Origin of the sequence: Nonomuraea sp. NPDC050643 (genome assembly GCF_040654715.1) — a bacterium.
Classification (GTDB): domain Bacteria; phylum Actinomycetota; class Actinomycetes; order Streptosporangiales; family Streptosporangiaceae; genus Nonomuraea.
The window spans coordinates 1-54,704 of record NZ_JBFAIM010000082.1 but is presented as its reverse complement, the minus strand read 5'-3'; the positions used below and the strand labels follow the sequence as shown (position 1 = coordinate 54,704).

The 54,704-nt window shown below is 68.5% G+C and carries 66 protein-coding genes (1 of these 66 running past the window's edge); 11 read left to right on the top strand and 55 right to left on the bottom strand.

What is annotated here, in order from left to right:
* Both AB0I15_RS57605 and AB0I15_RS57600 read left to right on the top strand, forming a co-directional pair.
* Positions 1-512 carry the 3' portion of a methyltransferase domain-containing protein gene (locus tag AB0I15_RS57605; RefSeq protein WP_358117108.1) on the top strand. The gene continues 721 nt to the left of window position 1, outside the view, so only the last 512 of its 1,233 coding nucleotides appear in the window; its start codon lies off the left edge, out of view; it ends in the stop codon at positions 510-512.
* A gap of 141 nt (positions 513-653) precedes the next feature.
* On the top strand, positions 654-2,495 hold the full coding sequence (locus AB0I15_RS57600) for a hypothetical protein (protein WP_358117105.1): 1,842 nt from the start codon (positions 654-656) through the stop codon (positions 2,493-2,495).
* Between the two features lie 98 nt (positions 2,496-2,593).
* Here the strand turns inward: AB0I15_RS57600 and tsaD are convergent, their stop codons facing one another.
* The 12 genes from tsaD to AB0I15_RS57540 all read right to left on the bottom strand — a co-directional run bounded on the left by tsaD (position 2,594) and on the right by AB0I15_RS57540 (position 13,196).
* Positions 2,594-3,625 carry a tRNA (adenosine(37)-N6)-threonylcarbamoyltransferase complex transferase subunit TsaD gene (gene tsaD, locus AB0I15_RS57595; RefSeq protein ID WP_358117102.1) on the bottom strand — a complete coding sequence of 344 codons (1,032 nt, stop codon included), beginning with the start codon at positions 3,623-3,625 and terminating at the stop codon, positions 2,594-2,596.
* On the bottom strand, positions 3,618-4,049 hold the full coding sequence (gene rimI / locus AB0I15_RS57590) for a ribosomal protein S18-alanine N-acetyltransferase (RefSeq protein WP_358117133.1): 432 nt from the start codon (positions 4,047-4,049) through the stop codon (positions 3,618-3,620). Before rimI ends, tsaD begins: the two co-directional genes overlap by 8 nt.
* 11 nt (positions 4,050-4,060) lie before the next feature.
* Positions 4,061-4,708, bottom strand: a complete 648-nt coding sequence (gene tsaB / locus AB0I15_RS57585) for a tRNA (adenosine(37)-N6)-threonylcarbamoyltransferase complex dimerization subunit type 1 TsaB (RefSeq protein WP_358117099.1) — start codon at positions 4,706-4,708, stop codon at positions 4,061-4,063.
* A 27-nt stretch (positions 4,709-4,735) separates the two neighbouring features.
* A complete protein-coding gene (locus AB0I15_RS57580; RefSeq protein ID WP_358117096.1) occupies positions 4,736-5,665 on the bottom strand; it encodes an aminoglycoside phosphotransferase family protein in 930 nt (309 codons plus the stop codon).
* 32 nt (positions 5,666-5,697) lie between these two features.
* Positions 5,698-6,234 (bottom strand): class F sortase, encoded by a 537-nt coding sequence (locus AB0I15_RS57575; RefSeq protein ID WP_358117094.1) that lies wholly within the window; start codon positions 6,232-6,234, stop codon positions 5,698-5,700.
* Between the two features lie 3 nt (positions 6,235-6,237).
* Positions 6,238-6,882, bottom strand: a complete 645-nt coding sequence (locus tag AB0I15_RS57570) for a hypothetical protein (RefSeq protein ID WP_358117091.1) — start codon at positions 6,880-6,882, stop codon at positions 6,238-6,240.
* Positions 6,883-7,092: 210 nt separating this feature from the next.
* Positions 7,093-7,527, bottom strand: coding sequence for a tRNA (adenosine(37)-N6)-threonylcarbamoyltransferase complex ATPase subunit type 1 TsaE (gene tsaE, locus AB0I15_RS57565; RefSeq protein ID WP_358117130.1), 435 nt, complete (start codon positions 7,525-7,527; stop codon positions 7,093-7,095).
* A 24-nt stretch (positions 7,528-7,551) separates the two neighbouring features.
* Positions 7,552-8,676 (bottom strand): alpha/beta hydrolase, encoded by a 1,125-nt coding sequence (locus tag AB0I15_RS57560; protein WP_358117089.1) that lies wholly within the window; start codon positions 8,674-8,676, stop codon positions 7,552-7,554.
* 45 nt (positions 8,677-8,721) lie between these two features.
* Positions 8,722-9,855: an alanine racemase gene (gene alr, locus AB0I15_RS57555; RefSeq protein ID WP_358117127.1), complete on the bottom strand. Its 1,134-nt coding sequence runs from the start codon at positions 9,853-9,855 to the stop codon at positions 8,722-8,724.
* 92 nt (positions 9,856-9,947) lie between these two features.
* Positions 9,948-11,399: an NAD(P)H-hydrate dehydratase gene (locus AB0I15_RS57550; RefSeq protein ID WP_358117086.1), complete on the bottom strand. Its 1,452-nt coding sequence runs from the start codon at positions 11,397-11,399 to the stop codon at positions 9,948-9,950.
* Between the two features lie 9 nt (positions 11,400-11,408).
* On the bottom strand, positions 11,409-11,759 hold the full coding sequence (locus AB0I15_RS57545) for a holo-ACP synthase (protein WP_358117083.1): 351 nt from the start codon (positions 11,757-11,759) through the stop codon (positions 11,409-11,411).
* A 24-nt stretch (positions 11,760-11,783) separates the two neighbouring features.
* Positions 11,784-13,196 (bottom strand): alkaline phosphatase PhoX, encoded by a 1,413-nt coding sequence (locus AB0I15_RS57540; RefSeq protein ID WP_358117079.1) that lies wholly within the window; start codon positions 13,194-13,196, stop codon positions 11,784-11,786.
* 194 nt (positions 13,197-13,390) lie between these two features.
* Here AB0I15_RS57540 and coaA point away from each other — a divergent pair, with 194 nt between their 5' ends.
* From coaA to AB0I15_RS57510, 6 genes are all read left to right on the top strand, one after another.
* Positions 13,391-14,293 (top strand): type I pantothenate kinase, encoded by a 903-nt coding sequence (coaA, locus tag AB0I15_RS57535; protein WP_358117125.1) that lies wholly within the window; start codon positions 13,391-13,393, stop codon positions 14,291-14,293.
* A gap of 169 nt (positions 14,294-14,462) precedes the next feature.
* A complete protein-coding gene (locus tag AB0I15_RS57530; RefSeq protein ID WP_358117076.1) occupies positions 14,463-15,389 on the top strand; it encodes a DUF389 domain-containing protein in 927 nt (308 codons plus the stop codon).
* 40 nt (positions 15,390-15,429) lie between these two features.
* A complete protein-coding gene (locus tag AB0I15_RS57525) occupies positions 15,430-16,338 on the top strand; it encodes an ABC transporter ATP-binding protein (RefSeq protein ID WP_358117074.1) in 909 nt (302 codons plus the stop codon).
* Entirely contained in the window at positions 16,331-17,191 is an 861-nt protein-coding gene (locus AB0I15_RS57520) for an ABC transporter permease subunit (RefSeq protein WP_358117072.1), read from the top strand. Before AB0I15_RS57525 ends, AB0I15_RS57520 begins: the two co-directional genes overlap by 8 nt.
* Complete coding sequence (locus AB0I15_RS57515) at positions 17,188-18,102, top strand: ABC transporter ATP-binding protein (RefSeq protein ID WP_358117070.1); 915 nt, start codon at positions 17,188-17,190, stop codon at positions 18,100-18,102. The genes AB0I15_RS57520 and AB0I15_RS57515 overlap by 4 nt, the downstream gene beginning before the upstream one ends.
* On the top strand, positions 18,102-18,818 hold the full coding sequence (locus AB0I15_RS57510) for an ABC transporter permease subunit (protein WP_358117067.1): 717 nt from the start codon (positions 18,102-18,104) through the stop codon (positions 18,816-18,818). The genes AB0I15_RS57515 and AB0I15_RS57510 overlap by 1 nt, the downstream gene beginning before the upstream one ends.
* Before the next feature lie 171 nt (positions 18,819-18,989).
* Here AB0I15_RS57510 and glmM read toward each other — a convergent pair whose 3' ends face one another.
* Genes glmM through rplM form a run of 3 tightly spaced genes read right to left on the bottom strand, consistent with a single transcriptional unit; the run spans position 18,990 to position 21,332 of the window.
* Complete coding sequence (gene glmM, locus AB0I15_RS57505) at positions 18,990-20,336, bottom strand: phosphoglucosamine mutase (protein ID WP_358117064.1); 1,347 nt, start codon at positions 20,334-20,336, stop codon at positions 18,990-18,992.
* Position 20,337: 1 nt separating this feature from the next.
* A complete protein-coding gene (gene rpsI, locus AB0I15_RS57500; protein WP_358117062.1) occupies positions 20,338-20,862 on the bottom strand; it encodes a 30S ribosomal protein S9 in 525 nt (174 codons plus the stop codon).
* A 26-nt stretch (positions 20,863-20,888) separates the two neighbouring features.
* Positions 20,889-21,332 carry a 50S ribosomal protein L13 gene (gene rplM, locus AB0I15_RS57495; RefSeq protein WP_358117060.1) on the bottom strand — a complete coding sequence of 148 codons (444 nt, stop codon included), beginning with the start codon at positions 21,330-21,332 and terminating at the stop codon, positions 20,889-20,891.
* Between the two features lie 370 nt (positions 21,333-21,702).
* Between rplM and AB0I15_RS57490 the strand changes: the two genes are divergently transcribed.
* From AB0I15_RS57490 to AB0I15_RS57480, 3 genes are all read left to right on the top strand, one after another.
* Complete coding sequence (locus AB0I15_RS57490) at positions 21,703-22,410, top strand: CAP domain-containing protein (RefSeq protein ID WP_358117058.1); 708 nt, start codon at positions 21,703-21,705, stop codon at positions 22,408-22,410.
* Positions 22,411-23,109: 699 nt separating this feature from the next.
* Positions 23,110-23,778 (top strand): hypothetical protein, encoded by a 669-nt coding sequence (locus AB0I15_RS57485; protein WP_358117055.1) that lies wholly within the window; start codon positions 23,110-23,112, stop codon positions 23,776-23,778.
* Positions 23,779-23,878: 100 nt separating this feature from the next.
* On the top strand, positions 23,879-26,476 hold the full coding sequence (locus tag AB0I15_RS57480; protein WP_358117052.1) for a hypothetical protein: 2,598 nt from the start codon (positions 23,879-23,881) through the stop codon (positions 26,474-26,476).
* Here the strand turns inward: AB0I15_RS57480 and truA are convergent.
* The 40 genes from truA to AB0I15_RS57280 form a co-directional block, all read right to left on the bottom strand.
* On the bottom strand, positions 26,441-27,328 hold the full coding sequence (gene truA / locus AB0I15_RS57475) for a tRNA pseudouridine(38-40) synthase TruA (protein WP_358117050.1): 888 nt from the start codon (positions 27,326-27,328) through the stop codon (positions 26,441-26,443). The two genes, AB0I15_RS57480 and truA, sit on opposite strands and share 36 nt — an antisense overlap.
* 87 nt (positions 27,329-27,415) lie before the next feature.
* Complete coding sequence (rplQ, locus tag AB0I15_RS57470) at positions 27,416-27,994, bottom strand: 50S ribosomal protein L17 (RefSeq protein WP_358117046.1); 579 nt, start codon at positions 27,992-27,994, stop codon at positions 27,416-27,418.
* A 93-nt stretch (positions 27,995-28,087) separates the two neighbouring features.
* Positions 28,088-29,104 carry a DNA-directed RNA polymerase subunit alpha gene (locus AB0I15_RS57465; RefSeq protein WP_103960866.1) on the bottom strand — a complete coding sequence of 339 codons (1,017 nt, stop codon included), beginning with the start codon at positions 29,102-29,104 and terminating at the stop codon, positions 28,088-28,090.
* A 106-nt stretch (positions 29,105-29,210) separates the two neighbouring features.
* Positions 29,211-29,837: a 30S ribosomal protein S4 gene (gene rpsD, locus AB0I15_RS57460; protein WP_358117043.1), complete on the bottom strand. Its 627-nt coding sequence runs from the start codon at positions 29,835-29,837 to the stop codon at positions 29,211-29,213.
* A 23-nt stretch (positions 29,838-29,860) separates the two neighbouring features.
* Complete coding sequence (rpsK, locus tag AB0I15_RS57455) at positions 29,861-30,265, bottom strand: 30S ribosomal protein S11 (protein ID WP_020542285.1); 405 nt, start codon at positions 30,263-30,265, stop codon at positions 29,861-29,863.
* A 45-nt stretch (positions 30,266-30,310) separates the two neighbouring features.
* Entirely contained in the window at positions 30,311-30,691 is a 381-nt protein-coding gene (gene rpsM, locus AB0I15_RS57450) for a 30S ribosomal protein S13 (RefSeq protein WP_132617274.1), read from the bottom strand.
* A 222-nt stretch (positions 30,692-30,913) separates the two neighbouring features.
* On the bottom strand, positions 30,914-31,027 hold the full coding sequence (gene rpmJ, locus AB0I15_RS57445; RefSeq protein ID WP_003956441.1) for a 50S ribosomal protein L36: 114 nt from the start codon (positions 31,025-31,027) through the stop codon (positions 30,914-30,916).
* Positions 31,028-31,051: 24 nt separating this feature from the next.
* Positions 31,052-31,273 (bottom strand): translation initiation factor IF-1, encoded by a 222-nt coding sequence (gene infA / locus AB0I15_RS57440; RefSeq protein ID WP_012887858.1) that lies wholly within the window; start codon positions 31,271-31,273, stop codon positions 31,052-31,054.
* Positions 31,274-31,555: 282 nt separating this feature from the next.
* Entirely contained in the window at positions 31,556-31,981 is a 426-nt protein-coding gene (locus tag AB0I15_RS57435; protein ID WP_358117039.1) for a hypothetical protein, read from the bottom strand.
* Positions 31,982-32,083: 102 nt separating this feature from the next.
* Positions 32,084-32,512 carry a DUF1707 domain-containing protein gene (locus AB0I15_RS57430; RefSeq protein ID WP_358117037.1) on the bottom strand — a complete coding sequence of 143 codons (429 nt, stop codon included), beginning with the start codon at positions 32,510-32,512 and terminating at the stop codon, positions 32,084-32,086.
* Positions 32,513-32,528: 16 nt separating this feature from the next.
* Positions 32,529-33,338 (bottom strand): type I methionyl aminopeptidase, encoded by an 810-nt coding sequence (gene map / locus AB0I15_RS57425; protein ID WP_358117034.1) that lies wholly within the window; start codon positions 33,336-33,338, stop codon positions 32,529-32,531.
* A 112-nt stretch (positions 33,339-33,450) separates the two neighbouring features.
* The gene (locus AB0I15_RS57420; RefSeq protein WP_358117030.1) at positions 33,451-34,101 is read right to left on the bottom strand and encodes an adenylate kinase; all 651 of its coding nucleotides are present in this window, start codon (positions 34,099-34,101) and stop codon (positions 33,451-33,453) included.
* Positions 34,101-35,405 carry a preprotein translocase subunit SecY gene (gene secY, locus AB0I15_RS57415; RefSeq protein WP_358117028.1) on the bottom strand — a complete coding sequence of 435 codons (1,305 nt, stop codon included), beginning with the start codon at positions 35,403-35,405 and terminating at the stop codon, positions 34,101-34,103. The genes AB0I15_RS57420 and secY overlap by 1 nt, the downstream gene beginning before the upstream one ends.
* 171 nt (positions 35,406-35,576) lie before the next feature.
* The gene (rplO, locus tag AB0I15_RS57410) at positions 35,577-36,032 is read right to left on the bottom strand and encodes a 50S ribosomal protein L15 (protein ID WP_358117026.1); all 456 of its coding nucleotides are present in this window, start codon (positions 36,030-36,032) and stop codon (positions 35,577-35,579) included.
* A gap of 2 nt (positions 36,033-36,034) precedes the next feature.
* Complete coding sequence (gene rpmD / locus AB0I15_RS57405; protein WP_080043226.1) at positions 36,035-36,217, bottom strand: 50S ribosomal protein L30; 183 nt, start codon at positions 36,215-36,217, stop codon at positions 36,035-36,037.
* Between the two features lie 2 nt (positions 36,218-36,219).
* Positions 36,220-36,849 (bottom strand): 30S ribosomal protein S5, encoded by a 630-nt coding sequence (gene rpsE / locus AB0I15_RS57400; RefSeq protein ID WP_103960875.1) that lies wholly within the window; start codon positions 36,847-36,849, stop codon positions 36,220-36,222.
* A 27-nt stretch (positions 36,850-36,876) separates the two neighbouring features.
* Positions 36,877-37,260 (bottom strand): 50S ribosomal protein L18, encoded by a 384-nt coding sequence (rplR, locus tag AB0I15_RS57395; protein WP_103960876.1) that lies wholly within the window; start codon positions 37,258-37,260, stop codon positions 36,877-36,879.
* 2 nt (positions 37,261-37,262) lie between these two features.
* A complete protein-coding gene (gene rplF, locus AB0I15_RS57390; RefSeq protein ID WP_358117022.1) occupies positions 37,263-37,805 on the bottom strand; it encodes a 50S ribosomal protein L6 in 543 nt (180 codons plus the stop codon).
* A 16-nt stretch (positions 37,806-37,821) separates the two neighbouring features.
* On the bottom strand, positions 37,822-38,220 hold the full coding sequence (rpsH, locus tag AB0I15_RS57385; RefSeq protein WP_138670600.1) for a 30S ribosomal protein S8: 399 nt from the start codon (positions 38,218-38,220) through the stop codon (positions 37,822-37,824).
* A 246-nt stretch (positions 38,221-38,466) separates the two neighbouring features.
* The gene (locus AB0I15_RS57380; RefSeq protein ID WP_090769707.1) at positions 38,467-38,652 is read right to left on the bottom strand and encodes a type Z 30S ribosomal protein S14; all 186 of its coding nucleotides are present in this window, start codon (positions 38,650-38,652) and stop codon (positions 38,467-38,469) included.
* A 4-nt stretch (positions 38,653-38,656) separates the two neighbouring features.
* On the bottom strand, positions 38,657-39,232 hold the full coding sequence (gene rplE / locus AB0I15_RS57375) for a 50S ribosomal protein L5 (protein ID WP_358117019.1): 576 nt from the start codon (positions 39,230-39,232) through the stop codon (positions 38,657-38,659).
* Positions 39,232-39,528: a 50S ribosomal protein L24 gene (gene rplX, locus AB0I15_RS57370; RefSeq protein WP_358117122.1), complete on the bottom strand. Its 297-nt coding sequence runs from the start codon at positions 39,526-39,528 to the stop codon at positions 39,232-39,234. The genes rplE and rplX overlap by 1 nt, the downstream gene beginning before the upstream one ends.
* 11 nt (positions 39,529-39,539) lie before the next feature.
* Positions 39,540-39,911 (bottom strand): 50S ribosomal protein L14, encoded by a 372-nt coding sequence (gene rplN / locus AB0I15_RS57365; protein ID WP_106253399.1) that lies wholly within the window; start codon positions 39,909-39,911, stop codon positions 39,540-39,542.
* A gap of 195 nt (positions 39,912-40,106) precedes the next feature.
* Entirely contained in the window at positions 40,107-40,400 is a 294-nt protein-coding gene (gene rpsQ, locus AB0I15_RS57360; protein WP_358117016.1) for a 30S ribosomal protein S17, read from the bottom strand.
* Positions 40,393-40,629 carry a 50S ribosomal protein L29 gene (rpmC, locus tag AB0I15_RS57355; protein ID WP_080047279.1) on the bottom strand — a complete coding sequence of 79 codons (237 nt, stop codon included), beginning with the start codon at positions 40,627-40,629 and terminating at the stop codon, positions 40,393-40,395. Before rpmC ends, rpsQ begins: the two co-directional genes overlap by 8 nt.
* A complete protein-coding gene (rplP, locus tag AB0I15_RS57350) occupies positions 40,629-41,048 on the bottom strand; it encodes a 50S ribosomal protein L16 (RefSeq protein ID WP_358117013.1) in 420 nt (139 codons plus the stop codon). Before rplP ends, rpmC begins: the two co-directional genes overlap by 1 nt.
* Positions 41,049-41,050: 2 nt before the next feature.
* Positions 41,051-41,902: a 30S ribosomal protein S3 gene (gene rpsC, locus AB0I15_RS57345; protein WP_358117010.1), complete on the bottom strand. Its 852-nt coding sequence runs from the start codon at positions 41,900-41,902 to the stop codon at positions 41,051-41,053.
* Positions 41,902-42,255 carry a 50S ribosomal protein L22 gene (gene rplV, locus AB0I15_RS57340; protein WP_103960883.1) on the bottom strand — a complete coding sequence of 118 codons (354 nt, stop codon included), beginning with the start codon at positions 42,253-42,255 and terminating at the stop codon, positions 41,902-41,904. The genes rpsC and rplV overlap by 1 nt, the downstream gene beginning before the upstream one ends.
* 31 nt (positions 42,256-42,286) lie before the next feature.
* Positions 42,287-42,565 (bottom strand): 30S ribosomal protein S19, encoded by a 279-nt coding sequence (rpsS, locus tag AB0I15_RS57335; protein ID WP_138670606.1) that lies wholly within the window; start codon positions 42,563-42,565, stop codon positions 42,287-42,289.
* An 11-nt stretch (positions 42,566-42,576) separates the two neighbouring features.
* On the bottom strand, positions 42,577-43,413 hold the full coding sequence (gene rplB, locus AB0I15_RS57330; protein WP_358117007.1) for a 50S ribosomal protein L2: 837 nt from the start codon (positions 43,411-43,413) through the stop codon (positions 42,577-42,579).
* Positions 43,414-43,515: 102 nt separating this feature from the next.
* Complete coding sequence (gene rplW / locus AB0I15_RS57325) at positions 43,516-43,818, bottom strand: 50S ribosomal protein L23 (protein WP_125644678.1); 303 nt, start codon at positions 43,816-43,818, stop codon at positions 43,516-43,518.
* On the bottom strand, positions 43,818-44,468 hold the full coding sequence (gene rplD, locus AB0I15_RS57320; RefSeq protein WP_358117004.1) for a 50S ribosomal protein L4: 651 nt from the start codon (positions 44,466-44,468) through the stop codon (positions 43,818-43,820). The genes rplW and rplD overlap by 1 nt, the downstream gene beginning before the upstream one ends.
* A complete protein-coding gene (gene rplC / locus AB0I15_RS57315; RefSeq protein WP_358117001.1) occupies positions 44,465-45,118 on the bottom strand; it encodes a 50S ribosomal protein L3 in 654 nt (217 codons plus the stop codon). The genes rplD and rplC overlap by 4 nt, the downstream gene beginning before the upstream one ends.
* Before the next feature lie 14 nt (positions 45,119-45,132).
* Positions 45,133-45,441 carry a 30S ribosomal protein S10 gene (gene rpsJ / locus AB0I15_RS57310; RefSeq protein ID WP_012887830.1) on the bottom strand — a complete coding sequence of 103 codons (309 nt, stop codon included), beginning with the start codon at positions 45,439-45,441 and terminating at the stop codon, positions 45,133-45,135.
* Positions 45,442-45,694: 253 nt separating this feature from the next.
* A complete protein-coding gene (gene tuf, locus AB0I15_RS57305) occupies positions 45,695-46,888 on the bottom strand; it encodes an elongation factor Tu (RefSeq protein ID WP_358116998.1) in 1,194 nt (397 codons plus the stop codon).
* Between the two features lie 147 nt (positions 46,889-47,035).
* Positions 47,036-49,135, bottom strand: a complete 2,100-nt coding sequence (gene fusA, locus AB0I15_RS57300) for an elongation factor G (protein WP_358116995.1) — start codon at positions 49,133-49,135, stop codon at positions 47,036-47,038.
* A 36-nt stretch (positions 49,136-49,171) separates the two neighbouring features.
* Positions 49,172-49,642 carry a 30S ribosomal protein S7 gene (gene rpsG / locus AB0I15_RS57295; RefSeq protein WP_138670613.1) on the bottom strand — a complete coding sequence of 157 codons (471 nt, stop codon included), beginning with the start codon at positions 49,640-49,642 and terminating at the stop codon, positions 49,172-49,174.
* A 2-nt stretch (positions 49,643-49,644) separates the two neighbouring features.
* Positions 49,645-50,019, bottom strand: coding sequence for a 30S ribosomal protein S12 (gene rpsL / locus AB0I15_RS57290; RefSeq protein ID WP_020542315.1), 375 nt, complete (start codon positions 50,017-50,019; stop codon positions 49,645-49,647).
* A 567-nt stretch (positions 50,020-50,586) separates the two neighbouring features.
* A complete protein-coding gene (locus tag AB0I15_RS57285; protein ID WP_358116992.1) occupies positions 50,587-54,462 on the bottom strand; it encodes a DNA-directed RNA polymerase subunit beta' in 3,876 nt (1,291 codons plus the stop codon).
* Between the two features lie 17 nt (positions 54,463-54,479).
* Positions 54,480-54,704 (bottom strand): hypothetical protein (locus tag AB0I15_RS57280; RefSeq protein WP_358116989.1); only part of this gene is annotated, 225 nt, incomplete at its 5' end.

The following is a 54,704-nucleotide window of genomic DNA, read 5'->3' as shown; positions in this document are numbered from 1 at the left end:
GCGGGCGGGCCGTCCGGCGCGCGACCCTGCTGCCCGGCGGCCACACCATGACCGCCACCGGGGTCCAGGCCCCGACCGGCCCCGTCGGCCGCCACCTCTACGAGCCCGACGGGGCCGCCATCCGCGCCCACCTCGTCGGCGAGGTCGCCGAGATCGTCGGCGGCCGTCTGCCCGACCCGATGATCGCCTACATCACGGGCGACGACCCGGTGGACACCCCATGGGCCGCCAGATACGACGTAGAAGACGTTCTCCCCTTTTCCCTGAAAAAACTTCGCGCCGCCCTCCGCGAGCGACAAATCGGTAATGTCACCATCAAAAAGCGCGGCTCCGCCCTCGACATCGAACGCCTGCGCTCCGATTTGCGACTCAACGGCGCGAATTCTGCGGTAATCATCCTTACCAGGATCGCCGACCGTCCTTCTGTCCTCATCTGCCGGACACCCCCACCTGCACGAACCACCGAAACCGGTCATTCGCCCGTTAACCGCGATCTTTCAATTCAGCCCTGACGGACCTTGATCGAAAGGCTAAGGTGGGCGGGCGGGAGTTCTCCCCCCTAATGCGGTTAACCGCGTTCTCTCTCTTTCATCTGCAGACCGGACCTACCCCACCGCTGCGCGGCAGACCGTCGGCGAGCGAAGGAGCTTTCGGTGGACCATTCCAACCACACCACTCTTCTTCAGGCGGGCGCCCACGCCGCCGTCTCCGAGAGGATGCGAGACCTTCTCGCGCGCGCCGCCCAGGACCATGTGTACGAGCAGCGCACCCAAGGAGCGGTGCTCGACGAGATCCGCCAGCGGCTCGAAGGCATGGAGTGGCTGCTGCGCGAGGTCCGTGAGCGCGAGCTCGGCGGCCTCAGCGGCACACTGGAGTCGGTCAGCGGGCGGCTCGACGAGATCACCGCCAAGCCGCCGATGTGGGCGGAGGGCCTGGCCCAGCACGTTGAGGCCGTACGCGACCACGTGGACGCCGTGGGCGAGCGGGTGGGCCACGTGGACGCCCGGGTGACCCCTGTCGCCGAGTTGCCGAGCCTGTGGGCCGACCTGGGCACCGTGGGCGAGGGCGTGGACGAGGCGCTCAACCGCCTGCAGATTGTGCTCGACAGCACCGACGGCCTGACCAGGGGCATGTCCGATTTCGCCACCACGCTGGCCGGGCTCAACTCCAGCATGGAGGCCGCCGCCAGCCGTTTCAGCAGGCTCGACAAGTCGATGGCGGAGCTGGCCACCCGCACCGACCGGGTCGAGAGCGTCGTCAGCGACCTGTCGGAGGGCCTCACCGAGCGGCTGGCGGGCACGGCCGAGCAGGTGAGCGGCCTGGTCGAGGCCGCCGAGCAGCGCTTCACCGTCCGGCTCGGCGAGACCGACCAGCGCCTGAGCGCCAAGCTCGACGAGACCGACCAGCGCCTCAGCAGCCGGCTGGACGAGACCGACCAGCGGGTCGCCAACCGCCTCGACGAGACCGACCAGCGCCTGGCCAGGGCCCTGCTCGAGTCGGACGAGCGCCTGGCCATCCGGCTCAGGGAGGCCGACGAGCAGCTCACCGAGCGCCTGTCCAGCGTCGAGCAGCGCCTGACCACCCGCCTCGACGAGGCCGACCAGCACCTGGCCGTCCAGCTCGGCGAGAGCGAGCAGCGGCTGACGGCCCGGCTCAGCGGCGTGGACTCCCGGCTCGAACGCGCCGAGGGCCGGCTCATGGGCCTCGACTCCCGGCTCACCGGCTTCGACAGCCGCCTGGAGTCCGCCGACGAGTGCCTGGCCGACATCGACACCAGGCTCGACGGCCTCGACGGCCGCATGAGCGGCGTGGACAAGCGGCTCACCTCCGTCGACACCCACCTCGGCGGGGTCGACAAGCGGCTGGGCACCCTTGACGGCCACCTGGGCCGCCACGACGACAGGTTCGACGCGCTCGACGTACGCATCGACGCCCGTTTCGCCTCGCTCGACGAGCACCTGGCCACCACCGACCAGCACCTCAGCGACAGCGCCACCCGCAACGAGGGCCGCTTCAACAAGCTCGACAACCAGATCGACGCCATCGACGAGCGGCTGGTCGAGGCCGAAGAGCACATGAGCACCCGCTTCGACACCATCGACGGCCAGTTCGGCGGAATCGACACCCGCTTCAACGGCCTCGACACCCACCTCAACGGCCTGGCCACCCGCGCCGAGCAGGCCGGCGCGCACCTGGAGGCGGTCGACGACCGCATCGAGACCGTCAACCAGCGCGTGGGCCAGCTCCCCACCACCCTGGCCATCCCCGAGCTCATCCGGTCGCACTCGGGCGAGCAGGCCGAGCGCCTGGTGGCCGCCGCCGACGCGCTCACCGAGCTGGTCAGCTCCCGTCCCGACCGCGACGAGCTGGCCGACACGGTGGCGGGCATCGTCCAGCCCGCCAGCAACGACCTCAACAAGCGCCTCGGCGCGCTGGAGGAGACCATGCTGGCCCTCGCCGAGGCCCTCCTGCGCCCGACCAGGGTCAAGGACTGAAGGCCGGCCAGGGACACCTCACAGCCGCCGGCGTGCTCGCGGGCGCGGCGCCTGCGAGCACTGCGGTGCGACCGCCGTGCGACCGGCGGGCTGGGCGCTCAGACGTGGATCGTGGTGATCGGCATCGAGGAGTCGGCCGGGATCTCCAGCGTCGAAGGAGTGACGCCGGCCGCGACCAGGTCTGAGCCCAGCGCGGCCACCATGGCGCCGTTGTCGGTGCACAGGCCGGGGCGGGGCACGCGCAACCGTACGCCGGCCGCGTCGCACCGCTCCTGGGCCAGCGCCCGCAGCCGCGAGTTGGCCGCCACGCCACCGCCGATCAGCAGGTCGTGCACGTCGTATTTCCGGCACGCCTGCAGCGCCTTGCGGGTCAGCACGTCGACCACGGCCTCCTGGAAGGAGGCGGCCACGTCGGGCACGTGGATGGACTGCCCGGACGCCTCGCGGGCCTCCACCCAGCGCGCGACGGCCGTCTTGAGCCCCGAGAAGGAGAAGTCGAGCGTGCCGTCGTCGATCTTCCCGCGCGGGAACGCGATCGCCGAGCCCGAGCCCTCACGGGCGGCCCTGTCGATGTACGGTCCGCCGGGGAACGGCAGCCCCAGCACCCGCGCCACCTTGTCGAACGCCTCCCCGGCCGCGTCGTCCACGGTCGAGCCGAGCGAGATGACGTCCTGCGCCACGTCGGGCACCAGCAGCAGCGACGAGTGCCCGCCCGAGACCAGCATGGCGATGCACGGCTTGGGCAGCGGCCCGTGTTCGAGCTGGTCGACGGCGACGTGGGCGGCCAGGTGGTTGACGCCGTAGAGGGGGACGCCGAGGCCGAGCGCGTAGGACTTGGCCGCGGCCACGCCGACCAGCAGCGCGCCCGCCAGCCCCGGGCCGGCCGTCACGGCGATGGCGTCGATGTCGGAGAACTTCAGCCCGGCCTCGGACAGCGCCGCCTCCACGGTCGGCGTCATGGCCTCCAGGTGGGCGCGCGAGGCGACCTCGGGCACGACGCCGCCGAATCTGGCGTGCTCTTCCATGCTGGAGGCGATCGTGTTGGCCAGCAGCGTGTGACCCCTGACGATGCCGATGCCGGTCTCGTCGCAGGACGTCTCGATGCCCAGGACCAGGGGTGCGTCAGCCATCCAGCTTCCTTCTCATCATGATCGCGTCGGTGCCGTCGTCGTAGTAGCGGCGGCGGGTGCCGATCTCCTCGAACTCGAAATGCCGGTAGACGGCCTGGGCGCGGGGGTTGTCGGCGCGTACTTCCAGGAACATCTCCCGCACCCCCCTGCGGCGGGCCTCGGCCAGCAGTTCGGTCAACATCGCGCCGCCGATGCCCGTGCCCTGGTGCCGCTCCAGCACCGCGATGGTCTGCACGTCGGCCTGGTCGGCCGCGGCGGCGAGCCCGGCGTAGGCCACGATCTCGTCGTCGATCAGGACCACCACGTAGTGGCGCGAGCGCGGCATGTCGGCCAGCTCGCCGCGCATCATGCCCTCGCTCCACGCGTCGAGTGGGAACATGGCGCGCTCGATCGCCATGACCGCCGGCAGGTCGGCCAGGGTCATGGGCCTGAGTTTCACGCCGTCACCCTCTTGGGCGCTCCCGGCACCACGGCGTCGGGCCTGCGCAGGTAGATGGGGCGGGGCGGGTCGAGCGGGGTGCCCTCGGCCAGCCGCTCGGCCGCCAGCGCGGCCAGCGCGCCCGCGTAGGGGTAGGGCGGCGCGTCGCCGCCGTCGCCCAGGACGTCGGCGTAGAGCCGGGCGCCCGCGCCGACGACGGGCAGCCCCTCGACGGGCACGTCGGCGGGCCGGTCGACGGACGGACCGGCGAGCCGGGTGCGCAGATCGGAGTAGCGCCCCCAGAACACCTCTTTGCGGCGCGCGTCGGTGGCCACCAGGAACGGCTCGGCGAGCCCACTGCCGTAGGCGACCGCGTCGAGCGTGCAGATGCCGTACGCGGGGACGCCGAGCGTGGTGGCGAGCCCCTGGGCGGTCATCAGCCCGACGCGCAACCCCGTGTAGGGGCCGGGGCCGCTGCCCGCCACGATGGCGGTGACGTCGCGCAGCGACGCGCCCGCCTCGCCCAGCACGGTTTCGATGGTGGGGACGAGCAGCTCACCGTGTCGCCGGGCGTCGATCGTCGTGGACTCGGCGAGCACGCGCTCCCCGTCGTGGAGCGCGGCGGTGACGGCGGGCGTCGCGGTATCAAAGGCCAGGACCAGCACGACTGTTTAGCCTACCCGCCGAAGGGGTCACGCCCAGCCCGTACGCCGCTTCAGCCAGTCGAGCGCCACCACGCCCTGCGCCCGCTGGAACGCCCTGACCGTGGGCAGCCCGGGCGGGTCGGGCAGGCGGCCGTGCCGGACGAAGTAGCCGGTGACCGCGGCGACGACCGAGGTCACCTCGGCGCCGGGGTCGGTGCACAGCTCGTGCGGCGGCGGCCCGCCCTGCATGCCGATCGAGGGCAGCATCATCACCTGGTCGACCCAGGGCGCCCCGAGGCAGGCCCACGGCCAGTCCACCACGTAGACGCGCTCGCCGTTGAGCAGGATGTTGTCGGCCCGCAGGTCGGCGTGGACCAGCGTGTCGCCCGCCGCGGCCTCGGCCCAGCCGGACTCCAGCTCGGCCAGCTCGCCGAGGTGCCGCAGCGCCCACGGGTCGAGCCCGTCGGTCTCCTCGTCGAGGAGCATGCGCCAGCCGTTGAACGAAGAGCCGAACACCTTCCCGATGGGCGACGCGTCGATGGGAGCGGGCGTGAGCGCGGCCGACATCCCCTTCACGGCCGTCAGCACCCGGTCGAGCTGGTCGCGCCGCCACGGCAGCTCCGGGTGCTCACCCTCGACGTCCTCGAAGACCAGCGTCACCCAGCCCTCCAGCTCGAAGCCGGTCAGCAGTCTGGGTGCGGGCACCGACTCGGGCAGCGCCGCGGCGATCTTCAGCTCGGCCTGATAGAGGCGGACGGCGTCGGCGTTGGGCTCGGGGCCGACGGCCTTGACGAAGGCACGCCCGCCGTTGTCGGTACGCAGCCGGACCGCGGCCGCCGGGGAGAACCCGCCCGGCTGGGTCTCCGCCTCGACCACGCGCCCGCCGAGGAACTCCTCCACCGCCGCGCGGACCGGCGGGTGCACCCGCTGCCAGGGCACGCGCGCGCCGGACGCGGGAGGGTTGGTCTCTTGACTCATTCCTCCATGGTCCCGGCGGGCGCAAGCCTTTTTCAGACCTTGGAGGCGTACACGATGATGTTGTCGAGGTATTCGCCCTTGGCGTAGTCGAACTTGCCGCCGCACGTCACCAGCTTGAGGCCGTCCTCGACGTAGACGCGCTTGGTGGGGAAGCTGTCCTTGTGGACCTGCTCGATCGCGTCCACCTTGAACTCGACGACCTTGCCGTCGCTGCGCTCGACCTTGACGGTCTGGCCCTTGCGTAAGTGCCTGAGCTTGTAGAACACGGCGGGCGCGGTCTTGGTGTCGACGTGGCCGATGATCACCGAGGCGCCCTTCTCGCCGGGCACCGCGCTGCCGGTGTACCAGCCGGCCACCTTCGGCTTCTCGTAGGGCGGGAGCTGGACCTCGCCGTTCTTCTCCAGGCCGAGCTTCATCAGGTCGGCCTCGACGTCGATCGAGGGGATGTCGATGCTCTCGGGCACGACGGCCGCGGCAGGGGTGGTGCCGGTCTGCATGCCCTTGCCGAACGCGACCAGCACCAGACCCGTGATGGCGCCCGCGAGCACCACCCGTCCTGGTCGGGCCACGGCCTACGCCCGGTTGCGGCGCTTGACCGCGAAACCAACGCCCGCGGCCAGGGCCAGGGCGATCAGCGCGCCGGCCGGACCGAGCGGGATCGAGGACTCGTCGCCGGCCTCCTGCGCGAAGGTGCCGCCGCCGCCCGCCCGCGGTGCCTTGGTGGGCACACCGGTCGGCACGTCCTCGGCCGGGACGACCCTGAGCGTGGCGCGGCCGGTGTGGTTGGTGCCGTCGCACTTGACGTCGACGCGGTAGGTGCCGCGCCGGATCGCTCCAGAGACGCGCGCCTCGCCCCGCACCCAGGGCGAGCCGGAGCCGTTGGTGGGCCTGGGGGTGACCGACGCCTCGGGGACCGGGTTGAGCGGCACGCCGTTGACGAAGGCCCTGGACGTCGCCGTGCCGGTGTGCGCGGGGCCGCCGGTCGGTTCGGGGCAGTTGGCCATGACCCACACGGTGGACGTCTCGCCGGCGGTGACGCGGTCGGGATTGACCTCGACCAGGATGGTCTGCCGGGTGGCCGTGGGCCTTGGGCTGGCGGTCGTGGTGGTCGTGTTGGTGGCGGTGACCGTTGGACTGCCCGAGCCGGAGACGGGTGGGCTGGGTGAGCCGCTCGGACCGCTCTCGGCCGAGGCCGTGCAACCGGTCAGACCGACCATGACGATGGCTCCCGCGTAAGCGACACGCCTGACCCTGAGCACCGGCCGCACCCCACTTTGCCGTCTTGCAACCCAGCATCCACCAAAAATGTGGACGTCGCCCCTCCTGATACCCAGAAAATCTGGGCGAATCCCTGACCAACGATCATGATTTAAATCGCCGGCCCGGTATGTCAAGGGTGCCAGCAATACCGGGATTTGATCGAGGTTTTAACCTTCTACCGGATCAGACGGCGTGTCGGCCCATCTGGTTCCCACGCCGCGCAGCGTCACGAGGCGGGCCTCGTCGCCGGTCTCGCGGTCGATGTGGATCTCCAGGCGGTCGTCGGCCAGCCCTTCGACCAGCCCCTCGCCCCACTCGACGACGGTGACCGACTCCTCCAGCGAGGCGTCGAGGTCGAGGTCGTCGACCTCCAGGTCGCCGCCCAGCCGGTAGGCGTCCACGTGCACGAGCGGCGGGCCCTGGCGCAGTGACGGGTGCACCCTGGCGATCACGAACGTGGGCGAGGTGATCGGGCCGCGTACTTTGAGCCCCTCCGCGATGCCCTGCACGAGCGTGGTCTTGCCCGCGCCGAGCGGGCCGGACAGGACCAGCAGGTCTCCTGGGCGCAGCACGGCGGCCAGGCGGGCGCCGTATGAGCGCATGTCCTCGGCGGTGGCCAGCCTCACTTACAGCTCCACCCTCTTGACCAGGTCGCGCAGCGCGTCGTTGACGATGCCGGGCCGCTCGAGCTGGATCAGGTGGGAGGTGTCGGGCACCTCCGTGAGCTGGGCCTTGGGCAGGGCGGCGGAGATGGCCTTGCTGTGGTCGGGCGGGGTCAGCCAGTCGCTGTCGCCCACCAGGATCGCGGTGGGCACCTCGGCGAGCACGTGGAGCGCCGAGAGCTTGTCGTGGTTCATCAGCGCCGGGTAGAAGTCGGCGAACACCTCGGTCGGCGTCGCCCTGATCATCGACTCGGCGAAGTCGACCAGGGTCGGGCTGACGTTCTTGGAGTCGCCGAAGCCCATGTGGCGGGTGATCAGGAAGGCGATGTCGCTGCCGACGTGGCGGGTCCTGTCGACCAGCGCGCCCCGCTTGCCCAGCATCGAGATCGTGGAGGGGGCCACCTTGTGCACGACCTTGGAGAGCATCGCGGGCAGGCCCAGCGTGAGCTCGGCCAGCTTGCCCGCCGAGGTCGCGATGAGCGCCACCGCGCGGATCTTGTCGCCGAACAGCTCGGGGTAGCGGTCGGCCAGCGCCATGATCGTCATGCCGCCCATGGAGTGGCCGACGAGCACGCACGGCCCGGGCACGAACTTCTCGATCACCTCGGCGAGGTCCTCGCCCAGCCGGTCGATCGTGCTGTCCTCGGGGCGGCAGCGCTGGGAGCGGCCGTGCGCGCGCTGGTCCCACAGCACGATCCGGTAGTTCTCGCGCAGGTCCTTGCGCTGGTAGTGCCAGGACTCCAGGTTGAGGCAGTAGCCGTGACAGAACACGATCGTCAGCGCCGCGTCGTTCTTGTGGTCGCGACCGCTTCGGGGCTCGTTGGCATCGTTGCTCTCGCTCTCTCCCTCCGGGCTCCTTCGCTCCTCGGGACCATCGATCTCGACGTGCAACGCCATCCCGTCGGAGGTGATGAGCGTGCGCTCCCTGCCCCGCAGCTCGCCGAAGGGCTCGCTCGCCTCGGCGTCGGGGCGCAGCCTGATGCGGCCGACCGCGTAACGCTTGGCCAGCGCCGCCGCCGCGACACCGGCGGAAGCCGCACCGACGAGCGCGCCGGCGATCCCTACCCTGCGCCGTGTTGTCGTCGTCATCTCCCCGATCCTTCTCCGCTCATGGCCGCCGCGAAGTGCCGTACGTCACTCCGAGCTCTTCTGCTCGTAAACCCGCGGCACGCGCGAGCCGATCCTGGTCACGATCTCATGCGTGATCGTGCCGAGAGTATCCGCCCACTCCTGAGCGGTCGGCTCGCCCCTGTCACCCGGCCCGAACAGCACCACCTCGTCGCCCGCCGCCAGGGCGTCGTCGCCCATGTCGACCATGAACTGGTCCATGCACACCCGACCGGCGATCTTCCGCCTGCGTCCGCCCGCCAGAACCTCGGCCCGCCCTGTCGCGTGCCGGAGTATCCCGTCCGCGTACCCGAGCGGAACGAGGCCAAGCGTGGTCTCGCGCTCGGTGGTGTAGAGGTGCCCGTAGGACACTCCCGACCCCTCGGCGACGCGTTTGACCAGGCCGGCCCGGGCCACGAGCGTCATCGCCGGCCGGAGGCCGAAGTCGCCCAGCTCGGGGACGGGGCTCAGGCCGTATATCGCGATGCCGGGCCTGACCAGGTCGTAGCGGGCCCCGGGCAGCGTCACGATGGCGGCCGAGTTGGCGATGTGCCTGATCACGTGGGAGCCGGCCGCGCCGGCCTGCTCGGCCAGCTTCAGCGCGGCCTCGAACGCCTCGAGCTGCCGCTCGATCGAGGGATGGCCGGGAATGTCGGCGCAGGCGAAGTGGGACCAGAGCCCGACGATCTCGATGACGCCCTCGGCGCGCAGCTCCAGCGCCCTGGCCAGCAGCTCCGGCCAGGCCGCGAGCGGCGAGCCGCCCCTGCTCATGCCGGTGTCGGCTTCGAGGTGCGTCTTCGCGGCGCGCCCGGTGCGGCGGGCGGCGGCGGCGATCTCGTCGAGCAGCCGCACGTCGGACGCCGACAGCTCGATGTCCTGGACGAGCGCCTCGTCGAGCGGCTCGCCCGGGGTGATCAGCCAGGACAGGATCGGCGCGGTCACGCCGCCCTCGCGCAGGGCGAGCGCCTCCCTGATGAACGCGGTCCCCAGCCGGCCGGCCCCTGCCCGCAGCACCGCCTCGGAGGTGCGCACGAGGCCGTGGCCGTAGGCGTCGGCCTTCACAGCGCCCATGAGCTCCGCGCCGCCGGCCAGCTCTTTCAGCAGGGCCACATTGTGCCTGATGGCGGCCAGATCCACCCGCGCCTCCGCGGGCGTGGCCATCGGGGAGTACATCCTTCTAGTGTGGCAGCTCATGCCCGTGGTCGAGCGTGATTTTCACCGCAGGCGGCCTCGGTGACGAATGATTTCGCCGATCAGCCATCGACCCTGGTCACGGCCCGAATGGCCGCCGGAACGGCCGTGGCCACCTCCGCCGCCGTCAGCGGTGCCCCGTCGGCGGCCAGCCGGCCGGCCAGGCCGTGCACGTAGGCGCCGCACGAGGCCGCGTCGTAGCAGCTCAGGCCCTGGGCCAGCAGCGCGCCCGCCACGCCGGACAGCACGTCGCCCGTGCCGCCGGTGGCCAGGTAGGGGGTGCCGGTGCGGTTCACGCGTACGGGCCTGGAGTCTTCGGCCACCACCGTGGTCGAGCCCTTGAGCAGCACGGTCACGCCCAGTTCGGCCGCCGCCCGGCGGACGTGCTCCAGCCTGGCGGCCTCGATGTCGTCGCGGTCGGCGCGGAGGAGGCGCGCCAGCTCCCCGGCGTGCGGCGTGATCAGGACCGGCGCGGCACGCCGCAGCAGGCCCCGGTCGTTGGCCACCAGGGTCAGCGCGTCGGCGTCGATCAGCACGGGAACGTTGGAGCCGAGCACCTTGGCCGCCAGCTCGTGGGCCCAGTCGCCGGTGCCGAGCCCGGGCCCGAGCACCCAGGCCTGCACCCGCCCCACGTCGTCGATGGAGGGCCGCTCCAGCGTCGTGACCACGGCCTCCGGCCAGTGCGCCCGCACCTGCGCGATGGGCTCGTGCGGCCCCGCGTAGCGCACCATGCCGGCCCCGGCCCGCAGCGCGCCGCCCACGGCCAGCACGGCGGCCCCGGTGAAGCGGTCGCTGCCGGCCGCGACGCCCAGCACGCCCCTGCGGTATTTGTCGGACTCCTTGCCCGGCCGGGGCAGCAGGTCCTCGACGTCGCCGCGGGTGAGCGCCGCCACGTCGGGATCGGGCAGGTAGGCCCCCAGCCCGATGTCGACCAGCTCGACGACCCCGGTGTGCGAGGCCCCCGGATCGACCAGCAGCCCCGTCTTGTACGCCCCCATCGTCACGGTCACCTTGGCCCGCACCGCCGCCCCGTGCACCTGCCCCGTGCTCGCGTCGACCCCGCTGGGCACGTCGACGGCCACGATCGCGCCCCTGGCGGCGTTCGCCCGCTCGGCCAGCTCCGCGTAGGGCTCCCGCAGCGCCCCGGAGGCCCCGATCCCCACGAGCCCGTCCATGATCAGGTCGGCCCCGTCGATCGCCGGCCGGTCGACCACCCGCCCACCGGCGTCCCGCAGCGCCCTCAACCCCGCCTCGTGCGTCTTGGACCCGGCCAGGACCGCGCCCACCCACGCCCCGCGCCTGGCCAGCCGCTCACCGGCGTAGAGCGCGTCACCGCCGTTGTCGCCGCTGCCGACGAGCAGGACGACGCGTTTGCCGTAGACGCGGCCCAGCAGGCCGGCGCAGTGGGCGGCGAGCCCGGCGGCGGCCCGCTGCATGAGGGTCCCCTCGGGGAGCCGCGCCATCAGCGCGTGCTCGGCGCCCCGGATCTGGTCGGCGGTGTAGGCAGTGCGCATGATCCGAAGCTATCCCTCCGCGATCACATAGGCCACGGCCACGCCCGCGTCGTGGCTGAGTGACAGGTGCCAGCGCTTGACCCCCAGCGCGTACGCGGCCTCGGCGACGTTGCCGTAGAGGTGCAACTCGGGCTTGCCCAGCTCGTCGCAGCGGACCTCGGCCTCCAGGTGCCCCAGCCCCTTGGGCCCGCCGAGCGCCTTGGCCACGGCCTCCTTGGCGGCGAACCTGGCGGCCAGCGAGTGCACCGGCAGCGGCCGCTCGACCTCGGTGAACAACCGCTCCCTGAGCCGCGGCGTGCGCTCCAGCGACGCCTCGAAGCGGGCGATGTCCACGACGTCCACGCCGATACCCAGGATCATCAGTGCAGCCTACTCATCGCGGGCTCAGAAGGGCCCGCGCTCCCACGGCCCCCAGATGGCGATGGACATGCCCTGCTTGGCCTGGACGTTGACGTAGAGGGTGTGGCCGCCCGGTCCGAACGTCGAGCCCGCGAACTCGGCCCCCGTGTCACCCGGGATGGCCTCCAGGCGGCTGAAGTCGAAGATCTCGCCCGCCTTGGTGACGCCGCGCAGGTAGTTGTCGCCCTCGCCGTCCTCGCACAGCACGAGGGTGCCGCGCCTGCTGGCCGTCACGTTGTCGGGCAGGTCGAGCACGGCCGCTCGGGGCGACTCGTAGACGAGCTTGAGCCGCCCGCTCCACGTCTCGTACGCCCACACCTGCCCCCGCCCCTTGCCGAACCCGTCCGGCGCCGTGTCGCCCGGCGCGGTGGCCCCGCCCTGGGTGGAGACGAAGTAGATCGTGCCCTGGTGGTGCACGGCCCCTTCAAGGCGGGAGAACAGGGCCGCGCCCGCCTCCCTGCCCTGCCGGCCCACCATCTGGACGGCCTCGTCGTTGGACGGCCGGCCCTTGAGGTCGGGGTCGGGGTCGTCGATGTCGACCCATGTGGTCGCGTACGCGGCGCCGCGCGCCTGCCCGACGGAGAGGTCCTTGCGCTTGGCCCCCTTGACGGCGAGCATCTGCAGCCGGCCGCCGTCGAGCAGCCGCCCGGCCAGCACCGGGTGCTTCGGCGGCAGGTAGCGGTAGAAGCCGGACGGGAAGGCGAAGTTGTCCTCGGTCAGGTAGATCGCGCCCGACGAGGGGTCGAAGGCCGCCGACTCGTGCGGGAAGCGGCCGGCCGACCTGATCGGCCTGGCGGTGGCGGCGCGGCCGACCGGCACCTCGAAGATGTAGCCGTGCTTCTCGGTGAGCTTGGCGTTGTCGCCGCCGGAGAAGTCGTCGGCCACGTCGGGGCCGTTGACCGTCTCCTCGCAGCTCAGCCAGGCCCGCCAGACCATGGGGCCGCCGGAGCAGTTCATCATTGTGCCGTTGAGGGAGGGCGCGCTCTTGATCACCTCTCCGTAGCGGGTGACCTGCAGCGTCGAGGTGCCGCCTCCGGCCATCGGGTCGTAGGCCCGGCTCTTGTCGCCGAACGCGCCCACGGGTCCGTTGACCTCGTGGTTGCGGATCAGTACGGCGCTGCCCTTGGGGCCGGAGAAGGCGGCCATGCCGTCGTGCCGGCCGGGCACGGTGGACCCGTCGCTGAACTTGTCGCCGGCCACGCTGAACGAGCGATATTTGAACCCCTCGGGCAGGTGCAGCCGCACCTTCCCGTCACGCAGATCGCGTACGGGCCGCAGCGGCCCGTAGCCCCGCACGGGCTTGACGCCGCCCTGCGCTCCCGCGCACGCGACCCCCGCGAAGGGGCCCGCGATGCCCGCGGCGGCGACCACGTTGGAGATGAAGCGACGACGGTCCACGGAACCTCCCGGTCCGAAACAGTAGCCGCCGGAAAACGCCCACATGCTTGATTCGCCAAGACCCATCTCCCTTCCCCGAACTGAGTCTCGGTAATCCCACGTCTTTATCCACAGGCTGTGGATCCACAGGACGCGCCCCGGCCATGATCCGGTTTGTCGCACATCGCTACGCTGCCTAGGTGAATAACGGCTACGTGGAACTGAGCAGGGAGCAGTGGAGCGAGCTCCGCAAGAACACGCCCTTGACTCTCACCGCAGACGAGCTGGAAGAGCTGCGCGGCGTCGACGACCCCATCGACCTGACCGAAGTCACCGACATCTACCTCCCTCTGACCCGGCTGCTCAACCTGCACTTCACCGGATCCAAGCAGCGCAGCAGCGTGCTCAGCGCGTTCCTCGGCCACGCCGAGCGGCGCGTCCCCTACATCCTGGGCATCGCGGGCAGCGTCGCCGTCGGCAAGTCGACGACGGCGCGGCTCCTGCACACCCTCCTCGCCCGCTGGCCCGAGCATCCCCACGTGGAGCTGATCACCACCGACAGCTTCCTCTACCCCAACGCGGTGCTCGAGGCCAAGAAGATCATGCATCGCAAGGGCTTCCCGGAGAGCTATGACCGGCGCGGGCTGGTCAGGTTCGTGGCGGAGGTGAAGGCGGGCGCGGCGGAGGCACGCGCGCCGATCTACAGCCACCTCGAGTACGACATCGTCCCCGGCGCCCACCAGATCGTCAAAAATCCAGATATCTTGATCATCGAGGGCCTCAACGTCCTCCAGCCTGCCCCGCCCACGTCCCTCGCGGTCAACGACTACTTCGACTTCTCCATCTACGTGGACGCCAAGGTCGAGGACATCCGCTCCTGGTACGTCGACCGCTTCCACAAGCTCCGCCGCACCGCCTTCGAAGACCCGAAGTCGTATTTCCGGCACATCGCGGCGATGTCCTACGACGAGGCCACAGACTTCGCCGTCAACGTCTGGCGCGACATCAACGAGCGCAACCTGGTCGAGAACATCGCCCCCACCAGGGGCCGGGCCGACCTCGTCCTCAAGAAGGGCGTCGACCACTCGGTACGAAAGGTACGGCTCCGCCAGACCTGAACGCCTCCTCGAACAGATAGAGCGCGAACCTGCCCCCGCACTCCTGGTCGTCGATCCCGGCGAACCAGCACTCCTCACCATCCTCATGACACCTGAACCGGATCATGCGAGGAAGCTTCGCGTATCGGGGTCAATACCTCGTCAACGTCCGATCGACAACAATGGCAGCGTGCTACATCTGCGACTGATCTGCCCGGCCGCGCGCACCGCCGAGGCGCTGACGGTGTTGGAAGACTGTCCCGGCGTCACCAACATCGTCGTCCTGCCCGGCGCCGCGCGCGTGCCCGAAGGCGACCTGATCTTCTGCGATGCGGCGCGCGAGTCGGCCAACGAGGTGCTCGGCAAGCTCAAGTGGCTGGAGGAGACGGGCTCCATCGCCGTCGAGCACGTCGACCTCTCGCTGTCCAGGGTCGCGGACGACGCCGTGGAGGAGGCGCCGGGCGACCCCGACGACGCGGTGGTGTGGGAGGCGCTGGAGCAGCGGGTCGAGGCCGACACCCGCCTGACGTGGGCCTACCTGTCGTTCCTGGCCGTCGCCACCCAGCTCTCGGGCATCGCCGTGGTGCAGAACTCCCCGCTCCTGATGATCGGCGCGATGGTGCTCGGCCCCGAGTTCGGGCCGGTGGCGGCCATCTGCTTCGGCCTGCTGCGCCGCCGCTGGCACCTGATCACCACGGCACTCAAGACGCTGGTCAGCGGGTTCACGGTGGCGATCGCGGTCACGTTCGCCTGCGCGCTGGTCTCGTACTGGATGGGCTGGTTCGACGCGAGCAACCTCGGCCGGCACGACGATCTGCAGTTCATCGTCAAGCCCGACCGCTGGTCGTTCATCGTGGCGCTGCTGGCGGGCGCGGCCGGAGTGCTGTCGATCACGGCGGGCAAGTCCTCGGCCCTGATCGGCGTCTTCATCTCGGTCACCACCGTGCCCGCCGCCGGCTACGCGGCCGTCGCGCTCGCGCTCGGCGCCTGGGACGAGGTCGCGGCGTCGGTCTCCCAGCTCGGGCTCAACATCGCGGGGATGGTCATCGCGGGCACGCTCACCCTTCTGGTCCAGCGGAAATTCTGGCCTCAAGTAGGACGCCGCTCATCCGTTTGACCGAGGCCATGGCCCCGGTGCGACAGGTAGGGTCCGGCACATGCACATCCTCGCCACCGAGGGCCTGACCAAACGCTTCCCCACCGTCACCGCGATCGACGCGCTCACGGTCACCGTGGGGCCGGGCGTCACCGGTCTGGTCGGCGCGAACGGCGCGGGAAAGTCGACGCTGATCAAGATCCTGCTCGGCCTGCTGCCACCCAGCGGCGGCGCCGCCCAGGTGCTCGGCCTGGACATCGCGGCGCAGGGCGCCGAGATCCGCAGGCTCGTCGGCTACATGCCCGAGCACGAATGCCTTCCACCCGACGTCTCCGCCACCGAGTTAGTCGTCCACTTCGCGCGCATGTCCGGCCTGCCGCGTGTCGCCGCCCGCGAGCGCGCCGCCGACGTGCTGCGCCACGTGGGGCTGGCGGAAGAGCGCTACCGCGCGATCGGCGGCTACTCCACCGGCATGAAGCAACGCGTCAAGCTGGCCCAGGCCCTGGTCCACGACCCCAAGCTGATCTTCCTCGACGAGCCGACCAACGGCCTCGACCCGCGCGGCCGCGACGAGATGCTGACGCTGATCAAGCGCATCGGCGCCGAGTTCGGCATCAGCGTGCTCGTCACCTCCCACCTGCTGGGCGAGCTGGAACGCGTCTGCGACCACGTGATCGTCATCGACGCCGGCCGGCTGCTGCGCTCGTCCGCGATCGGCGAGTACACGCAGGGCACGCAGAGCGTGACGGTCGAGGTCGACGAGGGCCTCGACGACCTGGCCGCCCGGCTCGCCGCCGCCGGCCAGACCGCCTCGCGGCAGGGCCGCATGCTGGTGGTCAAGGTGGCGGGCCCCGAGACGTACGACCTGATCCGCGACACCGCCGTCGACCTCGACCTCTGCCTGATCCGCCTCGAAGAGGGACGTCACCGCATCGAGGACGTCTTCAGGGAGGAGATCACCCATGTCTGAGATCTACGACATCGGCTACCGCCACTACGACGGCCCCCGGCTCGGCCGCGGCTACTCCACCAGGGCGCTGGCCGTCCACACGCTGCGCGGCGTCTTCGGCCTCGGCCGCCCCGCCCGCGGCAAGATCGTGCCGTTCTCCCTGGCCGCCATCATGCTCGTGCCCGCGGTCGTGAACATCGCGGCCCTGGTCGCCATCCAGCGGCAGGGCATCCCCTACAGCGGCCTGGCCGTGGTCATGCAGGCCGTGGTGGCGATCTTCCTGGCCGCGCAGGCGCCCACGGTGGTCGCTCCCGACCTGCGCCACCGCACGCTGTCCCTCTACCTGTCACGGCCGGTCTCGGTCGCCGAGTACGTCGCCGCCAAGGTCGCGGCGATGACCGTCGCCCTCTACGCGCTGATCGCGGTGCCGCTCACCGTCTCCTACGTGGGCGAGCTGATCATCGACCTGCCCGGCCCTCCGGCGACCGGCGACTACGTGGCCGCCATGGTCACGACCCTGATGCTGGCGCTGCTGCTGTCGTCCTTCGGGCTGGCGCTGGCCTCGCTCACGCCGCGGCGCGGGCTCGGCGTGGCCTCGGTGATCACCGTCTACCTGCTGTCGTCCGCCTCGGTGCCGCTGATCTACGCCACGCTGTCCATGTCGGGCAACGAGGCCGCCGCCGCGTGGGCGTGGCTGGCGAACCCGTTCTGGCTGACGGACTCCGTACAGTCCTGGTTGTTCGGCACCCCGCCGCACTCCATCGAGAGCAGCGCCTACCCCAGCGGGCCGGCCTCCGCGCTGCTCCTGGTGCTGCTGATCGCCGCCGGCCTGGCCGCCCTCGCGCTGCGATACAGGAAGGCGGCCTCCCAGTGAAGATCGAGCTCTCACAGGTGTCGCGCTGGTACGGCAACGTGGTCGCCGTCAACGACGTGACGATGACGATCGGCCCCGGCGTCACCGGCCTGCTCGGCCCCAACGGTGCGGGCAAGTCGACGCTCCTGCACATGATGGCCGGCTTCCTGGCCCCGTCGGGCGGCACGGTCGACCTGGACGGCACCAAGGTGTGGAAAAACCACCACATCTACCGAAATATTGGCTTGGTTCCGGAGCGGGAGGGCGTCTACGGCTTCCTGACCGGCTGGCAGTTCGTCCTGTCGGCCGCCCGCCTGCACGGCCTGCCCGACCCGGTGCAGGCCGCCCGCAAGGCCCTGGCCACGGTGGAGATGGAGGAGCCGAAGGACCGCCGGGTCGAGACCTACTCCAAGGGCATGCGCCAGCGCGTCAAGGTGGCCGCGGCCCTGGTGCACGACCCGCCCGTGCTGCTGCTCGACGAGCCGTTCAACGGCATGGATCCGCGCCAGCGCCTGCACCTCATGGACCTCATCCAGGAAATGGGCACGGCGGGCAAGACGATCCTGTTCAGCTCCCACATCCTGGAGGAGGTCGAGCGGGTCGCCCAGCACATCGAGGTCCTCGTGGCGGGGCGGCACGCGGCCTCCGGCAACTTCCGCGAGATCCGGCGGCTGATGACCGACCGGCCGCACCTGTTCATGATCCGCTCCAGCGACGACAGGAGACTGGCCGCCGCCCTCGTCCGCGACGCCTCGACCGGCGGCCTCACGTTGCGCCCCGACGGGCTGGAGGTCCAGGCCACGGAGTTCAGCCGCTTCGCCCGGCTGCTCCCCCGGGTCGCCCAGGCCGAGGGCGTACGCCTGCTCCAGGTCTCCCCCGCGGACGAGGACCTGGAGAGCGTCTTCTCCTACCTGATCAACAGGAGCAGCTGATGAACCCCGTCGTCGCCGGCATCACCTACCGCGCCCTGCTGGGCCGCCGCCGCATCGCCCTGCTCCTGCTGCTTCCACTCGCGCTGATCGGCCTGGCCGTGCTGCTGCGCGTCTTCGGCGCCGCCGACCAGGCCACGACCGTCGAACTGATGAAGACCTTCGCGATCGGCACCATGCTCCCGCTGCTGGGCGTGATCGCGGGCACGGGCGTCATCGCCCCGGAGATCGACGACGGCACGATCATCCACCTGATGTCCAAGCCGATCTCCCGCCCGGTCATCGCCCAGACGAAGTTCCTGGTGGCGGCCTCGCTGCTGGCCGTGTTCGCGGCCGTACCGACCTACGCGGCGGCCTGGCTGCTGGTCGGCAACGAGGACGGCATCGCCGCCGGCTTCGCCGTGGGCGCCCTGGTGGCCGGCATCGCCTACGCCGCCGTCTTCCTGCTGCTCGGCGTCGTCACCCGCCACGCGGTCACGATCGGCGTCATCTACGCGCTGGTGTGGGAGAGCCTCGTGGGCAACGTCATCGTGGGGGCCCGCAAATACTCGATCCAGCAGTGGGGCCAGTCGATCGCCGACCAGATCTCCGGCTCGGCGTTCTTCCAGGCGGACGTGGGGCTCGGCTTCGCCGTACCGGCCCTGATCGTCGTCGCGGTGGGCGCGGTCCTGTGGGCCGGCCAGCGGCTGCGCTCGTTCTCCCTGACCGGCGACGAGTAGACCCCGGCTCTCCGGCGGAGGGCGAACACGAAACGCGGCCCGCAGGATCCATCCCGCGGGCCGCGTTCGCGATATTCGGACGCGAGGCCCTGCGCGCCGCTCAGCCGTTGGCGCCGTTCAGGCGCGAGGCCATGCGCGCCGTGGTAGCAACCGTGCGGCCGTTAGCGCCGTTCAGATGCAGGCCGTGCGCACCACGTCGGCCAGTCGCCCCGCCACCTGCGTGGCGTGCTCCTCCGACGCGGCCTCGACCATGACCCGGATCATGGGCTCCGTGCCGCTCGGCCTGATCAGGACCCGGCCCGTCTCCCCCAGCTCCGCCTCCGCCGCCGCGACCGCGGCGACGAGTTCGGGCACCGAGGCCTTGCCCTTGTCCACGTCCTTGACGTTGATCAGGATCTGCGGCAGCGGCGTCATCACCGAGGCCAGCTCCTTCAGTGTCACGCCGGACTTGGCCACCACACCCAGCAGGTGCAGCGAGGTGAGCAGGCCGTCGCCCGTGGTGGCGTGGTCGAGCATGATGACATGCCCCGACTGCTCGCCGCCCAGGTTGAAGCCCTCGGACTTCATCCGCTCCAGCACGTAGCGGTCGCCCACCGCGGTCTCCACCACGGTGATGCCCGCGTCGCGCATGGCCAGCTTGAAGCCCAGGTTGGACATCACGGTCGCGACCACGGTGTCCTTGGACAGCAGCCCCTCGCCGTGCATGGCGGCGGCCAGGATGGCCATGATGTGGTCACCGTCGATGATCGCGCCCGTGTGGTCGACGGCCAGGCAGCGGTCGGCGTCGCCGTCGTAGGCCACGCCCAGGTCCGCCCCGCGCGAGATGACCACCTGCTGGAGCTTGTCCAGGTGGGTCGAGCCGTGGCCGGCGTTGATGTTCAGGCCGTCGGGCCTGGCGCCGATGGACTCGACCCTGGCCCCCGCACGCACCAGCGCCTCGGGCGCCACCATGTGGGCGGCCCCGTGGGCGCAGTCGACCACGATGCTGAGGCCGTCGAGGGCCCCGTTCAGCGAGGTCAGCACGTGTGAGATGTAACGGTCGGCCTCCCCGTACGCGTCGCGCACGCGGCCCACGCCCGAGCCGACGGGAAAGCTCCACTCCTCGCCCAGCCGCCGCTCGATCTCGTCCTCGACCACGTCGGACAGCTTGAAGCCGCCGCGGGCCAGGAACTTGATGCCGTTGTCCGGGGCCGGGTTGTGCGAGGCCGACAGCATGACGCCGAGGTCGGCGCCGAGCGCGGCCGTGAGGTGGGCGACGGCCGGGGTGGGCAGCACGCCGAGGCGCAGCACATCCACTCCAGACGCCGCGAGGCCGGCGACCACAGCGGCCTCGAGAAATTCTCCCGAGGCACGCGGGTCCCGGCCTACGACCGCTACCGGACGGCGTCCGGTAGCGGCGAACGCGCCTGCATCGCCGAGGACATGCGCGGCCGCCACGGACAGATCCATGGCGAGCTCCGCCGTGAGGTCGCGACCCGCGACCCCACGCACCCCGTCGGTGCCGAAAAGGCGCGCCAATTTAGCGCTTGCTGTACTGCGGAGCCTTGCGGGCCTTCTTGAGGCCGTACTTCTTCCGCTCCGTGGCGCGGGCGTCACGGGTCAGGAAGCCGGCCTTCTTCAGCGGCGGCCGGTTGACCTCGACGTCCAGGACCGCCAGGGCGCGGGACAGACCCATGCGCAGCGCGCCGGCCTGGCCGGTCACGCCGCCACCGTCGATGCGCGCGATGACGTCGAACGCCTCTTCGGCGCCGAGCACCACGAAGGGCTCGTTGACGATCTGCTGGTGGACCTTGTTCGGGAAATAGGTGTCCAGCGAACGACCGTTGATCGTCCACTTGCCAGTGCCGGGGACGATGCGCACGCGGGCGATCGCCTCCTTACGGCGGCCGGTGCCGTACGAGTTGCCCGTCGTAACGGGCTTGCGCACGGGAGCGTCAGCGCTGGCGGCGGACTCGGTGGTGTACTCGGACGGGAAGTCCTCGCTGGGGAATTCCTCCAGCTCGGCCGTCTCTACGACCGTCTCGACACCGGTGGGCTCAGCCACGGTTCTCCTCTAACTCTTTCGAACTACTACTGGGCGATCTGGGTGATCTGGAACGGCACCGGCTGCTGGGCCTGGTGCGGGTGCTCAGAACCCGCGTAGACCTTCAGCTTCTTGGCCATCTTCCGGCCGAGGGAGTTCTTCGGCAGCATGCCCTTGACGGCCTTCTCGACAGCCTTGTCCGGGCGCTTCTCCATGAGCTCGCCGTACGTGACGGAACGCAGACCACCCGGGTAGCCCGAGTGGCGGTACGCCTTCTTCTGCTCACGCTTGTTGCCGCTCAGCGCGATCTTGTCCGCGTTGATGACGATGACGAAGTCACCGGTGTCGACGTGGTTGGCGAAGATCGGCTTGTGCTTGCCGCGGAGCAGGGTCGCGACGTGGCTGGCCAGCCGGCCCAGCACGACATCGGTCGCGTCGATGACGTACCACTGACGCTGGACGTCGGCGGGCTTCGGTGAGTACGTGCGCACGGTCGTAGCCTTCTTTATGCTCGCGTCTTCGGCGCTGTCGGATGCGACAGCTACATTGGTCGGTCGGTGCGGGCACACGACGGCCCGGACCTTCCGTCTCCGCAAAAATGGGAGATGACGCCGGACGCGCCGCGCATTGGTCTCGCTGGACCTATGCACACAACGAACCTAAGCTACCCGCCCTGAGGCGCGCAGGTCAAAAGACCGGTAACCCTGCAGGAGTCTACCCGACCGCAGAACGGTTCGATTTCGTTTCCCTGGGACCTCTTCTTTCTCAGGACCAGACATCCCTATCGTTGGTGGCGGTATGTGGCAGAACTCTCACACCCGGCAAACCCAGCGCGGCCTTCGGCGCCGGAGTCACCTGGGCGTGCTGACCTGCCTCATGGCGGCCGTGCTCTTCGCCGGCGTGCTGATCGGCCGGATGACCGACGACGTCGAGCCCTCCCGCCACGTTTACCTGAACGAGACCGCCCCGCCCGCGGCCGCCACCGCCGCCCCCGCGCCGACCACGGCGAAGAAGGCGCAGCCCCAGGCCGAGCGGATCCCCAGGGAGATCACGACCAGGCGGCTACCGAGCGGCGCGGCCACCCCCAGGCCGTCCAAGACGCCCGAGGGCCAGATCCCCGGCTTCAACACCCAGGACGGCCGCAAGGTGGTGCTCGGCGACGAGAGCGCCGACGACGGGGAGCAGGTGCTGGCCGGCCTGGCGAGCAGGGTCGTCTCGCTGACGAACTCGGCCAGGTCGAGGAACGGGTGCGGGCCGCTCAGGGTGGACGGCGGTCTCACGCGCTCGGCTCGTACGCACTCGCTGGAGATGGCCCGTACGGGACAACTCGGGCATGTCTCGCCCGACGGCTCGTCCCCGTGGGAGCGCATGGAGCGGGCCGGATACCGCTTCGGCGCCGCCGAGAACATCGGGGCCGGTTACAGCACCGCCGACGAGGCCGTACGCGGCTGGATGGACAGCCGTGACCACCGCAGGAACATCCTGAACTGCCGGCTGAAGGCCATCGGCGTCGGCGTCGCCTCCGGCCCCGGCGGTCCATGGTGGACCCAGGACTTCGGAACTCAATGACGAACATCACGGTAATGTCGCCGCATGGTTTCCAACGGCCATGACGAACGTGAAAACGACAAGGGCGGCTCCTCCTTCGGTACGGGAGGCGCTCCCTACGGCATGGGAGGCGGCGGCTCGAGGGAGCCTGGCAGCGCTTTCCGCCCCGCGGGGCCCCCACCTGCGGGCGGCGCACCGACCAGCGGCTCACTCTTCGGCGGCGGCCCGGCCGGCGGTCAAGGCGGCCCCGGCGGTCCCGGAGGCGGCTTCGGCGGCGGTCCCGGCGGAGGCCAAGGGGGCCCTGGCGGCCCTGGCGTCCCTGGCGGCGGCTTCGGTGGCCCAGGCGGTTCCGGAGGCCCTGGAGGGCCCGGTGGTCCTGGTGGTCCCGGTGGCGGCTTCGGCGGGCCTGGCGGCAACTTCGGCCCCGAGAAGGGAAAGGGATCCGGCGGGAGACGCGGCCGCCCACCCGTAGGCGGACCTGACGGCCCCGGCGGACCAGCCGGCGGGCCCGCTGGAGGCCCTCCCGAGGACGAGCCCCCCGCAGGCCGCAAGTCCCGCCGCGGACGCAAGAACCGCGGCGCCGACGACGACACCGAGCAGACGGCGGCCCAGAAGGCGGAGCCCCAGAAGACCGCGCCCCAGAGCAAGGTCGGCTGGAGCCCCTACGACGAGGGTCCCCGCTCGCGCGCCCCGCTGTGGGCCGGCCTCAGCGGCATCCTGGTGCTGGGTCTGCTCGGCGGCGGCCTCGCGGTGATGTTCAACGCCGACCCGCCCTCCTCCGCCGAGACCACCACCCAGCGCCAGACCTCGGCCCCGACTCCGGTGATCCCGCCCGGCAAGTTCGGCTTCGCCACCAACCGCAGCACGGACCCCGACCCGATCACGGTCAAGGAGCTCTTCGGCTCGAAGAAGAAGTTCACGATCTCGGGCCGCTCGTACGAGATGACGGTCACCAGCAAGGACAAGAAGTGCGACGACGGCGCACTCGGCGACAGCCTGAAGAAGGCGCTCAAGTCCGCCAAGTGCACCCAGTTCGTCCGCGCCAGCTTCCGCGACAAGGCCGGCAAGGTCATCGGCACGGTCGGCGTGGCCAACCTCAGCACCGGCAAGAACGCGAGCAAGGTCGCCAAGTCCGGCGACACCAAGAACTACGTCAAGCCGCTGGCCGGCAAGGACACCGTCACCAAGCTCCTCGGCTCGGGCAGCGGGGGCGCGAAGATCTCCACGTACGGCCACTTCGCGATCCTGATCTGGTTCCAGAACAAGGACGGCACGAAGCCCGACTCGAAGGGCTCGAAGCGGATCAGCGAGGCCATCAACGACATCACCAAGGCCACGGTGTTCAAGGCCCTGGACAACCGGTCGGTCACGGGCAGCCCCCTGAGCTAAAACCGCTTTGAGTGGCGTATGGGGTCAAAGGGACCGCCTGTTGCCTCTGGGAACGCCCATACCGACATAACGATCTCGCTACTCTCGCTAGGCTCCAGCTATGCGTGGCCAGGAACCCGGGTCTGAGCACGATCGCAGGGAAGCCGACCGCTCGGCCGCACCCGCGACGCCACCGCCGAGCTTCGGCCAGACCAACGGGCGAAGCGTCCCACCGGCGTCCACCCCATCCGACGAGGCGGCGGACGCCGAGTCGCTCCCCGTCATTCCCGTCTTCGAGGGATCACCGCCGAACCCGCCCGACTCCGACGAGCCACCCGGCGCCCAGCCGTGGGAGGTCCCGGCCGACGACGCCACCCCCTACGACTGGTTCGACGACCACGCCCACACCGATCCCGGCGGCCCCGGGCAGGTGGGCGGGCACGAGCCTGAGCCCACCCACCCCGGCGCCGACCCGAACCGGATCAGCCGCCTCCTGAACACCGGCCCCACCTCCGTCGCCCATCTCCGCGACCAGGGCCTGAGCCGCCCCCACGACACCGGCCCGCCCCAGCCCGGCCAGACCTGGCCCGGTGGTCTCCACGACACCGGCCCGTCCGAGCCCGACCACACCCGGCCGGGGCGGCTCCACGACACCGGCCCACAGGACCGCGTCCGCGACGCGGCGGCTCACGACACCCACCCCGACCACTTCCGCGGCACCGGCCCGGCGCAGGCCGACCTCACGCGCCCCGGCCACCTCCCGGCCCGCGGCCCCTCGGCCTTCGACCTGCCCCACCCCGGCCGTCCGCATGACGTGGACCCCGACCACACCCTCCCGGGCGGCCTCCACGACACGGGCCCCTCCCAGCCGGGCCCTTTCCACGGCTCCGACCACACCCGCCCAGCCGGCCTCCACGAGACCGGTCCGTCCCGGTCCGACCCTTTCCACGGCTCCGACCAGACCCGTCCGGGCCACCTCTACGGTTCCTGGCCACCGCGGCCGGCAGCGGCCCAGGACGGGCGGCAGACAGGGCCGATACCCGGCGGGCAGGGCGAACAGCCGCCCAGCCGTGACATGCGCCCCTGGGACGCGCCGGAGGACCCCGGCCCCTGGCCGGCCGACCCCGTGGTGCCCGGCGCGCCACCGTGGGAACCGCCACCGGCGTTCACGGCGGCCGCCGCGGGCATGCCCGTATGGCCGGCCCCCATCACCGACCCCCATGCCATGCCCCCCTGGCCGGCCGCCACGGGCGAGCTGGAGGCCGAGCCGGACGCCGACGAGCCGGCCCTCCCTCCGCCGTTCGACCCCAACGCCACCAACCCGGAGGGCTTCACCCGGCCGGTGATCTCCTTCGACCCGGAGACCACACCACCCGAACCGGTCGCCCTCCAAGACCGGACCCCACCGGACGGCACCCCTCTTGCCCTGCCGCCCGACACGAGCCCGACCCGGCCCGGCCTCACACCACCGGCCTCGCCTCTGCCACACTCCCCGGCGAGCGCCACCCCGCCGGCACCCGGCACGCGGTCCGACCAGGCCGCCGCCGACCGGCGCACCACCACCGCCCAGGAGCCCTCGGACCAGCACCCCAAGGGCCCCCTGGCCGCCCCCGTGGCCGCCGAGCACACGGAGACCCAGCCCTTCTCCCACGACGACATCGCCCGCCCGGCCACGGACGACACCCAGACCCCCACCAACCCCGCCCACTACTTCGACCCGAAGGCCGCCAAGCGCGACGCCGCCCACCCGGCCCATGTCTTCGACTCGCACGGCAATCCATCCACCCGCCCCCCGGAGCCAGGCGACGTACCCGTCTGGCCCCCTATCCCCCCGACCGGTGACAAACTGCCTGAGCTGCCGTTCCCCAGGGAGACCTGGGGCCAGAAGCCCACGACCTCACTCGACCTGCCCACTCCCCCCGGCGGGAGCCCGGCATTCCCCCCTGGAGCGTTCAAACAACCTCCGTTCCAAACCCCACCCCCACCTCCGGCCCCCCAGGGCAAGAGCAAGCGGGCGCTGTTCGTCACGCTGGGCGCGCTGGCCCTGGCCGGCGTGGCCACCGGCGGCTTCTTCGCCTTCCAGGCCGTGAGCAAGCCCAAGCCCACCACGGCCGCCGCCCGCCCCTCGGAGCCGGCCCAGGTGCCCACCGTCGAATCCACCGCACTGCCTCCAGAAGCGGCCGGCACGTCGATGCTCAACTCCGAGCAGACCGACCCGCAGAAGCTGTCGCTGTCGGAGGCGTTCCCGAAGAAGAAGGTGAGCGCGGCGGGCACGACGTTCATCAGGGTCAAGGCCGGCATGGAGACGAGCTGCGACAAGGCCGCCACGGGCGCTTTCGCCGAGGCGCTGAAAGAGCAGAAGTGCACTCGCGTCCTGCGGGCCACGTACGTGGACGGCAAGCGCCGTTACGCCGTCACCACGGGCATAGCCGTCCTCCCCGACAAGACCGCGGCCACCACCGCGGACCAGGCCAAGGACCTGGCCCGCAACATCTGGTTCCGCCCGCTCCCCGGCGCCGCCGGCTCGGGTGGCGAGCGGGTGCACATCGCGGGCGGGTACGCCGCCGGCATGGTCTGGGGCCGTTACATCGTCTTCAGCTACGCCACCCACACCGACGGCCACACGCCGGAGGCCAAGGAGAAGACACTACCCAAGGTCAGCGGCGCGTTCAGGGACCAGACGTCACTCGTCCTCGAGCGCCGCGTCACCAAGGGCTGACGCGCCGGAAGCCGTACGCACTCGCCGCGTGGCCGTGGCCCGCGCGGCGAGTTCCGCCTCCGGCGGGTAGCCGACCTCCTCCAGGCACAGCCCGTGCGCGGGCGCCACGTGCACCCCGGAGTCGCGTACGCCCCTGGTCAACACCTGGCCCGGCCACTCCACCGGCCGCCGCCCGTCGCCCGCGGCCAGCAGCGAGCCCACCAGCGCCCGCACCATCGAGTGGCAGAACGCGTCCGCCACGACGGTGGCCACGAGGACGCCGTCGGGCTCGCGTACCCACTCCAGCCGCTGCAGCTCCCTGATCGTCGTGGCCCCTTCGCGCTTCTTGCAGAAGGCGGCGAAGTCGTGCTCGCCGAGCAGCCGCGCCGCGGCCGCGTTGAGCGCGCCGAGGTCGAGCGGCCGGTTGTGCCAGACCACCGCACGACGCCGCAGCGGATCGACGCCACCCGCCGCGTCCCCCACCCGGTACGCGTACCGCCGGAACATCGCCGAGAACCGTGCGTCAAAGCCCTCAGAGGCCACTGAGACCCGATATACCCGTACGTCTAGGGGCAAGACCCCACCGAGCCGTCTCACGAGCGCAGCGAGCCGCTCATCGACGCCCAGGGGCCCCCGGTTCCCGTCGAGCTCGGCCATCGAGCCCTCCGGCACGTCCACGTGGGCCACCTGCCCGCGCGCGTGCACCCCCGCGTCGGTACGCCCGGCCACGGTCAGCATGGCCGGGGCGCCGAGGCGCAGGATCCGGCCGAGCGCCTGCTCGATCTCGCCCTGGACGGTACGCAGGCCGGGCTGCCTGGCCCATCCCGAGAAGTCGGTGCCGTCGTACCCGAGGTCGAGGCGGAGCCGTACCACGATGGTCCTCCCTGAAGATGGCAACGGGCCCGGACCCCCGTCAGGGGGATCCGGGCCCGTTGCGGCAAACCTGAAAGACCTGAAAGATCAGGCCTCGTCCTTCTTCGCCTCGGCCTCGGCGGCCGGAGCCTCCTCGGCGGCGGCCTCAGGAGCCTCGGCCTTGGTGTCCGCAGCCTTGGTGTCCTCGGCCTTGGTGTCCGCAGCCGTCTCCTCGGCCTTCGCCTCCTCGGCCTCGGGGGCCTCGGTCTTCTCGGCGGCCGGCGCCGCGGCGGCGGGAGCCTCGGTGCGGCGGGTGGTGACGCCGTTCAGCGGCTCGGTCACCAGCTCGATGACCGCCATCGGGGCGTTGTCGCCCTTACGCGCACCGATCTTGGTGATGCGGGTGTAGCCACCGGGACGCTCGGCGAAGGTCACCGCGATCTCGGTGAACAGGTGGTGCACCACGCCCTTGTCCCGGACGACGGTCAGGACCTGGCGACGGTTGTGGATGTCGCCCTTCTTCGCCTTGGTGATCAGGCGCTCCGCCAGGGGGCGCAGACGCTTCGCCTTGGTGACGGTCGTACGGATCTTGCCGTGGCGGAACAGATCGGTGGCGAGGTTCGCCAGGATCAGCCGCTCGTGCGCCGCGCTGCCGCCGAGGCGTGCACCCTTGGTGGGCTTGGGCATGTCATCTCTCCTTGGGAGTTCACCCGCCCCGGCCGTACCAGGTACCGGGGTCGGGCCGCCAGGCCCCCGTGACGGGGGCCCGCGCTATCTGGATTAGTACTGCTCGGTCTCGACGTACGCGCTGTCGTCGTCGTCGTAGCCGCCGCCGGCCACCGCGCTCGGGTCGAACCCGGGCGGGGAGTCCTTGAGCGCCAGCGACATCTCGTGCAGCTTCTGCTTGACCTCTTCGATTGACTTGGCGCCGAAATTCCTTATGTCGAGAAGGTCCTGCTCGCTGCGGGCGACGAGCTCACCCACGGTGTGGATGCCCTCGCGCTTGAGGCAGTTGTAGGAGCGAACGGTCAGGTTCAGCTCCTCGATCGGCAGCGCCAGATCGGCGGCCAGGGCCGCGTCGGTCGGCGACGGGCCGATGTCGATGCCCTCGGCCTCGACGTTGAGCTCGCGGGCCAGGCCGAAGAGCTCGACGAGGGTCTTACCGGCGGAGGCCACCGCGTCGCGGGGCTTCATCGCCGGCTTGGTCTCGACGTCGAGGATGAGACGGTCGAAGTCGGTACGCTGCTCGACTCGGGTCGCCTCGACCTTGTAGGTGACCTTGAGGACCGGGGAGTAGATCGAGTCGATCGGAATGCGGCCGATCTCCTGGCCCGGCTGCTTGTTCTGCGCGGCGGAGACGTAGCCGCGACCGCGCTCGACGGTCAGCTCCATCTCCAGCTTCGCCTTGCCGTTGAGCGTGGCGATGCGCAGCTCGGGGTTGTGCACCTCGACACCGGCCGGAGGCGCGATGTCGGCGGCGGTGACCTCACCCGGGCCCTGCTTGCGCAGGTACATCACGACCGGCTCGTCGTGCTCGGAGGAGACGACCAGTTCCTTGAGGTTGAGGATGATGTCGGTGACGTCTTCCTTGACCCCGGGGACGGTCGAGAACTCGTGCAGCACGCCCTCGATGCGAATGCTCGTCACGGCCGCGCCCGGGATGGACGACAGCAGCGTGCGGCGCAGAGAGTTGCCGATGGTGTAGCCGAAACCCGGCTCCAGCGGCTCGATGACGAATCGGGACCGGGTGTCGTCGATCGACTCTTCGAGAAGAGTCGGGCGCTGAGCGATCAGCATGAGTGGGTTCTCCCCTTTTTCGTGTGGCGACCGCTATATGACGCCACTCCGATAAACAGCCTAGTCCGGGCACGGCACGCCGCACCCGGACCGGACGAGTTACTACTTACTTCGAGTAGTACTCGACGATGAGCTGCTCCTGGACCTGGGTGTCGATCTGCTGGCGAACCGGCAGCTGGTGAACCAGGACGCGGAGCTTCTCGGGCACGACGCCGAGCCACGCGGGAACCGTGCGCTCGCCGGCGGTGGCGCGAGCCACCTCGTAGGGCAGCAGGTTGCGCTTGGTCTCGCGGACCTCGATGATGTCGTGCTCGCGAACGCGGTAGGACGGGATGTCGACCTTGTGGCCGTTCACCAGGATGTGGCCGTGGCGCACCTGCTGGCGAGCGGCGTCACGCGACTGGGCGAAGCCGGCGCGGTAGACGACGTTGTCGAGACGGGTCTCCAGGATCTGGAGCAGCACCTCACCCGACTTGCCGCTCTTGCCCGCGGCCTCCTCGTAGTAGTTGCGGAACTGCTTCTCGAGGACGCCGTAGATGCGGCGGGTCTTCTGCTTCTCACGAAGCTGAAGCTGGTACTCGGACTCCTTGGGGCGTCCGCGGCCGTGCTCACCCGGCGGGTAAGGACGGATCTCGATGGGGCACTTGGCGGACTCACACTTGCTGCCCTTGAGGAAGAGCTTGGTCTTCTCGCGACGGCAGAGCTTGCAGTCCGCGCCCGTGTAACGAGCCATTTCTCTCTATCTCCTGGGCTAATTCAGACGCGGCGGCGCTTGGGCGGACGGCAGCCGTTGTGCGGAACCGGGGTGACGTCCTGGATCGAACCCACTTCGAGGCCGGTGGCCTGCAGCGAGCGGATCGCGGTCTCACGGCCGGAGCCGGGGCCCTTGACGAAGACGTCGACCTTACGCATGCCGTGCTCCATGGCGCGGCGGGCGGCGTTCTCGGCGGCCATCTGAGCGGCGAACGGGGTGGACTTACGGGAGCCCTTGAAACCCACGTGGCCGGCGCTGGCCCAGGAGATCACGTTCCCGTTGGGGTCGGTGATCGAGACGATCGTGTTGTTGAACGTGCTCTTGATGTGGGCGTGCCCGTGAGCGACGTTCTTCTTTTCCTTGCGGCGCACCTTCTTGGGCGCACCCTGACGGCTCTTAGGAGGCATCCTTTGCCTTCACTCCTGAGGTCTTCGGTCCCGCGGCTGCGTGGACTACTTCTTACCGGGCTTCTTCTTGCCGGCGACGGTCTTCTTCTTGCCCTTACGGGTGCGCGCGTTGGTCTGCGTGCGCTGACCGTGGACCGGCAGGCCCTTACGGTGCCGGATGCCCTGGTAGCAACCGATTTCGATCTTGCGGCGGATGTCGGCCTGGACCTCGCGGCGCAGGTCACCCTCGATCTTGTAGTTCGCCTCGATGTAGTCACGCATCGGGACGAGCTCGGTGTCGGAGAGCTGGTGCACGCGGAGGTCGCCGCTCACGCCGGTGGCCTGGAGGATCTCCTGGGCGCGGGTGCGGCCGATTCCGTAGATGTAGGTGAGAGCGATCTCCAGCCGCTTGTCGCGGGGGAGGTCGACGCCAACCAGGCGAGCCATGGTCGGGCATTCTCCTTCGTTGTGGCGGAGGTCTTGCGCCCCACTACCCCTCCCCATGCCCGGGGTGAGGGCCCCGGCCTCCGACCGGGGGTCTTCCAAGTGGTTCGAGCCCTGTGAGACAAGGCCCGCCTGCTCGAGTGTGAGACGCGACTACTGATTGCAGGCTCCTCATACGTCGAGCCCGCTCCCTGATGGGGCGGACTCGGAGAAGCCTTGCGGCGACTAACCCTGACGCTGCTTGTGGCGCAGGTTGTCGCAGATCACCATGACGCGACCGTGCCGGCGAATCACCTTGCACTTGTCGCAGATCTTCTTGACGCTCGGCTTTACCTTCATTGTCCTTCGTGTTCCTCAGACGTCTTACTTGTATCGGTAGACGATCCGCCCACGACTCAAGTCGTAGGGGCTCAGTTCAACGACTACCCGGTCGTCGGGGAGGATTCGGATGTAGTGCATCCGCATCCGCCCGCTGATGTGGGCCAGGACTTTGTGGCCGTTGTCGAGCTGCACCCGGAACATGGCGTTCGGGAGCGATTCGACCACAGTGCCCTCGATCTCGATGGCGCCGTCTTTCTTGGCCAAAATTCCTCGCGTTTCACTGATCGGTCGTCTGAGGCTCCGGTTCACTACGCAGCCGCGACCTTCACGCTTCGAAGAGAGCGACGATCGACAACGATCGTCGACGCGTGACAAGTCATAGTGAGCCGACTAAGGAGTGTACGACACCTGAGCCTAAAACGCGAAACGCGTGCCAGGTGTCCTGACACAACCATCGGATAGTCTACCCCACCCGCCAACCGCCGAACACACAGCGGAAGACCCGCCGAGGGAGAGACTCGGCGGGCCTTCCAGGGAATGGGGCTCCTAGTAGATGCGGTGCACCGAACCGCAGTACTTGAACTTGCCGCCCCAGCAGGTGTAGGTGTACAGCCGCTTGATGCCCTTGACGCTCCACTGGTGGTGGTAGGAGCCGTTCCACGCGTAGTAGCGCTTGCCGGAGCCGCCGTTCTTGAAGTCGTAGCGGAACCAGACGTAGCCCTTCTTCGGCGTGAACTCCTTGCCGTACCAGTGGGTGTAGACCCGGCCGCCCTTGCTCCAGGTCTTCCCGTAGGTGTACGCCTTCTTGTTGCTCGAGTAGTACTTGCCCCAGTTCCCCATGGAGCTCGTCGCCTGGCCGGCGGTGGCGGTGGCGGTGGCGCCGGTGGCGGACGCCTGCGCGGCGGGGGCCACGGCGAGTCCGGCGAGGGAGATCGAGCCGGCGAGGGCGGCGGCTGCAAGGATCTTGCGCATGTGGTTTCCTCCGTGAGTCGTGTTCCAGACACAGCTCACGTTAGGAAGCCGGACATATCCGCACTGCGCACGAATGCACACAGTGCACTACTGCACAGAGTCCTATGATCGCTTATTGTGATCGTTGCCGAAGATGGTGCTGGCCAGCAGGATCACACCCCAGGGGCCCATCACCCACAGCGGCCAGGGATAGATCAGGTCGCCCGAGGTGAGGCTCACGATCAGCCAGATCACCCAGTTGATGCCGCTGGCCACGGCCCAGGCGCTCCAGGCCGCCCGCATGCCGGTGTGCATGCCACGCTGGGCGGGGGCCGCGCTGCTCGCCTTGACGGGCAGGTGGCGCAGGTCCACGTCCGGCAGGTCCACCGTTAACTTGGCCAGCTCACCATAGGTCTTGCTCTTGTAGAGCTCTTCGAGTCGCTCGTTGAACTCGTCCATCGTGATGCGACCCTGCGCGGTGTGCTCGCGGAGGATGGCGGCGACACGATCGCGGTCGACGTCGGAGGCACGCATCTCGGGGCTGTTCGCCATCCCCACCCACTCCCGGCTAGTTCTGCAGTTGTGCCAGGCGCTCTTTGCCCCCGTCTAGGGCGGTCAGCACCCAAGGACCATTATGTGTCACGGCGACGCTGTGCTCGAAGTGTGCGGACGCCTTGCCGTCGATCGTGACCACGGTCCACTCGTCGGGCAGCACGCGCGTGCGCTCGGTGCCCAGGTTCACCATGGGCTCGATGGCCAGGCACATGCCCTCTTCGAGAGCCGGGCCCCTGCCGGGTTTGCCGTGGTTGGCGATCCACGGGTCCATGTGCATCTCGGTGCCGATGCCGTGGCCGCCGTACTCGGGCGGGATGCCGAAGCGGCCCTGCGACTTGACGTAGCGTTCGACCTCGTAGCCGATGTCGGACAGGTGGCGGCCGGGCGTCAGCGCGGCGATGCCGCGCCACATGGCCTCCTCGGTGATCCGCATCAGCTCGGTCAGCTTGGGGCCGACCTCGCCGACCGGGACCGTGACGGCGGAGTCACCGTGCCAGCCTTCCAGGATGGCGCCGCAGTCGATCGAGATGATGTCGCCCTCGCGCAGCTCGCGGGCGTTGGTCGGGATGCCGTGCACCACCTCGTCGTTCACCGACGCGCAGATGGTCGCGGGAAAGCCCTGATAGCCCTTGAAGGACGGGATCGCGCCCTCGTCCCTGATCGCCTTCTCGGCGATGACGTCGAGGTCGAGCGGCGTCATTCCGGGCCGCACAGAACGCCTCAGCAGATCGAGCGTGCGCCCGACCACGAGGCCCGCCGCGCGCATCTTCTCGAGTTGCTCCGGCGACTTGATCTGGATCCCGTGCTTGTTGCGTTTGAACATCGTCTGCCCCCCTGGGTCTCAACGGGCCACTGCGGGGGCCCAATTCCCCCCACAATAACCGCGAGGTGGCACGGAACACCGTGCCACCTCCGCAATCGGTCGTGCTGGAGAGCTAGCCCATGAACGGCCGGATCGCGTCCATGGCCCGCTGAGTGACCTCTTCGACCGGGCCGGTCGCGTCGACGCCCACCAGGATGCCCTCGTCGGCGTAGTAGGAGACCAGCGGTGCAGTCTGCTCCTGGTAGACCTCCAGGCGGTGCCTGACGGTCTCCTCCTTGTCGTCGTCACGCTGGAAGAGCGCGCCCCCGCACGCGTCGCACTTGTCGTCCTTCTTGTCATCGAACTCGACGTGCCAGATGCGGCCGCACTGGCTGCAGGTGCGCCGGCCGGCCAGCCGCCTGACCACCTCGTCGTCGTCGACGACGAGTTCGAGAACGAGGTCGAGCGCCTGGCCCCAGTCCTTGAGCATGTCGCGCAGGATCTCCGCCTGCGCGACGTTCCTCGGGAAGCCGTCGAGCAGGAACCCGTCCTGCGCGTCGTCTTCGGACAGACGGTCACGGACCATGGCGATGGTGACCTCGTCGGGCACCAGGTCACCACGGTCCATGAACGTCTTGGCCAGCTTGCCAAGGTCCGTGCCGCCGGAAACGTTGGCACGGAAGATGTCACCTGTCGAGATTTTCGGGATGGACAGGTTCGATGCGATGTACTGGGCCTGTGTCCCCTTACCCGCTCCGGGGGGCCCGACCAGAACGAGACGCACTACCGCAGGAAACCTTCGTAGTTACGCTGCTGAAGCTGGCTCTCGATCTGCTTCACCGTGTCCAGGCCGACGCCTACCATGATCAGAATGCTCGTCCCTCCGAACGGGAAGTTCTGGCTCGCACCGGCCACCGCCAGCGCGACGATCGGGACCATGGAGATCAGACCCAGATAGAGCGCGCCGGGCGCGGTCAGACGGGTGAGCACGAAGTTCAGGTATTCAGCCGTCGGCCGGCCGGGGCGGATGCCCGGAATGAAACCACCGTACTTCTTCATGTTGTCGGCGACTTCAGTGGGGTTGAACGTGATCGACACGTAGAAGTACGTGAAGAAGATGATCAACAGGAAGAACGTGGTCATGTAGATGGGCGTGTCGCCCGTGGCCAGGTTCTGCGAGATCCACTGGATCACCATGTTGTCGCTCGTCTGGAACAGCGAGGTGATGAGCTGTGGCAGGTAGAGCAGCGAGGACGCGAAGATGACCGGGATGATGCCGGCCTGGTTGACCTTCAGCGGGATGTACGTCGACGTGCCGCCGTACATCCTGCGGCCCACCATGCGCTTGGCGTACTGGACCGGGATGCGGCGCTGCGCCTGCTCGACGAAGACCACCGCGGCGATCATGAAGATGCCGACCACCATGACGACCGCGAAGGTGAACTTGTTGGCCTGGAAGATGTTGCTCAGCTCGGAGGGGAAGACCGCGACGACCTGAGTGAAGATCAGGATCGACATTCCGTTGCCGACGCCACGGTCGGTGATGAGCTCACCGAGCCACATGATGACCGACGTGCCGGCCGTCATGATGACGACCATCGTGACGATGCTGAAGATGTCTTCAGGGTCCAGCAGGACGTCCTGCTGGCAGTTCGGGAAAAGCTGGCCGGTACGGGCCAGGGCGATGAAGGCGGTCGACTGGAGAACGGCGAGCCCGATCGTCAGATAACGCGTATACTGCGTGATCTTCGTCTGTCCGGACTGGCCTTCCTTCTTGAGCGCCTCAAGACGTGGAATGACCACGACGAGCAATTGCAGAATGATGCTCGCGGTGATGTACGGCATGATGCCCAGCGCGAACACAGACAGCTTCAGCAGCGCGCCGCCGCTGAACAGCTGAACCATCCCGTAGATGTTGCCGGTTTCGCCACTACGGGCCTGGTCGAAACAGGCGGCGAGGTTCTGGACGTGGACTCCCGGGGTCGGCAGAACCGAGCCGAGACGGAAAAGCGCGATGATGCCCAGGGTGAAGAGCAACTTCTTGCGCAGGTCCGGTGTCCGGAACGCCCGGGTAAACGCGGTCAGCACGGTCCCTCCTGCGCGCCTTTACGGCGTTGTGAGTAAGCGATGGTGCGGGGATCTGCCATCTGAAGTCTCATTGTCAAACGAGCCGGACAGAAGCCTGCCGTCTCGCGAACTCTAACGCACTACGGGCGTGGGGGCCCATTGTCAGGGCCCCCACGCCTCGTCATAGCGTTACTACAGCTCGGTAACGGAACCACCGGCAGCGGCGATCTTCTCCTTCGCGGCGGACGAGAAGGCGTGAGCCTGCACGTTCACCGCGACCGAGATCTCACCGGTGCCGAGGACCTTCACGAGCTGGTTCTTGCGAACAGCACCCTTGGCGACCAGCGACTCGACGGTGACCTCGCCACCGTCGGGGAACAGCTCGCCCAGCCTGTCAAGGTTGACGACCTGGTAGGTCGTCTTGAACAGGGCGTTGGAGAAGCCCTTGAGCTTCGGCAGACGCCTCTGCAGCGGCACCTGGCCACCCTCGAAGCCGAGGGGGACCGTGGTACGGGCGCGGCTGCCCTTGGTACCGCGACCGGCCGTCTTACCCTTGGACGCCTCGCCACGACCCTTACGGATCTTGGACTTGTTGGCGCCAGGGGCGGGACGCAGGTCGTGAATCTTCAGCGGAGCCTTGTCAGTCATGACTAGTCGACCTCTTCCACCTCGACGAGGTGCGTCACCACGGAGACCATCCCGCGAATCTCGGGCCGGTCCTCCTTGACGACGACGTCGCCGATTCGCTTCAGGCCAAGCGAACGCAGCGAGTCACGCTGGTTCTGCTTGCCACCGATCTTCGAGCGAACCTGAGTGATCTTCAGGCGTGCCATGACTAGCTCACCGCCTTGGCGGCCGCAGCCTCGGCCAGACCCTCGCGCTGAGCCTTCAGCATGGCGGCCGGAGCCACGTCCTCGATCGGCAGGCCACGGCGGGCGGCGATCTCCTCGGGCCGGGAAAGGCCCTTCAGAGCCGCCACGGTGGCGTGCACGATGTTGATCGGGTTGTCCGAGCCGAGCGACTTGGACAGCACGTCGTGGATGCCGGCGCACTCGAGCACCGCACGCACCGGGCCACCGGCGATGACGCCGGTACCGGCCGAGGCCGGACGCAGGAAGACGACACCGGCCGCCTCTTCGCCCTGCACCGTGTGCGGGATCGTGCCCTGGATCCGAGGCACCTTGAAGAAGTGCTTCTTCGCCTCTTCGACACCCTTGGCGATCGCCGCGGGGACTTCCTTGGCCTTGCCGTATCCGACGCCGACCAGGCCGTTGCCGTCACCGACGACGACGAGGGCGGTGAAGCTGAAGCGACGACCACCCTTCACGACCTTGGCCACTCGGTTGATCTTCACTACGCGCTCGATGTACGAGACGCCCTTGTCGGCGGCGCCACCGCGGCGATCGTCACGACGGTCCCGCCGCTCGCCACCGGTGCCGCCACCGCGACGCGGAGCTGCAGCCATCAGTGGTTCCTCATCTCAGTTGCCATGTCAGAATTCCAGCCCGCCTTCGCGGGCGCTGTCCGCCAGCGCGGCGATGCGACCGGCGTAGCGGTTGCCACCACGGTCGAAGACGACCGCCGTGATCCCGGCTTCCTTGGCCCGCTGAGCGAGGAGCTCGCCGACCTTCTTGGCCTTCTCCGTCTTGTCCGCCTCCAGCGTGCGCAGCGACGGGTCCATGGTGGACGCGCTCACCAGCGTGTGGCCGACGGTGTCGTCCACGATCTGGACGAACATGTGACGGGTGGAACGGTTGACGACCAGGCGCGGACGCGCGGTCGTGCCTACGACGTTCTTGCGGACGCGGCGGTGCCGGCGGGCCCGCGAGACGGTGCGGGCAGCCGTGTGCTTGCTGAACGCAGTCTTCGGAGCCATGCCTACTTACCAGCCTTTCCGACCTTGCGGCGGATCTGTTCGCCCTGGTAACGCACGCCCTTGCCCTTGTACGGGTCAGGCTTGCGCAACTTGCGGATGTTGGCCGCGACCTCGCCGACCTTCTGCTTGTCGATGCCGTCCACGTGGAACAGGGTCGGCTTCTCGACGCGGAAGACGACGCCCTCGGGGGCGTCGACGATGACCGGGTGACTGAAGCCCAGAGAGAACTCCAGCTGCGTCGGGCCCTTGGCCTGAACGCGGTAACCCACGCCGACGATCTCAAGGCTCTTGGAGTAGCCCTGAGTGACGCCCTGCACCATGTTGGCGATCAGCGTCCTCGACAGGCCGTGCAGCGCACGGACCTTGTTCTCGTCGTTCGGCCTGGAGACGGCGATGGCGCCGTCGTCGTCGCGCCCGACCGTAATAGGGTCGGCGACCTTGTGAGTGAGCGTGCCCTTCGGGCCCTTGACCTGGACATCCTGGCCGTCGATCGTGATGTCAACGCCATTCGGCACAGGGATGGGCAGCCGTCCGATTCGCGACATGCTGTGTTCCTCCCCTCTACCAGACGTAGGCGAGGACTTCCCCGCCCACACCACGCTTGCCGGCCTGCTTGTCGGTCATGAGGCCGTGGGACGTCGAGATGATCGCGACGCCCAGTCCGCCCAGGACTCGAGGCAGGTTGTCCTTCTTCGCATAAACCCGCAGACCGGGCTTGGAAACCCGGCGCAGGCCCGCGAGCGAACGCTCACGGGTAGGCCCGAACTTGAGCTCCACCACGAGGTTCTTTCCAACCTTGGCGTCCTCGACGGTCCAAGCCTGGATGTAACCCTCCTGCTGGAGGATCTCGGCGATGTGCGCCTTGATCTTCGAGTACGGCATCGACACACTTTCGTGGTACGCCGAATTCGCATTACGCAGACGCGTGAGCATGTCTGCGATCGGGTCGGTCATCGTCATGGCCAGTGGCCTTCCTCGCCGCGGTTTCCAGTCGGCCAAGCAGCGCTCTGCCGGTGGACCTTCGGCGCGGTCACGGACGCCCGTGAAGGGCGCCCTGTTTCTTCTGTGAAATATGAATGCCTGGCGGGACGGCACGAGGCCGCCCCTCAGGGTAACCGGCAAATAACCTGCTCATCGCCGTGCCGCCCCCGATGAAGCCTCTTTGAGGCCGTGAGGACGGCGCCGGCCGCAGATCTGTTGCCGGACCTACCAGCTCGACTTGGTGATGCCGGGCAGCTCGCCCCGGTGCGCCATCTCGCGGAAGCACACGCGGCAGAGCCCGAACTTGCGGTAGACGGCGCGCGGCCGGCCACAACGCGTGCAACGGGTGTACGCCCGGACCTCGAACTTCTGCTTGCGCCCCGCCTTGGCGATCAGCGACTTCTTCGCCATTGGATCAGGCCTCCTTGAACGGGAAGCCGAGGAGCTTCAGCAGCGCCCGGCCCTGGTCGTCGTTCTTCGCCGTGGTCACGATCGTGATGTCCATGCCCCGCGGCCGGTCGACCTTGTCCTGGTCGACCTCGTGGAACATGACCTGCTCGGTCAGACCGAAGGTGTAGTTGCCGTTGCCGTCGAACTGCTTGGGCGACAGGCCGCGGAAGTCCCGGATACGGGGCAGGGCCAGCGCGAGCAGGCGGTCGAGGAACTCCCACATGCGGTCGCCGCGCAGCGTGACGTGCGCGCCGATCGGCATGCCCTCACGCAGCTTGAACTGCGCGATGGACTTGCGGGCCCGGACGACGGCCGGCTTCTGACCGGTGATCACGGTGAGGTCGCGAACGGCGCCCTCGATCAGCTTCGAGTCACGAGCCGCCTCGCCGACGCCCATGTTGACCTTGACCTTGGTCAGGGCGGGGATCTGCATGACGTTCTCGATGCCGAACTGCTCGCGAAGCTGGGCCGCGATCTCCTCGCGGTACTTCGTCTTGAGTCGCGGCGTCGGACGCTCGGTCTCAGTGGTGGTGGCGGTCATCAGCTGTCCTCACCCGTCGTCTCGTCGGCCTTCTTCTCGTCGGCCTTCTTCTCGGCGGGCTTGTCGTCCTTGAGCTTCTTCACGTTCGAGACGTGGATGGGGGCCTCCATGGTCTGCACGCCGCCGGTCTTGGCGCCGCGCGGACCCTGGTGGGTCTCCTTGGCGTGCTTCTTGATCATGTTGACGCCCTCGATCACCACGCGGTCCTCGCGCGGGTACGTGGCGATGACGTGACCCTTGGCACCCTTGTCCTTGCCGGCGATGACCTGGACCAGGTCACCCTTCTTCACATGCAACGACTTCGGCATTACAGCACCTCCGGGGCGAGCGAGATGATGCGCATGAACTTCTTGTCGCGCAGCTCGCGGCCGACCGGGCCGAAGATACGAGTGCCACGAGGGTCACCGCTGTCCTTGATGATGACGGCGGCGTTCTCGTCGAAGCGGATGTAGGAGCCGTCGGGCCGGCGCCGCTCCTTGACCGTGCGGACGATGACGGCCTTGACCACATCGCCCTTCTTGACGCCCGTGCTGCCCGGCAGCGCGTCCTTGACAGTGGCGACGATGATGTCGCCGATACCGGCGTAGCGTCGGCCCGAGCCACCGAGAACACGGATGCAAAGGATTTCCTTCGCCCCCGTGTTGTCGGCGACCTTGAGCCGCGACTCCTGCTGGATCACGTTGAACTCCTGTTAGTCGCGCCGGTTCTCATTACTGAGCCTGGCGGAACCTGTCATTGTCTTGTTCCTCCGGCCACAGCGCCCCTGAGAGCGCCGCACCGCAGGCGACGCGAGGCCGAGGGCCTCGCGTCCTTGGACGCCGTCATGGGGGCTCTCAGAGCCCCCACGAGGCGCGGTATATCCGAGAAGACGGTGTTACTTGGCCTTCTCGAGGATCTCCACGACCCTCCACCGCTTGGTGGCGGAGAGGGGGCGGGTCTCCATCAGCAGCACGCGGTCGCCGACGCCACAGGCGTTGGCCTCGTCGTGCGCCTTGTACTTGGTCGTACGGCGGATGACCTTGCCGTACAGACGGTGCTTCACGCGGTCCTCGACGGCGACGACGACGGTCTTGTCCATCTTGTCGCTGACGACGAGGCCCTCGCGAACCTTGCGGAAGTGCCGGGACTCAGTGGTCTCGGCGGTCTCGGTGGTCTCGGTCTCAGCCATCGCTCGTCTCCTTCTCGACCGTGACGATGCCCAGCTCGCGCTCGCGCATCACGGTGTAGATACGGGCGATCTCGCGGCGGACGGCACGCAGCCGCCCGTGGCTCTCCAACTGACCGGTCGCCGCCTGGAAGCGGAGGTTGAACAGCTCCTCCTTGGCTTCCTTGAGCTTCTGGACCAGGGTGTCCTGGTCTTCCACTCGCAGCTCGCCGGCGGTCAGGCCCTTAGCCATCACGCCTCACCCACTTCACGCTTAACGATCTTGCACTTCATCGGCAGCTTGTGGATCGCCCTGGTGAGCGCCTCACGCGCGACCGACTCCGCCACGCCGGACAGCTCGAACATCACGCGTCCGGGCTTGACGTTGGCGATCCACCACTCCGGCGAACCCTTACCGGAACCCATGCGGGTCTCGGCCGGCTTCTTGGTGAGCGGACGGTCGGGGTAGATGTTGATCCACACCTTGCCGCCACGGCGGATGTGACGGGTCATGGCGATACGAGCCGACTCGATCTGGCGGTTGGTCACATAGGAGTGCTCCATCGCCTGAATGCCGAACTCGCCGAACACGACCCTGGTGCCGCCCTTGGCGGCTCCGCTGCGGTCAGGCCGGTGCTGCTTGCGGTGCTTGACCCTGCGCGGGATCAGCATGGTCAGCTCCCTTCAGCACCCGGCTGCGCAGCCGGGCCGGTCTCGGGGGCGGCCTGCGAGGCCGCCTCAGTGCGGGGGGCGCGGTCGCCACGGCCGCCACCACGACGGGGACGGTCGCCACCACCACGACGGGGACGGTCGCCACCGCCGCCGCCACCGCGACGGTCGTCGCGGTCACGACGCTGGCCGGCGCGAGCACCGGCGGCAGCCGCCTCGCGCTCGGCGCGGCTGGTGGGGGCCTCACCCTTGTAGATCCAGACCTTCACGCCGATGCGGCCGAAGGTGGTGCGGGCCTCGTAGAAGCCGTAGTCGATGTCCGCGCGGAGGGTGTGCAGCGGCACGCGGCCCTCGCGGTAGAACTCCGACCGGGACATCTCAGCGCCGCCGAGACGACCGGAGCACTGGACACGGATGCCCTTGGCGCCGGACTTCATGGCGGACTGCATCGCCTTGCGCATGGCACGGCGGAACGAGACACGGCTGGACAGCTGCTCGGCGACACCCTGAGCGACGAGCTGAGCGTCGATCTCCGGGTTCTTGACCTCGAGGATGTTGAGCTGGACCTGCTTCTTGGTCAGCTTCTCGAGGTCGCCACGGATGCGGTCCGCCTCGGCGCCGCGACGGCCGATCACGATGCCGGGACGCGCGGTGTGGATGTCCACCTGCACGCGGTCCGTCGTGCGCTCGATCTCGACCTTGGAGATGCCGGCCCGCTCCATGCCCTTCTGCAGCATGCGGCGGATCGCCACGTCCTCGGCGACGTAGGACTTGTACAGCTTGTCGGCGTACCACCGGCTCTTGAAGTCGGTCGTGATGCCGAGGCGGAACCCGTGCGGGTTAACCTTCTGGCCCACTATCGGGTCCTTCCCTTCGGCTCGCGGGACTCCACGATCACGGTGATGTGGCTCGTCCGCTTGTTGATCCGATAGGCGCGACCCTGTGCACGCGGACGGAACCGCTTCAGCGTCGGGCCCTCGTCGACCCACGCGCGGCTCACGACGAGCGTGCTGGGGTCGAGATCGAAGTTGTGCTCGGCATTCGCCATGGCGCTGCTGAGCACCTTGTAGATCGGCTCGCTCGCCGACTGGGGAGCGAACTGCAGCACGGCCTGCGCCTCCGAAGCGGGCAGCCCGCGAATAAGGTCCACCACGCGGCGGGCCTTGAGGGGCGTGACGCGGACGAACCGCGCCTGAGCCCTGGCTTCCATCGCTTACTCCTCTAAATGCTTCTGAAGGCGTCTATCGCCGGCTGCGCCGGTCGTCCTTGACGTGACTGCGGAACGTCCGCGTGGGGGCGAACTCTCCGAGCTTGTGGCCGATCATCGACTCGGTGACGAACACCGGGACGTGCTTGCGGCCGTCGTGCACGGCGATCGTGTGCCCGAGCATGTCGGGAACGATCATGGAGCGCCGCGACCACGTCTTGATGACGGTTTTGGTGCCCTTCTCGTTCTGGACGTCGACCTTCTTCTGAAGGTGCTCGTCCACGAAGGGACCCTTCTTAAGGCTACGTGGCATTTCGGCTGCTCCTACCGCTTCTTCCTCTTGGACCGACGGCGGATGATCAGCCTGTCGCTGGCCTTGTTCGCCTGACGGGTACGGCCCTCGGGCTTGCCCTTGGGGTTCACCGGGTGACGACCGCCGGAGGTCTTACCCTCACCACCACCGTGCGGGTGGTCGACGGGGTTCATCGCGACACCGCGGACGGTCGGGCGCTTGCCCTTCCACCGCATACGGCCGGCCTTGCCCCAGTTGATGTTGGCCTGCTCGGCATTGCCGACCTGGCCCACCGAGGCGCGGCAGCGAACGTCCACCATGCGCATCTCGCCGGACGGCATACGCAGCGTGGCGTAGGTGCCCTCCTTGGCGAGGAGCTGGATCTGGGCGCCCGCCGAGCGGCCGAGCTTGGCGCCGCCGCCCGGACGGAGCTCCACCGCGTGGATGAAGGTACCCGTCGGGATGTTGCGCAGCGGCAGGCAGTTGCCCGGCTTGATGTCGGCCGCGGGGCCGTTCTCGATGCGGTCGCCCTGCTTGAGGCCCGTCGGCGCGATGATGTAGCGCTTCTCGCCGTCGGCGTAGTGGAGCAGAGCGATGTTGGCGGTGCGGTTGGGGTCGTACTCGATGTGAGCGACCTTGGCCGGAATGCCGTCCTTGTCATGCCTCCGGAAGTCAATGATCCGGTAGGCGCGCTTGTGACCGCCGCCTTGGTGGCGCGCGGTGACCCGGCCGTGTACGTTGCGGCCGCCCTTGCTGTGAAGGGGCGCAAGCAACGACTTCTCAGGGGTGCTGCGGGTGATCTCGGAGAAGTCCGAGACACTCGATCCGCGGCGACCTGGAGTCGTCGGCTTGTACTTACGGATGCCCATCTTTTTCGTTCATCCTTCGTCGGTTACATGGGTGAGCCCGCCGCGCGTAAGCGCGACGGTCTCAGCCCCGCGAGCCTCGCGGCCCGCTACCTTCTATGGCTGTCAGCCGATCTGACCGAAGATGTCGATCCGATCGCCCTCCACCAGGCTCACAATCGCGCGCTTGGTGTCGGGACGCTTGCCGAAACCGGTGCGGGTGCGCTTGCGCTTGCCCTGCCGGTTGATGGTGTTCACGCTGGTGACCTTGACCCCGAAGATCTGCTCAACGGCGATCTTGACCTGGGTCTTGTTCGCGGTCTTGCGCACCAGGAACGTGTACTTGTTGTTCTCATCGATCAGGCCGTAGCTCTTCTCAGAGACGACCGGCTTGATGATGATGTCGCGCGGGTCGGCGATCTTCTCCATCAGGCCTCTTCCTTCCCGCTGTTGCTCAGGCGAGCGATGACCTGGTCGTACGCCTCCTGCGTGAAGACCACGTCGTCGTGCACGAGCACGTCGTAGGTGTTGAGCTGCCCGGCGTCCAGCAGGTGGACCTCGGGGGCGTTGCGCAGGCTCATCCAGGTCAGCTCGTCGTTCTCGTCGACGACGACGAGAACGCGCGGAGCCTGGGTGATCTTACGGAGCGCCTCCAGGGCGGCCTTCGTCTTGGGGGTCTCGCCCGCAAGCAGCGAGCTGACCACGTGGACGCGACCGCCGCCGGCCCTGTCGGAGAGGGCCCCACGCAGCGCGGCGGCCTTCATCTTCTTGGGCGTCCGCTGCGAGTAGTCGCGCGGCACGGGGCCGTGCACGACGCCGCCGCCGGCGAACTGCGGAGCGCGGGTCGAGCCCTGACGGGCGCGGCCGGTGCCCTTCTGGCGGTACGGCTTCTTGCCGCCGCCGGAGACCTCACCACGGGTCTTGGCCTTGTGGGTGCCCTGCCGGCGAGCGGCGAGCTGGGCCACGACCACCTGGTGGATCAGTGGGACGTTGACCTTCGCGCCGAAGATGTCCTCGGGCAGGTCGACGGTGCCGGTCTTCGCGCCGCTGGCGTCGAGGACGTCAATAGTGGTGCTCACTTGGCAGCCCCCTTCTTGGCAGCGGTACGGACGAGGACCAGGCTGCCGTTGGCGCCGGGGATCGCACCCTTGATCAGGATGAGACCGTTCTCGATGTCAACGGAGTGAACCTTCAGGCTCTGCACGGTGGTGCGGACGTTACCCATCCGGCCAGCCATGCGCAGACCCTTGAATACGCGGCCCGGAGTGGCGCAGCCACCGATGGAACCCGGCGAGCGGTGCTTGCGCTGCGTACCGTGCGAGGCGCTCAGACCCTTGAAGCCGTGACGCTTCATGACACCGGCGAAGCCCTTGCCCTTGCTCTTGCCCGTCACATCGACGAACTGGCCGGTCTCGAAGGTGTCGGCCAGCAGTTCCTGGCCCAGGGTGTAGTCGCCCGCGTCATCGGTGCGGATCTCCGCGAAGTAACGTCGCGGGGTGATGTCGTGCTTACGCAGGTAGTCGCCGAGCGGCTTGTTGACCTTCCGGGGGTCGACCTGCCCGAAGCCGAGCTGGATGGCGGAGTAGCCGTCCTTCTCTGCGGTGCGGACCCGGGTCACCACGCACGGACCGGCCTCCACCACGGTGACCGGAACCATCCGGTTGTCCGCGTCGAAGACCTGGGTCATGCCGAGCTTCTTGCCCAGGACGCCCTTGATCGTCTTAGCCATGTCAGTGCGTTCCCTCAGAGCTTGATCGAAATGTCGACACCCGCGGGGAGGTCGAGCCGCATGAGCGAGTCAACCGTCTTGGGGGTCGGGTCGATGATGTCAATCAGCCGCTTGTGCGTGCGCATCTCGAAGTGCTCGCGGCTGTCCTTGTACTTGTGCGGCGAGCGGATGACGCAGTACACGTTCTTCTCGGTCGGCAGCGGCACCGGGCCCGCGACCTTCGCGCCAGTCCGCGTCACCGTCTCGACGATCTTCTTGGCCGAGCTATCGATGACCTCGTGGTCATAGGCCTTAAGCCGGATGCGGATCTTCTGTCCCGCCATAATGGCCTCGGTGTCCTTCGCTGTCGTCTGAAAAAGTATCGTGCGGCCTGTTGCCGCTGTACGTGCAGGTCGAAGCCTGCGTGACCCCACGAGGCAGACGCATGTGATCTGCCTTTTCTTCCGTGATCCGGCAGTGACTTCGGTCACTTCCGGGCCGAAGCGACTGCTGGATCACGGCGCTAGGCGCGGGGCCTGTCAATCAGTGCGGCGGTCGGTCCCTGGTCCGGGGCCGACCGCCGCCCCGACGGTCTAGCTACTTGATGATCTTCACGACCCGGCCGGCGCCGACGGTGCGGCCACCCTCACGGATCGCGAACTTGAGGCCTTCCTCCATGGCGATGGGCTGGATCAGCTCAACGCGCATTTCGGTGTTGTCGCCCGGCATGACCATCTCGGTGCCCTCGGGGAGGTTCACCACACCGGTCACGTCCGTCGTACGGAAGTAGAACTGCGGGCGGTAGTTGTTGAAGAACGGCGTGTGGCGACCGCCCTCGTCCTTGGACAGGATGTAGACCTGGCCGGTGAACTCGGTGTGCGGGGTCGTCGTGCCCGGCTTGATGATGCACTGGCCGCGCTCGACGTCGTCACGCTTGATACCACGCAGCAGCAGGGCGGCGTTGTCGCCGGCCTGGCCCTCGTCGAGCATCTTGTTGAACATCTCGATGCTGGTGACGGTGGTGGTCGTCTTCGATTCCTTGATACCGATGATGTCAACCTGCTCGTTGACCTTCACGATACCGCGCTCGATACGGCCGGTGACGACCGTGCCGCGACCGGTGATCGAGAAGACGTCCTCGACCGGCATGAGGAACGGCTTCTCCGTCTCACGCGGGGGCTCGGGGACGTTCTCGTCGACGGCGTCCATCAGCTCGATGATGCTGTCGGCCCACTTCTCGTCGCCCTCAAGAGCCTTGAGCGCGGAGACGCGGATGACGGGCAGGTCGTCGCCGGGGAACTCCTGAGCCGACAGGAGCTCACGGACCTCGAGCTCGACGAGCTCCAGGATCTCCTCGTCGTCCACCATGTCGGACTTGTTGAGGGCCACGACGATGTAGGGGACGCCGACCTGGCGGGCCAGGAGGACGTGCTCCTTGGTCTGCGGCATCGGGCCGTCGGTGGCGGCGACCACCAGGATGGCGCCGTCCATCTGAGCGGCACCGGTGATCATGTTCTTCACGTAGTCGGCGTGACCAGGGCAGTCAACGTGAGCGTAGTGACGCTTCTCCGTCTGGTACTCGACGTGCGCGATGGAGATCGTGATGCCGCGAGCCTTCTCCTCGGGCGCCTTGTCGATCTTGTCGAACGGAGTCGCCTTGTTGAGCTCGGGGAAACGGTCGTGAAGCACCTTGGTGATCGCCGCGGTCAGCGTGGTCTTGCCGTGGTCGATGTGTCCAATGGTGCCGATGTTCATGTGCGGCTTAGTCCGCTCGAACTTGGCCTTGCCCACTGGTTCTCTCCTTGAGAATCTGACTGACTTTCGTCTACACACTCGGGCCCGGGAACTCCCGAACCCCTTGGCGGTGGGGCGGCTTCGCACCACCCCACCAGGGACCAGGACTGAAGTCCTGAACCGGTCTCGGCGACCGGACCAGGACTATTCGCCCCGGGCCTTCGCGACGATCTCCTTGGCGATGCCCGGAGGCACCTCCGAGTAGGAGTCGAACTGCATGCTGTAGCTCGCGCGCCCCTGCGTCTTGCTACGAAGGTCGCCCACGTAGCCGAACATCTCATTCAGCGGCACGAGCGCCGTGATGACGCGGGCGCCTGCGCGCTCGTCCATCGACTGGATCTGCCCGCGGCGGCCGTTGAGGTCGCCGATGACATCACCCATGTAGTCCTCGGGCGTGGTGACCTCGACCGACATCGTCGGCTCGAGAAGCACCGCGTCTGCCTTGCGAGCGGCCTCCTTGAAGGCCATCGACCCGGCGATCTTGAACGCCATCTCCGAGGAGTCCACGTCGTGGGCGGCACCGTCGGTCAGCGTAACCTTCACGCCCACCATCGGGTAACCGGCCAGCACACCGAACTCGGCGGCCTCCTGGGCGCCGGCGTCGACCGAGGGGATGTACTCCCTCGGGACGCGGCCACCCGTGACCTTGTTCTCGAACTCGTAGCCGTCGTTGCCTTCGCCCAGCGGTTCGAGGTTGATGATCACCCGCGCGAACTGACCGGAACCACCGGTCTGCTTCTTGTGGGTGTAGTCGACCTTCTCCACCTTGCGGCGGATGGTCTCGCGGTAGGCGACCTGAGGCCGGCCGACGTTCGCCTCGACCTTGAACTCGCGACGCATACGGTCGACGAGGATCTCGAGGTGAAGCTCGCCCATGCCCCAGATGACCGTCTGACCGGTCTCCTCGTCACGGCGGACCTGGAAGGACGGGTCCTCCTCGGCCAGTCGCTGGATCGCGATCGACAGCTTCTCCTGGTCGCCCTTGGTCTTGGGCTCGATCGCGACGTTGATGACCGGAGCCGGGAACGTCATCGACTCGAGCACGACCTGGTTCGACGGGTCCGAGAGGGTGTCACCGGTGGTGGTGTCCTTCAGGCCCATGACCGCCACGATCTGACCAGCGATCGCCGTGGGGCGCTCTTCGCGCTTGTTGGCGTGCATCTGGTAGATCTTGCCGATCCGCTCCTTCTTCCCCTTCACCGAGTTCACGACCTGGGATCCGGTCTCGAGCGTGCCCGAGTAGATGCGGATGTAGGTCAGCTTGCCCAGGTGCGGGTCGCTGGCGATCTTGAATGCCAGCGCGGAGAACGGCTCGGTCGGGTCCGCGTGACGCTCGATCACCTTCTCCTCGTTGCCGACCGCGTGGCCCTTGAAGGCCGGGATGTCGGTCGGGGCGGGGAGGTAGGCGACGATCGCGTCGAGCAGGGGCTGCACACCCTTGTTCTTGAACGCGGTGCCGCAGAGCACCGGGTTGATGGCGCTGGCCAGCGTGGCGCGGCGAATGGCCGCGACCAGCTGCTCCTCGCTGGGCTCCTGGCCCTCGAGGAAGAGCTCCATCAGCTCGTCGTCGTTCTCGGCGACCGTCTCGATGAGGCGGTCACGCCACTCGCGAGCGACCTCGGCGTGGTCGGACGGGATGTCGACGACGTCGTACATCTCGCCCTTGGCCGCCTCGGCGCTCCAAATGAGACCCTTCATCTTGATGAGGTCGATGACGCCCTTGAAGTCGGCCTCAACGCCCCACGGAAGCTGGATGACAGCCGGGGTGGCGCCCAGGCGGCTGATCATCATGTCGACGCAGCGGTGGAACTCCGCGCCGACCCGGTCCATCTTGTTGACGAAGCAGATCCGGGGAACCTCGTACCGGTCAGCCTGCCGCCACACCGTCTCCGACTGCGGCTCGACACCGGCGACGCCGTCGAACACGGCGACGGCACCGTCGAGGACGCGGAGCGAACGCTCCACCTCGATGGTGAAGTCGACGTGGCCCGGAGTGTCGATGATGTTGATCGTGTGACCGGTCCACTCACAGGTGGTCGCGGCCGACGTGATCGTGATGCCGCGCTCCTGCTCCTGCTCCATCCAGTCCATCGTGGCAGCGCCCTCGTGGACTTCACCGATCTTGTAGTTGATACCGGTGTAGAACAGGATGCGTTCGGTCGTGGTGGTCTTGCCCGCGTCGATATGGGCCATGATCCCGATGTTTCGGACCTTGGCCAGGTCAAGAGCGGTCGTGGTGGCCACTTCTCTCGCGTCCTCGTCGTCTCGTCGAACCCGCTGTTACCAGCGGTAGTGGGCGAAGGCCTTGTTGGACTCGGCCATCTTGTGGGTGTCCTCGCGCTTCTTGACACTCGCCCCGAGGCCGTTGCTGGCGTCGAGGAGCTCGTTCATGAGGCGCTCGGTCATGGTCTTCTCGCGGCGGGCGCGGGAGTACTGCACCAGCCAGCGCAGGGCCAGGGTGGTGCTGCGCGCGGCGCGCACCTCGACCGGCACCTGGTAGGTCGCGCCACCGACGCGGCGGCTGCGGACCTCGAGGGTGGGCTTGACGTTGTCAAGCGCGCGCTTCAGGGTGACGACCGGGTCGTTGCCCGTCTTGTCCCTGCAGCCCTCGAGGGCGCCGTAGACGATCGACTGCGCGATGGAGCGCTTGCCGTCCAGGAGCACCTTGTTGATAAGGGCGGTCACCAGCGGCGAGCTGTAAACCGGGTCAGACATGAGCTGACGACGGCCAGGAGAACCCTTACGAGGCATTGTTAGCTCTTCTCCTTCTTCGCGCCGTAGCGGCTACGGGCCTGCTTGCGGTTGCGGACACCCTGGGTGTCGAGCGAACCACGGATGATCTTGTAGCGAACACCAGGCAGGTCCTTCACACGACCGCCACGCACGAGCACGATGGAGTGCTCCTGCAGGTTGTGACCCACACCGGGGATGTAGGCCGTGACCTCGATGCCGTTCGTGAGCCGAACGCGGGCCACCTTGCGCAGTGCCGAGTTGGGCTTCTTCGGAGTCGTGGTGTAAACGCGCTGGCACACACCGCGCCGCTGCGGACTCCCCTTGAGGGCAGGAGTCTTGGTCTTGGAGACCTTGTCCTGCCGGCCCTTGCGGACCAACTGCTGAATAGTGGGCACTGCCACTCCGTTCGTGCTTGGCCGGTTTACGAAATGAGATCTTGCTTTTCGCAGGTTCTGCCGGTGTCATGACCTGCTGGTTTATCTTGTCTCGGCGCCCCCGCGCTCGGGCGTGTCGCGCTATTCGCACAGACACATCCGCGAGGACCACGAGCCAGGAGGCCGTCCTGCGCCCGCAATAGGCGCACGGCCGAGAGCCCGCAAGAAGACGGGCACGATGCTCAAGACTACCCAGGCCCATGCGACACGTCAAAACGGCGCGGCAATGCGGACAAGCCTTGCCACTCCGGATCGCCGGGGCCTATTTCATCCAGCCCATCTACAGCTCCGGCCCAATGATATAGGCCCCTGGGGTGTTCCGTCCCCAAGTCTGGTAACACCACGGAGACGGCCCACAGAGCGCCGTAGCGGCGGCCAGCCGCTGACGGGCTCAGATCCGTCTCCCTGGAAGGCCCCCGGCATGTACGGCGTCTGGGGCGGCCACGGCGCCGCGTAACGGACAAAAGCAGCGCGCCCGGGCCCCTCGTACGAGAGACCCGGGCGCGTCACCTGACGGCAACTAAGAAATCACCGGTTGTACTGGCCGAAGTCGTACTCCTCCAGCGGGACGGCCTCGCCGCTGCCCGTGCCGAAGGTGTAGTCGGCAGCCGAGCCGTCGTAACCACCGACGGTGTACATGGCCGCCTTGGCCTCCTCGGTGGGCTCCACCCGGATGTTGCGGTATTGGGGCATGCCCGTACCGGCCGGGATGAGCTTACCGATGATGACGTTCTCCTTCAGGCCCAGGAGCGAGTCGGACTTGGCGTGGATCGCCGCGTCCGTCAGGACCCTGGTCGTCTCCTGGAAGGAGGCCGCCGACAGCCACGACTCGGTGGCCAGCGACGCCTTCGTGATGCCCATGAGGACCGGACGACCGGCGGCGGGCGAACCGCCCTCGGCCACCGTCTCGCGGTTCATCAGCTCGAAGCGCGGACGCTCCACGAGCTCGCCGGGCAGCAGGTCGGTGTCGCCGGACTCGAGCACGTTCACGCGCTTGAGCATCTGGCGGACGATGATCTCGATGTGCTTGTCGTGGATCGACACACCCTGCGAGCGGTAGACCTGCTGGACCTCCGCCACCAGGTGCAGCTGCACGGCCCGCGGGCCGAGGATGCGCAGCACCTCGTTGGGGTTGACCGCACCGGCCACGAGCTGCTGGCCGACCGTGACGCGCTGGCCCTCCTGCACGAGCAGGCGGGAGCGCATCGAGACCGGGTAGGCGATCTCCTCCGACCCGTCGTCGGGGGTGATCACGATCTTCCTGGTCTTGTCGGTCTCGTCGATCCGGACCCGGCCCTCGGCCTCGGAGATCGGGGCGACACCCTTGGGGATGCGCGCCTCGAACAGCTCCGTGACACGGGGCAGACCGTGGGTGATGTCGGCGCCGGCCACACCACCGGTGTGGAACGTCCGCATCGTCAGCTGCGTGCCGGGCTCACCGATCGACTGGGCGGCGATGATGCCGACCGCCTCGCCGACGTCCACGAGCTTGCCGGTGGCCAGCGAACGGCCGTAGCAGGTCGCGCAGACACCGATCTTCGCCTCGCAGACCAGCGCGCTGCGGGTGCGCACGGTCTCGATGCCGGCCTCGACCAGCGCCGTGACGTGGTTGTCGTTGATGTCGACACCCGCCGGCACGATGACCTTGCCGTCGACCTCGACGTCCTCGGCCAGGATGCGGCCGTGCACGTTGGACTCGGCGTTCTCCGCCTTGACCAGGCCGCCGGACGCCTCCCGGTCGCCGACGTGCAGCGGGACCGCGCGGTCGGTGCCGCAGTCGATCTCACGCACGATGACGTCCTGGGCGACGTCCACCAGACGACGGGTCAGGTAACCCGAGTCGGCGGTACGCAGGGCGGTGTCGGCGAGACCCTTCCGCTGACCGTGGGTGGAGATGAAGTATTCCAGCACCGACAGGCCCTCGCGGAACGAGGCCTTGATCGGCCGCGGGATCGTCTCACCCTTGGTGTTGGACACCAGACCACGGATGCCGGCGATCTGCCGGACCTGCATCTTGTTACCACGGGCACCGGAGTTGACCATCATCCAGACCGGGTTGGTCGCCGGGAAGGCGTTGACCATGTCGGTCTCGACGTCGGCCGTCGCGTGCGTCCAGATCTCGATGAGCTCCTGACGGCGCTCCTCGTCGGTGATCAGACCGCGCTCGTACTCGCGCTGAACCTTGTCGGCCCGGCGCTCGTAGTTCTCCATGATGTCGGTCTTGTTGGGCGGCGCGACGACGTCCTCGATCGAGATCGTGACACCGGAGCGGGTCGCCCAGCGGAAGCCGGCGTCCTTGAGCGCGTCGAGCGAGTTGGCGACCTCGATCTTGGGGTAGGTCTCCGCCAGCTCGTTCACGATCGTGGACAGCTGCTTCTTGCCGACCTGGAAGTCGACGAACGGGTAGCTCGCGGGCAGCGTCTGGTTGAACAGGCACCGCCCGAACGTCGTCTCCAGGCGGATCGGGTCGCCCTGCTCCCAGCCCTCGGGAGCGACCCACTCGCGCGGAGGCAGGACGTCCTTCAGCCGGATCTGGATCTTCGCCTGGATCTCCAGCTCGCGGCGGTCGAAGGCCATCTGCGCCTCGGCGATCGAGCCGAACACGCGGCCCTCGCCCAGTGCCCCGTCCTTCTGGGTGGTCAGCCAGTAGAGGCCGATGACCATGTCCTGGGTGGGCATCGTCACGGGCTTGCCGTCGGCCGGCTTGAGGATGTTGTTGGTCGAGAGCATCAGGATGCGTGCCTCGGCCTGGGCCTCAGCCGACAGCGGCAGGTGCACGGCCATCTGGTCGCCGTCGAAGTCCGCGTTGAACGCGGTGCAGACGAGCGGGTGGATCTGGATGGCCTTGCCCTCGACGAGCTGCGGCTCGAACGCCTGGATGCCCAGACGGTGGAGCGTCGGTGCGCGGTTGAGCAGCACCGGGTGCTCGGTGATGACCTCTTCGAGCACGTCCCACACCACGGGGCGGGCGCGCTCGACCATCCGCTTGGCCGACTTGATGTTCTGGGCGTGGTTGAGATCCACGAGCCTCTTCATCACGAACGGCTTGAACAGCTCCAGCGCCATCTGCTTGGGCAGACCGCACTGGTGCAGCTTGAGCTGCGGGCCGACGACGATGACCGAACGGCCGGAGTAGTCGACTCGCTTGCCCAGCAGGTTCTGGCGGAAACGACCCTGCTTGCCCTTCAGCATGTCGCTGAGGGACTTCAGCGGCCGGTTGCCGGGACCGGTGACCGGGCGACCGCGGCGGCCGTTGTCGAACAGCGCGTCGACGGCCTCCTGGAGCATCCGCTTCTCGTTGTTCACGATGATCTCGGGCGCGCCGAGGTCGAGCAGACGCTTGAGGCGGTTGTTCCGGTTGATGACCCGGCGGTAGAGGTCGTTGAGGTCGGAGGTCGCGAACCGGCCACCGTCGAGCTGCACCATCGGGCGCAGGTCCGGCGGGATGACCGGGATGCAGTCGAGCACCATGCCGCGCGGCGAGTTGGTCGTGTTGAGGAACGCCGACACGACCTTGAGCCGCTTGAGGGCGCGGGCCTTCTTCTGGCCCTTGCCGCTGCGGATGGTCTCGCGCAGGTTCTCGGCCTCGGCGTCGAGGTCGAAGCTGATCAGGCGGTCCTGGATCGCCTGCGCGCCCATGCCGCCCTTGAAGTAGCGGCCGAAGCGGTCGCGCATCTCGCGGTAGAGCAGCTCGTCGCCCTCGAGGTCCTGGACCTTGAGGTTCTTGAAGCGGCTCCAGACCTCGTCGAGCCGGTCCAGCTCACGCTGGGCCCGGTCGCGGAGCTGACGCATCTCGCGCTCGGCGCCCTCACGGACCTTGCGGCGCTGGTCGCCCTTGGCGCCGGCGGCCTCGAGCTCGCCCAGGTCGGCCTCGAGCTTCTTCTGCCTGGCCTCGACGTCGGCGTCACGGCGCTGCTCGATGTGCTGCCGCTCGACGGAGATCTTCGCCTCGAGCGAGGGCAGGTCACGCTCACGCATCTCGGTGTCGACATGCGTGATCATGTAGGCCGCGAAGTAGATGACCTTCTCGAGGTCCTTCGGGGCCAGGTCGAGCAGGTAGCCGAGGCGCGACGGGACGCCCTTGAAGTACCAGATGTGCGTGACCGGGGCGGCCAGCTCGATGTGGCCCATCCGCTCACGACGCACCTTGGCGCGAGTCACCTCGACGCCACAGCGCTCACAGATGATGCCCTTGAAGCGGACGCGCTTGTACTTACCGCAGTAGCACTCCCAGTCGCGGGTCGGGCCGAAGATCTTCTCGCAGAAGAGCCCGTCCTTTTCCGGCTTGAGGGTTCGGTAGTTGATGGTCTCGGGCTTCTTGACCTCGCCGTGCGACCACTGACGAATGTCGTCGGCGGTCGCAAGACCGATCCTGAGCTCGTCGAAGAAGTTGACGTCTAGCATTTTGTGCGATCTCCCCCTCAGACTTCTTCCACGCTGCTCGGCTCACGCCGGGACAGGTCGATACCGAGCTCCTCCGCGGCGCGGAAGACGTCCTCGTCGGTGTCCCGCATCTCGATGGACATGCCGTCGCTGGAGAGCACCTCGACGTTCAGGCACAGCGACTGCATTTCCTTGATGAGGACCTTGAAGGACTCCGGGATGCCCGGCTCGGGGATGTTCTCGCCCTTGACGATGGCCTCATA

Excerpts from the sequence above, each read along its gene's own strand:
- tsaD (WP_358117102.1), bottom strand. The coding sequence starts at position 3,625 with ATGGCTGACGCACCCCTGGTCCTGGGCATCGAGACGTCCTGCGACGAG.
- rimI (WP_358117133.1), bottom strand. The coding sequence starts at position 4,049 with ATGACCCTGGCCGACCTGCCGGCGGTCATGGCGATCGAGCGCGCCATG.
- AB0I15_RS57580 (WP_358117096.1), bottom strand. The coding sequence starts at position 5,665 with ATGAGTCAAGAGACCAACCCTCCCGCGTCCGGCGCGCGCGTGCCCTGG.
- AB0I15_RS57570 (WP_358117091.1), bottom strand. The coding sequence starts at position 6,882 with ATGGTCGGTCTGACCGGTTGCACGGCCTCGGCCGAGAGCGGTCCGAGC.
- tsaE (WP_358117130.1), bottom strand. The coding sequence starts at position 7,527 with ATGCGCTCATACGGCGCCCGCCTGGCCGCCGTGCTGCGCCCAGGAGAC.
- AB0I15_RS57560 (WP_358117089.1), bottom strand. The coding sequence starts at position 8,676 with ATGACGACGACAACACGGCGCAGGGTAGGGATCGCCGGCGCGCTCGTC.
- alr (WP_358117127.1), bottom strand. The coding sequence starts at position 9,855 with ATGGCCACGCCCGCGGAGGCGCGGGTGGATCTGGCCGCCATCAGGCAC.
- AB0I15_RS57550 (WP_358117086.1), bottom strand. The coding sequence starts at position 11,399 with ATGCGCACTGCCTACACCGCCGACCAGATCCGGGGCGCCGAGCACGCG.
- AB0I15_RS57545 (WP_358117083.1), bottom strand. The coding sequence starts at position 11,759 with ATGATCCTGGGTATCGGCGTGGACGTCGTGGACATCGCCCGCTTCGAG.
- AB0I15_RS57525 (WP_358117074.1), top strand. The coding sequence starts at position 15,430 with ATGCACATCCTCGCCACCGAGGGCCTGACCAAACGCTTCCCCACCGTC.
- AB0I15_RS57520 (WP_358117072.1), top strand. The coding sequence starts at position 16,331 with ATGTCTGAGATCTACGACATCGGCTACCGCCACTACGACGGCCCCCGG.
- AB0I15_RS57510 (WP_358117067.1), top strand. The coding sequence starts at position 18,102 with ATGAACCCCGTCGTCGCCGGCATCACCTACCGCGCCCTGCTGGGCCGC.
- AB0I15_RS57480 (WP_358117052.1), top strand. The coding sequence starts at position 23,879 with ATGCGTGGCCAGGAACCCGGGTCTGAGCACGATCGCAGGGAAGCCGAC.
- rplQ (WP_358117046.1), bottom strand. The coding sequence starts at position 27,994 with ATGCCCAAGCCCACCAAGGGTGCACGCCTCGGCGGCAGCGCGGCGCAC.
- AB0I15_RS57465 (WP_103960866.1), bottom strand. The coding sequence starts at position 29,104 with ATGCTGATCGCTCAGCGCCCGACTCTTCTCGAAGAGTCGATCGACGAC.
- rpsD (WP_358117043.1), bottom strand. The coding sequence starts at position 29,837 with ATGGCTCGTTACACGGGCGCGGACTGCAAGCTCTGCCGTCGCGAGAAG.
- rpsK (WP_020542285.1), bottom strand. The coding sequence starts at position 30,265 with ATGCCTCCTAAGAGCCGTCAGGGTGCGCCCAAGAAGGTGCGCCGCAAG.
- rpsM (WP_132617274.1), bottom strand. The coding sequence starts at position 30,691 with ATGGCTCGCCTGGTTGGCGTCGACCTCCCCCGCGACAAGCGGCTGGAG.
- rpmJ (WP_003956441.1), bottom strand. The coding sequence starts at position 31,027 with ATGAAGGTAAAGCCGAGCGTCAAGAAGATCTGCGACAAGTGCAAGGTG.
- AB0I15_RS57435 (WP_358117039.1), bottom strand. The coding sequence starts at position 31,981 with ATGCGCAAGATCCTTGCAGCCGCCGCCCTCGCCGGCTCGATCTCCCTC.
- AB0I15_RS57430 (WP_358117037.1), bottom strand. The coding sequence starts at position 32,512 with ATGGCGAACAGCCCCGAGATGCGTGCCTCCGACGTCGACCGCGATCGT.
- map (WP_358117034.1), bottom strand. The coding sequence starts at position 33,338 with ATGTTCAAACGCAACAAGCACGGGATCCAGATCAAGTCGCCGGAGCAA.
- rplO (WP_358117026.1), bottom strand. The coding sequence starts at position 36,032 with ATGACTGACAAGGCTCCGCTGAAGATTCACGACCTGCGTCCCGCCCCT.
- rpmD (WP_080043226.1), bottom strand. The coding sequence starts at position 36,217 with ATGGCACGCCTGAAGATCACTCAGGTTCGCTCGAAGATCGGTGGCAAG.
- rpsE (WP_103960875.1), bottom strand. The coding sequence starts at position 36,849 with ATGGCTGCAGCTCCGCGTCGCGGTGGCGGCACCGGTGGCGAGCGGCGG.
- rplR (WP_103960876.1), bottom strand. The coding sequence starts at position 37,260 with ATGGCTCCGAAGACTGCGTTCAGCAAGCACACGGCTGCCCGCACCGTC.
- rplF (WP_358117022.1), bottom strand. The coding sequence starts at position 37,805 with ATGTCGCGAATCGGACGGCTGCCCATCCCTGTGCCGAATGGCGTTGAC.
- rpsH (WP_138670600.1), bottom strand. The coding sequence starts at position 38,220 with ATGACGATGACCGACCCGATCGCAGACATGCTCACGCGTCTGCGTAAT.
- AB0I15_RS57380 (WP_090769707.1), bottom strand. The coding sequence starts at position 38,652 with ATGGCGAAGAAGTCGCTGATCGCCAAGGCGGGGCGCAAGCAGAAGTTC.
- rplE (WP_358117019.1), bottom strand. The coding sequence starts at position 39,232 with ATGACCGCCACCACCACTGAGACCGAGCGTCCGACGCCGCGACTCAAG.
- rpsQ (WP_358117016.1), bottom strand. The coding sequence starts at position 40,400 with ATGGCTGAGACCGAGACCACCGAGACCGCCGAGACCACTGAGTCCCGG.
- rpmC (WP_080047279.1), bottom strand. The coding sequence starts at position 40,629 with ATGGCTAAGGGCCTGACCGCCGGCGAGCTGCGAGTGGAAGACCAGGAC.
- rplP (WP_358117013.1), bottom strand. The coding sequence starts at position 41,048 with ATGCTGATCCCGCGCAGGGTCAAGCACCGCAAGCAGCACCGGCCTGAC.
- rplV (WP_103960883.1), bottom strand. The coding sequence starts at position 42,255 with ATGGAAGCCAGGGCTCAGGCGCGGTTCGTCCGCGTCACGCCCCTCAAG.
- rpsS (WP_138670606.1), bottom strand. The coding sequence starts at position 42,565 with ATGCCACGTAGCCTTAAGAAGGGTCCCTTCGTGGACGAGCACCTTCAG.
- rplB (WP_358117007.1), bottom strand. The coding sequence starts at position 43,413 with ATGGGCATCCGTAAGTACAAGCCGACGACTCCAGGTCGCCGCGGATCG.
- rplW (WP_125644678.1), bottom strand. The coding sequence starts at position 43,818 with ATGGAGAAGATCGCCGACCCGCGCGACATCATCATCAAGCCGGTCGTC.
- rplC (WP_358117001.1), bottom strand. The coding sequence starts at position 45,118 with ATGGCTAAGACGATCAAGGGCGTCCTGGGCAAGAAGCTCGGCATGACC.
- rpsJ (WP_012887830.1), bottom strand. The coding sequence starts at position 45,441 with ATGGCGGGACAGAAGATCCGCATCCGGCTTAAGGCCTATGACCACGAG.
- rpsG (WP_138670613.1), bottom strand. The coding sequence starts at position 49,642 with ATGCCTCGTAAGGGTTCTCCTGGCCGTCGTCAGCTCATGTCTGACCCG.
- AB0I15_RS57285 (WP_358116992.1), bottom strand. The coding sequence starts at position 54,462 with ATGCTAGACGTCAACTTCTTCGACGAGCTCAGGATCGGTCTTGCGACC.